Raw genomic sequence first — 56,458 nt, forward strand, 5'->3', positions numbered from 1 at the left:
CCTGGCCGTGCCCCGCCAACGCGCGGCAGCGGAACTGGCCGACGCCCACCAGATCGCCACCTGCCTGCCCGCCACCCTCGCCGCCCTCGACCACGGCGACCTCGACCTGGACCGCGCCACCGCCATCGCCCGCAAAGGCGCCGGCCTGCCGCCCGAAGTCTTGGCAGGGTACGAAGCCAAGGTTGTTCCCGGCGCCGGGACCATCACCCTCGAATCCGTCCAGGCACGGGCGCGCACCGCGCGCGACCGGCTGCACCCCGAACCCCTCGAAACCCGGCACCAGGCCGCGATGGAACGCCGCACCGTCCAGTACCTGCCCCAGGACGACGGGATGGCCGAGCTCTACATCCGCACCAGCGCGGACAAGGCCCTGCTCGCCTACAACCTCATGCAGGCACACGCCCGCAGACTGCAGACCGCCGAAGAAACCCGCACTCTGGGCCAACTCCGCGCCGACGTCTTCACCGACATGCTTCTCCGCTACCCCGGCCACGCCTGCCAGCCCGCCACCGACACCAAAACCACCGAAACCGCCACCGGCGAAACAGCCGCCAGCCGAGAAGCAGCCGCCAACCAAGCGGCAACCGGCCCGGGATTGGCCACCGATTCCGGAACGGCGGCCGAATTCGGGACAGCACCAGGCGCCGCCCGAGTGGCCAGAGAGACCGGGACCGCAAGGCAGGGGCCCTGTACCTGCGGGGGCGGGAACGTGACCGCGTCCGTCGCTGTGACTGCGCCCCTTGCAACCTTGCTGCGGCTCTCCGAAGAACCCGGTGAACTTACTGGCTACGGGCCCATCCCGCCCGGAATGACCCGCGACCTCGCCGCGCTGGCCAAATCCTGGCTCACCGTGCTCACCGACGACCACGGCCAAGCCATCGCCGCCGCCAAAGACCTGCGCCACCCGCCCGAATGGCTCAAACGCCTCGTCCGGCTGCGCGACCGCCACTGCCGCGACTACGGCTGCGCCGTCCCCGCCGACCACTGCGACATCGACCACACGATCGCTTGGGAAGACGGCGGCAAAACCGTCCCCGAAAACCTCAGCGCCAGATGCAAACCCGACCACAAAACCAAACACCACGCCGGCACCACAGTCACCCAGGACCCCGACGGCACCCTCCACTTCACCACCCGCTCTGGCCACATCCACACCACCACCCCCGACGACGGCTGGGCACTCACGCTCCCCTCGGCGCCCAGCCAAGGAAATGCCACCGAAAGCACGGAGGACGGGGGTGGCAGTTCCCGAGGCGACACCGGCGGCGACGGCATCGCGGACGGCCCACGGGACGGTACCCCGCCACCGTTCTAGAAATCCCGCTTTTCGATCCAACCGATCGGAGGCGAAACTAACAGCAAGAGGATCGACAGTGACAAGGTACGCGAGGCCTAAGGCAAGAATTGACGATGCGCTCCGGGACTTCTTCGCCCAACAACGTCAGGTAAGACCGATTCGAGCCGACCGTTCACTCAGGTTGGAGGCTCACTTGCGGCGCTTTCTGGAAACCTGTGGTCCTGCCTACCTCTCCGAAGAATGGTGGATGATGCTCCAGCTGGAACGGTGCTTTGAGCCGCAAGGTTCCTTCGCACGGCTACTGCCTGCCGAATATCTGCTGCCACCGATGCATGAGTTCTTGTCGCCCGATTGGCTAATGGACCACGGCACGGACCGGTTGGTTCAGGTGAACCACAGCTACCGCCTGGTCTGCTGGCTATGCGGCAGCGGTTTGGTCAATCTCCGTGCGCTTCGCCCGAGCATCATCCGGTTCATGATCCGGCATGACGAATTGGCCGCACGTTCCAAGGGCCGCGTGGAACAACAGCGCACTCCACGGCCAGCAGGAGCACCGGAAGTCGACACCCGGCGAACTGGCGCGGCGATCACCCGGGAAGACCTGCCATAGGGGCAGCCGCGCCGGACCGCAACTCCGAATGTTCGAGGCCTTCCCCCACGGCGCGGCCTGGACGCCCGGCGCAGGGTTGTCGCTGTTGATGGTCGGTAGCACGGGGTGGGGCCGTGACGGTTGCCGCTGTGGACCACCATGGTTCCCGCCCGTACTCTTGGTGGGGCCGGGCTTGCAGAGACATCCCGGCCGTTTCCACGGCAAGAGACCCTGCGAAAGGTGGTTGCATGCGCACATTCGGTGTCGAAGAGGAGTTACTGCTGGTCGACCCCGCCACCGGTTTATCGGTGCCGGGCGCTGCAGCCGTGATGGACCGCTACCGCGGCACCACGGCAGAAGGCCAGGAACCCGGACATACGGGCGCCGCCGCTGCCGCTCCCTCCACCGGCCCGACGCTCGCGACCGAACTCCAACAGGAACAGATCGAGGTTATCGGCCCGCCGCGCTCCACCCTGTCCGATCTGGCGGCCGAAATTTTGGCCGGAAGAGCCTTGGCCGACGCCTGTGCCCGCGCCTCCGGAGCCAGGGCCGTCGCGCTGGCCACATCGCCGTCCCCGGCCGCACCGCATCCAGCGCCTGATGCCCGCGTCCAGGCGCTGAGGGCACAGTTCGCGCTGACCGCCGAAGAATCCTTGACTTCCAGTTGCCACGTCCACGTCAGTGTGGATTCCGAGGAGGAAGGGGTGGCTGTGCTGGACCGCATCCGGATTTGGCTTCCCGTCCTCGCCGCCCTCAGCAGCAACTCCCCGTTCTGGCACGGCCGCGACACGGGGTACGCCGGTTACAGAACCCAGGCTTGGCTGCGCTGGCCGGGCACCGGACCAACGGAAGTATTCGGCTCGGCGGCCGCCTATCACCGCTCGCTCAGGCAGGCCCTGGACAGCGGCGTCGTACTCGATCACGCCATGCTTTATCTCGACGCACGGCTGTCCCACAAGCACCCGACGGTCGAGATTCGGGTCGCCGATGTCTGCCTTCAGGCCGGCGACACCGTGTTGATCGCCGGTTTGTCGAGGGCTCTGGTGGAGACGGCAGCGAGAGAGTGGAGGGCCGGACTGCCCCCTGCACCGGTTCCGGCGTCGATACTCCGGCTGGCCGCCTGGCAAGCCAGCCGCTGGGGCATCGCCGGCAATCTCCTGCATCCCCTCACCGGCGTTCCTTGCCCGGCCGGCACTGTGATTGCGATGCTCTTCGAGCACACCCGGGAGGCCCTTGCCGACGCCGGGGACGAGACCAGCATCATGCTCCTGTCCCAGCAGGTCCTGGCCCGGGGCACGGGCTCCCAGCTGCAGCGCGAAGCCTTCGAACGCGGAGGTCTGGTGGCCTTGGCAGGCGCCGCGGCCTACTTCACCCACCTCACGCGGCAGGAACCTGCGCCAGCTGACCACAACCTCATGTCCGAGATGCTCGGGCATTCATAGGACACGGGCGCTCCTGCCGGCACCGGGCACCCGGTCCGGGTCCCCATGCGCTCACAACCAGCCGTGGACTAAACCAGGCAGACAGGAGGCCAGGCGGACAGGAGGCCTGCAGCTACAGACTGCAGCCAATCAGAAGCGGCTCAGGCTGAAGCCGGATGCCGAAGGACCGTTCAACTCCGTCCCGGACTGCCCGTGCAATCGCCAGGATGTCCTCGGCGCTGGCGCCGCCGCGATTGGTGATCGCCAGCGTGTGTTTGGTCGACAGGGAGGCGCGGCCGCCCGCCACCTCGTAGCCGCTGAGGGGACCGTTCGACGTTCCGGAAAGTCCAAAGCCCTTTGAGAAGCCTGCGTGGTCAATCAGCCAGGCCGCACTCAGCTTGGCCTTGTCCTCGGCGGGCCAGCGTGGCGCGTTCGCCGGCAGTTTCTCCGCTACGCCCATGTCGACAATTGGGTTCGTGAAGAACGAGCCGGTGCTGAACGTATCCCGGTCGGCTAAATCGTGGACCATGCCCTTGGAAGCGCGGAGCCGAAGCACCTCACGGCGAACGTCGGCGGCTTTGGCCACGCCTCCGACGTCAACGCCAAGCACGCGCGCCAACTCGGCGTAACGGACCGGATGGCTCTGGCGGCTGAGGGCTAAGCGGAACTCGACTTCCAGCACGACGAAGCGCGGAGATCCATTGGACGTGCTCTGTTTCAGGAACGAATCCCGGTAGCCGAATTTGAGGTCATGGTTCGCGAATTCCTGGACGGACCCAGTCTTCCGATCCCAGGTTCGGACCCGAACGATGGTCTGCGAGACATCGGACCCGTAAGCGCCGACGTTCTGAACAGGCGTTGCTCCTGTCAGTCCGGGGATGCCGGAGAGGGCTTCCAGCCCGGCCCATCCGTTGTCGACCGTCAGCGCTACCAGTTCGTCCCATGGCTGGCCCGCCTGTACCGTCAGCCCGACGGCGCCGTCATGCTCCCGAACGCTGTAGCCGCGGTTGGCGATGCCCACCACGGTGCCGGGGTAACCGTCATCGGAAATCACAAGATTGGATCCGCCGCCAATAACGAGCAGGTGGTCTCCGGACTCGTCGGCGGTGCGGACAGCCTCGATGATCTCGGACTCCGTGCCGGCCTCGATGAAGCGCCCGGCGGGCCCGCCCACACCGACCGTAGTCAGCGGCGCAAGAATCGTTTCGGTCACGGTGTGGGCCTCTCCAGCGCCGTGTGCGCGGCGTGCGCGGTGCGGTTTACCAAATCCTGACGACCGCCTGGGCTTTGACCAGCACCTTCACGCCTGCAGCGGTCACGGTCAGGTCGACGCGCGCCGTGCCGTTGTCCTGGTCGACGGCGCCGATGGCGCCGCTGACTTCGATCGTGGCGCCGGGTCCGTCAAGGTCCTCCACGAGCACCGGCTTGGTGAAGCGCGTCTGGTAGTCGACGACGGCGGCCGGGTTGCCGAACCAGTCCGTCACCAGCTGCACCGCGGCGCCCATGGTGAACATGCCGTGCGCGATGACGCCGGGGAGGCCCACCTGCTCGGCGAAGCGTCCGTTCCAGTGGATCGGATTGAAGTCGCCGGACGCTCCGGCGTACCTGACCAGGTCCGCGCGGGAAACCTCGATGCTCCGCGAGCCGATGTCCTGTCCAACAGTCAGTTCGTTCAGTTCAACACTCACTGGCCTTCCCCTCTCACCAGGATCGACGACGTGGTGGTGGCCGTTTTCTCACCGGCGACGGTGCTGATTTCCGCACGGGTGGTGATCATGGCCCCGCCGCCCATGGCGCGCACCTGGTCGACGTGCAGCTCGGCCACCAGTTCGTCGCCGGCGACGATCGGCCGGTGGTGCACAAACCGCTGGTCCGCATGGACCACGCGGGAGAAATCGATGCCGGAATCAGGGTCCTCGATCAGCTGGGCATCCGCGCGCTGGGCCACGATGATCGCGAAGGTGGGAGGAGCCACCAGATCGCCGTAGCCCAGTTCCTGTGCGGCTTCGACGTTGAAGTGCGCTGGATGCGTGGCCTTGACCGCCGAAGCGAACTCCCGAATCTTCTCGCGGCCTACGGTATAGGCGGCGCCGGCCGGGTAGGTGCGGCCGGCGAGGTCGGGGTTGACCCCGGCATGCTCGGACATGGATCTCCTTCAGATGGAGTGGATGGGACTATCGACGCTTCGCTGGAGGTGCGCCCCGTGGGCTGGCGGCTGCTTGCCGGGCCCGGGCGTCACGGAACCGGACCAGCAGCCCGGCCAGATGGGTCAGCAGGCCCGTGATGATGGCGGCCAGTGCAGTCCAGATCAGCCATTGGATGCTTGCCGAGGCCGCGATGACAGACAGGAGGATCCCGACGCCGATCAGCACCATGGCAGAGATGACCAGCTTGCGGTAAAGCGGCGAGCCGAGGTCCCAAGGATTCATACCTCAAGGTTACCGGCCACGTCCCCTCCCGGCCGAACCGCGGAGCCGTGCGCCCGTGCGCCCGGGCTCCCGGCGCCCCGGCCCACGCCCGGCGGGCACCGCCTGCCCCCGTTCGCCTAGAACAACTGTTCCTGCAGGAGGGGCTGCTCGGAGACATAGTCGCCGACGGCGATCCGGCGGCCCTTCACCCCGTCCAGGTCCACCAGGAAGATCGGTCCGTCGTCTTGGAGCCGCGCGGCCGCGACGCTGCCCAGGAGGCCCTCCACGATGAACCCGTGGTCACCCGAGGCGAAGCTGCCGGGGTAGCCCCTTTTGACGCCGTCCTTTAGAACCGGTGCCGCCAGCGCCGGAACCTGCCATTGTTCGTCGACGACGTCGAAGCCCTCCAGTTGAACGGCAGGCAGCAGTTCGCGCACGGTGGCAGCATGGCCGGAGTTGAGCCGGTCCACCTCGGCCAGCGGCAGCGGGGCCAGCAGCCCGGCGTACTTGGCGGCGCTGCGCATGGCTTGCGTCAATGCCGTATTTCCCGAGACCGCGTCCTCGAGTACCCGGACCACCCGTCCGTCGCGCGTCCTGGCGACGTAACGGGCGGCCACTGCGCCTTGTTCGGCCAGCCGTAACGATTTCCGCACGTGGGCCGCCGTTCCCACCTTGCTGGCACCGTTCGCGAACGTCGCCACATACAGCCAATGGGGTTGGGCGAGGTAGGCCAGCAGCCCCTCGGGTGCCCGGCCGCTGCGGTGGCTGTCATGCATGAAGCGCAGGTCGTCATTGAGGAAGCAGTTCACACATTGGTGACCCCGCTCCGCCGGAGCCTGCTGCCGGCACGGCACGTGCGTGCGCTCATCGGCGGACCGGACCCGGTGGCTGCCCAGGCAGTAGCGCCGGGGGTCCAGCACCCGGAAGCCCAGCCTCGACCCCTGCTTCACGGGCAGGTCTTTCGGCGTGCCGTCCGGAGCTGCCAGGCGCAGCAGGGGGCCCGCGGGGGTCCAGGCGATGCCGTGGGCGAGATACAGGGCGGGCATGGCGTCCACTCTAGTGAAGGAAGTGAGAGCTTCCCTGACCCGCCGGCTGCGGCCGCCGCGCCGGCGTTTGGGGTCGGCGGCGGGCGTCTTAACGGCCGAAGGGCCCGGGCGGAACTGGTGTTCCGATCGGGCCCCTCAGGCTCTTGGTAGCGGTGCCCGGACTCGATCCGGGGACCTCACGATTATGAGTCGTGCGCTCTAACCAGCTGAGCTACACCGCCACGAATGGGAGCGCCCGCGCTGCGTCTCGCGACGCAGACGCGGGCTTTGCCATTCAGAGCCCCCCACCGGAATCGATCCGGTGACCTCGTTCTTACCAAGAACGCGCTCTACCACTGAGCTAGGGGGGCAACGGAGAAATACATTACCAGCAATTTGCCCCGGGATGAAATCGGAATCGCGCCCCGTGGCGAAGGACACACGCCCGACGGCGGTCTCCTCCGCGGACTGTCCCGGGCAGCTTGTCTCCGGCGTCGTTTCGGGCGCCGCAGCACGCCCCTCCAATCGCGTGACGAACTGCAGCCGAGATCGCACCGAGGCGGCCACCGGACGCGGCCGAAAGGGTACTCTGGCGTCATTCGAAAGGACTCCCCCATGCAGGTTCCCCAGCCATTGGCCCGGGACGACATCGTCTCCCGGCTACGCGCCGCAGGCTGCGTCTTCGCCGAGGAAGAGGCCGACCTGCTGCTGGCCGACGGCGGTCCCCGGGAAGCCATTTCCGCCAGGGTGGAGCAGCGGGCAGCCGGGACGCCCCTGGAACATGTTCTGGGTTGGGCCCGGTTTTGCGGCTTGCGCATCTCGGTAGCCCCCGGGGTTTTTGTCCCTCGGCAAAGGACCGAGTTCCTGGTCCGGCGGGCCGCGGCTTTGGCTCCGGTGCCCACCGGCGTCGTCGTCGATTTGTGCTGTGGCTCGGGGGCCGTGGGGGCGGCGCTGGGTGGATTGCTCGAGCCCGCCGAACTGCACGCCGCGGATGTGGATCCGGCGGCGGTGGCGTGCGCGCGGACAAACCTGCCGGCGGCACAGGTGCACACGGGCGACCTGTACGCCGCGCTGCCCGTGGCCTTGCGGGGCCGTATCGACGTCCTGACCGCGAACGTCCCCTACGTGCCCACGGGGGAGATCAAGTTGCTGCCGCCCGAAGCCCGCCTCCATGAGGCGTGGTGGGCGCTCGACGGCGGTCCTGACGGCCTGGCGGTCATGCGGCGGGTCGCGGAGGGGGCACTGAGCTGGCTCGCGCCGGGCGGATCCGTGCTGGTGGAAACGAGCGAGCGGCAGGCCGAGGCAGCTGCCGGCGTCTTCGAAGCGCGCGGACTGGTGCCGGCCATCGCCCGTGCCGAGGAGCACGCCTCCACGGTGGTTTCCGGCACGCTGCCCGCTGGTTGAACGTGGCGGGGCGAGTCCGTTGCCGGAAAGGGGCCGGGCCGTTAAAGGCCTCCGGGGCACCTGTCCATGACAGATGCCCCGGAAGGGTTATGACTAGCTGGAAGCCGATCCGGCCAGGTCAGCCGCGGGTGTGGCGCGGCTTGCGCGCGGCGCCAAAGCCACGGTCGCTGCGCTCTCCGCCGAATCCACGGTCGGAGCGGTCCCCGCTGAAGCTGCGGTCGCCACTGAAGCTGCGTTCGCCGTCGCTCTTGTACGGACGGTCCCCGTCGAACTTCTTCTTGTAGGGGCGGTCGCCGTCGAACTTCTTCTTGAACGGCCGGTCGCCCCGGTCGCTGCGGAAGCCGCTGCGGTGTCCGCCGGCGACGTCGTCGCGGTCCCGGCGCGGCTTGCGGCCGCCATCCAGCTCCAGGTGGATCAGCTCGCCGCCGATGCGGGTCTTGGACAGCGCGCGCAGCTGGTCCTTGCTCAGGTCCGCGGGCAGCTCAACCAGCGAGTGGTCGGAGCGGATGTCGATGCCGCCGATCTGGGCGGCGGACAGGCCGCCCTCATTGGCGATGGCGCCGACGATGGACCCGGGCATTACACGGTTCCGGCGCCCCACGGCAATCCGGTACGTGGCGTTGCCCTCGGTCAGCGTGCGGGACGGGCCGCGCGAGTTCATGGCGTCGCGTCCCCCGCCGGCACGCTCGCGCTGGCCCTTCGGTGCTTCGGGCAGGTCCTGGACCAGCAGCGGACGTCCGCCCTGGGCCATGACGGCCAGCGCGGCCGCAATTTCGGCGGCCGGCACGTCGTGCTCGGTCTCGTAGTTCGCGATCAGGTCGCGGAAGATCGAGACGTCCTCGGATGCCAGGGTCTCGGTGATCTGTTCCGCGAACTTGCGCATCCGCAGGTTGTTGATGGTCTCGGCCGAGGGCAGGTGCATCTGCTCGACGGGCTGGCGCGTGGCCTTCTCGATCGCCCGCAGCAGGTACTTCTCGCGCGGGGTCATGAACAGGATGGCGTCGCCCGAGCGGCCCGCACGGCCGGTGCGGCCGATGCGGTGCACATAGGACTCGGTGTCGTGCGGGATGTCGTAGTTGACCACGAGGGTGATGCGCTCGACGTCCAGCCCGCGGGCGGCAACGTCCGTGGCGACCAGGATGTCGATCTTGCCGTCGCGCAGGGCCTCGACGGTGCGCTCACGCTGCTGCTGCGGGATGTCGCCGTTGATGGCGGCGGCCCGGTAGCCGCGGGCCTTGAGCTTGTCGGCCAGGTCCTCGGTAGCCATCTTGGTACGCACGAAGGCGATGACGCCGTCGAAATCTTCGGCTTCCAGGATCCGGGTCATGGCATCCAGCTTGTGCGGGCCCATGACCTGCAGGTAGCGCTGGCGGGTGTTGGTGCCCGTGGTGGTCTTGGCCTTGACCGTGATCTCGGCCGGGTCCTTCAGGTACTTCTTCGCGATCCGGCGGATGGCGGTCGGCATGGTCGCCGAGAACAGGGCGACCTGCTTGCTTTCCGGGGTCTTGGAGAGGATCTGGTCGACCTCTTCGGCGAAGCCCATGCGCAGCATCTCGTCGGCCTCGTCCAGCACCAGGTACTGGAGTTCGGACAGGTCCAGCGAGCCCTTCTCGATGTGGTCGATCACGCGGCCGGGGGTACCGACAACCACCTGGGCGCCGCGGCGCAGGCCGGCCAGCTGGGGGCCGTATGCGGAGCCGCCGTAGACGGGCAGCACGGTGAAGTCGTCCATGTGTGCGGCGTAGGAGGAAAACGCCTCAGCCACCTGCAGGGCCAGTTCACGGGTGGGGGCCAGCACCAGGATCTGGGTGTTCTTGGTCGGCGGCAGTTCGGCCATCCGGGAGAGGGCGGGAACCGCAAACGCCGCGGTCTTGCCCGTGCCGGTCTGGGCCAGGCCGACGACGTCGCGGCCTTCGAGCAGCACGGGGATGGTGGCGGCCTGGATGGGCGACGGCTTCTCGTAGCCGACGTCGGTCAGTGCTGCCAGGACACGGCCATCAAGGCCGAAGTCGGTAAAGAGTACGGTGTTCTCGTCTTCGACGGCCGGGGCGGCGTCGGTGTTTTCGGGCAGGGTATTAACAGTGTTTTCGGACACGGGGCAGTTCCTCGTATTCAGCTGGGGACCGGTGGCCGCGGCACATTAATGTCCGCGGTCCTCTGACTCAAAGCCCGGCGCTATTCCAATCCCGTGGCAGGGCTTTCCGCCGCTTCGCTGGCCACCCGCAAACTGCGGAGAGACCTGGCGGCGTTTTCTTTAGCCGGCGCTCCCAAACATGAAACTGCCCGCCGCTTAGAGGCGGGCCCACACACAATCAGACGCTTCGACAAGACCGTAAACGGCATTATCGCGCAGAACTAAGGGAATACCGACAGTGGGGGATGTATCCAGTGTACGGCACGCTCCGGCTGGCCAAGGACAGAGAGCACGACGACGGGCGGTGACCTTTGGCACAGCGGCCCGCCCGGCGCCGTGTGAGGTTCGTGTTCCTACTCCCCCTGCAGGGTCTGCTCGGCCCACTCGATCCAGGCCTCCTCGAACATGATGCCCGCCCGCAGGACGGCCCGCTGCAGCCGGTTGGCGTCGGTCCAGGTGCCCCGCTGGTCGAGCTGGCGGTAGGCCTCGAGCTGCGCGCGGTGCAGGCCCAGATGCCGCTCGATCTCGCCGGCGATCGGGACGTCTCCGAGCACCGAGGAGGCGCGGAGGCGGATCATCAGTTCCTCCCGGACCGGGCGAGGGTTCTGCTGTTCGTCGGTCCAGCGCCGCAATTCCTCCCGGCCCACGGCAAGGACCTGGTACTCCTTGGCCCGCCCGCGGCTGGAGTCGCGGCCCGTCGATTCGACCAGGCCGTGCTGTTCCAGCTTGGCGAGCTCGCGGTAAATCTGCTGGTGCGTCGCCGGCCAGAAGAAGCCGAACGACTTGTCGAACCGGCGGGCCAGTTCAGCCCCGGATCCGGGTCGTTCCAGCAAGGCGGTGAGGATGGCGTGCGGCAAGGACATGACAGCTCGTTCCGTTACAGGGCCGCAGCCAGCCGGGTCGCCTGGTCGATGGCGCGTTTGGCGTCGAGTTCGGCCGCCACGTCGGCGCCGCCGACCAGGTGGACCGGCAGCCCCGCGGCTAACAGCGCCTGCTGCAGCTCCCGCTGCGGCTCCTGGCCGGTGCAGAGCACCACGTTGTCGACGGCGAGCACCGTGTCGGTGCCGTCGACGGTCAGGTGCAGGCCGTCGTCGTCGATCTTGCGGTAGGTAACGGCCGGGATCATCTGCACCCCGCGGCTCTTGAGCTCGGCCCGGTGGATCCATCCGGTCGTCTTGCCCAGTCCGGCTCCGAGCTTGGATTCCTTGCGCTGCAGCAAATAGACGCTCCGGGCTGGGCGTTCGGGCCTGGGCGCGGCCAGGCCGCCGCGCACTGCCGGGTCGTCGTCGACCCCCCAGTGCTCGCGGAACCGGTCCGGATCCAGGGTGGCGCTGGGGCCGGCCTGGGTGATGTATGCGCTGACGTCGAAGCCGATGCCGCCGGCTCCCAGCACCGCGACTGTTTCACCCAGCTGCCGATGGTCGCGCAGCACGTCCAGGTAGCCGAGCACACTCGGGTGATCCACTCCGTCCAGGTCCGGAAGCCGGGGCACCACGCCGGTGGCGAGGACGACCTCGTCAAACCCGCCCTCGGCCAGGGCCGCCGCGGTGGCCCGGGTGTTCAGCCGCACCTCGACCCCGAGCAGCTCCAGCTGGCGGCCGAAGTAGCGGATGGTCTCGTGGAACTCTTCCTTGCCCGGGATCTGCTTGGCCAGGTTGAACTGGCCCCCGATGCCGTCCGCCGCTTCAAAGAGCGTGACCCGGTGGCCGCGCCTGGCCGCGGTGACGGCACAGGCCAGCCCGGCCGGTCCCGCCCCGACCACGGCCAGCGATTTGGGCTCGGTGGCGGGCGCGATCAGCAGTTCTGTCTCGTGGCAGGCCTGCGGATTGACCAGGCAGGAGGTGGTTTTGCCGACGAAGGTGTGGTCCAGGCAGGCCTGGTTGCAGGCGATGCAGGTATTGATCTCGTCCGCCCGTCCGCGCGAGGCCTTGAGCACGAATGCCGGATCGGCGAGCAACGGGCGGGCCATGGACACCATGTCGGCGTATCCGCCGGCCAGCAGCTGTTCGGCGGTATCCGGGTTGTTGATCCTGTTGGTGGTTACCAACGGAATTCCGACGGCGCCCATCAGCCGGCGGGTGACCCAGGAGAAGCCGGCACGTGGGACCGAGGTGGCGATGGTCGGCACGCGGGATTCGTGCCAGCCGATGCCGGTGTTGATGATGGTGGCCCCTGCGGCTTCGACTCCGCGGGCCAGTTCGGCGACTTCCTCGAAGGTGGATCCGCCTTCCACCAGGTCCAGCATGGACAGGCGGTAGATGATGATGAAATCCTCCCCCACCCGCTCGCGCGTCCGGCGGACAACCTTCAGCGGGAAGCGGATCCGGTTGCGGTAGCTGCCGCCCCAGCCGTCCGTCCGCTGGTTGGTGCGGGCGGCGATGAACTCGTTGATCAGGTATCCCTCGGACCCCATGATCTCCACGCCGTCGTATCCTGCTTCGCGGGCCAGCGCGGCCGCGTTCGCGAAGTCCTCGATGGTTTGCCCGATCTCCGGTTCGGTGAGCCCGCGGGGCGTAAACGGGCTGATCGGAGCCTGCAGCGGGCTGGGGGCTACCGGAGCGGGATGCGCGGCGTAACGTCCGGCGTGCAGCAATTGAAGCGCTATCCGCCCTCCCGCGGCATGGACCGCGCCGGTGATGATCGTGTGCCGGGCGGCGTCCTCCGCCGTCGTCATCATCGCACCGCCGGGCTGCAGCCTGCCGTCGGCGTTGGGGGCGAAGCCGCCGGTCACGATCAGCCCGACGCCGCCGCGCGCGCGTTCCGCGTAGAAGGCCGCCATGCGCTCGAAGCCGCCGGGCAGTTCCTCGAGGCCAACGTGCATGGACCCCATCAGCACCCGGTTGGGCAGGACCGTGAAGCCGAGGTCCAGCGGTTCGAACAACTTCGGGTAGGCCTCGCCCACGATGCACTCCTTTGCACAACAAGTTGCATAAAGCCTACGGCGCGATGGTCGGGCGAACAACCCCGGACGAGGGGTGCGGCCGGTGTGCTCAGGCGTGGACGCGACCGCGGTCGAGGACCCTCCGGACCGCTTTGCCGACGTTGCCGTGCAGCGCAATCTCGCCCGTGGCCTCGGAAGCCCGCAGCGCCTGCGCTTGCTCAGGGCTTAGCCCCAGCGATGATTCCGCCACGCTGACGCCGTGCGCGGGGCGGAAGAGGACGTGGATGCTGTCACCGGCGGCGAGGGAGCCGGGGGTGACGACCTTGAGATAGGCGCCGGGCAGCCCCTTGTGCAGGAAGCGCTTGACCCACTGGGGCTCACCCATGTGGCGGGCGAAGGTGGCGCAGGGTATCCGCGGCATCGTCACTTCGACGACGACGTCGGGGCCGACCTCCCACCGCTCCCCCACCAGCGCGCCGCTGACTTCCAGGCCCGTGGTCCGCAGGTTTTCGCCGAACAGCCCCGGCGGGACGTCGCGTCCGAGCTCGGCCGACCACGCGTCGGCATCCTCCTGGGCGTAGGCGTAAAGTGCCTTGAGCTCTCCGCCGTGGTTTTTGCGGTCCGCCTGGACATCGGCGCGCAGCCCCATCGGGTGGACCGGCACTCGTTCGTCCACCGGGCGCTTATCGATCCCGGTGATGCCCACCTTGCTGGCATCGGGTTTCAAGGCGTGCAGCCGGCAGACGGCCAGCAGGGATCCGGAATTCATGGGGCAATCATATGTTTGTCCGGATGCTTGCTCAGGCGTGGCCCTCGTAGCTGATGTCCTGTTCCTTGGCCCCGTCGGCCGGCAGCGGTTGGCCGCGGTATTTTCCGATGGCCCAGAGATTTCCGTCCGGGTCGTTGATGCCGAAGCCGCGGTCGCCGTAGTCGGTGTCCTGCAGGTCCCGGATGATCGACGCCCCGGCTGCCTTCATGCGCGCGTACGCGCCGTCCGGGTCGCGGGTGTAGACGTTAAGCTGGGCCGAGCCGGGTTCCCGGGCCCACAGGGTCCCCTCCGCGTGGCTGGAAACCATCACCATGCCGCCTTCGGGCCAGAGCAGCTCCGCGTGCACTACCAGGCCGTGTTCCTCGAACCGTGCGTGCTCCGTGAATCCCATGGTTCCGGTCAGGAACTCGATCAGTTCGTGGGCCCTGCGCGACTGCAGACCGGCCACAACGCTGGCCGGAGGGTACTGCTTGTTCGCATCCATGGACACAGTATTCTCTTCCGGCCCCGGACACGCCAGAGGCGGCGGCCCGGCCTGCCGGTACCGCCGCCTCTTGCGTGCCTAGAGCTGGCCGAACGCCTTTTCCAGGTCCGCGATCAAGTCGTCGATGTCCTCGATGCCCACCGACAGCCGGATCAGGTTCTCCGGCACCGCCAATTCGGTGCCTTTCACCGAGGCATGGGTCATCTCCGACGGGTAGTTGACCAGCGACTCGATGCCGCCCAGCGATTCCGCCAGCGTGAACACCTCGGTTGACTCGGCCACCTTCCGGGCCGCCGCCTCGCCGCCCGTAAAGGAAACGGAGACCATGCCGCCGAAGCCGCGCATCTGTTTTTTGGCCAGCTCGTGGCCGGGGTGCTCGGGCAGGCCCGGATAGTAGACGGCCTCGACTTCGGGCCGGCCCTGCAGCCATTCGGCCACGGCCTGGGCGTTCGCCGAGTGCCGGTCCATCCGCACGCCCAGCGTCTTCAAACCGCGGGTGGTCAGGAAAGCGTCCAGCGGGGCGGAGACCGCACCCACCGCGAACTGCACGAAACCGACCTTCTCGGCGAGCGCATCGTCGTTGAGCACCACGGCGCCGCCGATCACGTCCGAATGTCCGCCGATGTACTTAGTGGTCGAATGCACCACGACGTCGGCGCCGAAGGCCAGCGGGTTCTGCAGGTACGGAGAGGCGAAGGTGTTGTCCACCACCAGCAGCGCGCCGGCGGCGTGGGCCAGCTCGGCGAGCGCGGCAATGTCGGTGACCTTCATCATCGGGTTGGAGGGGGTTTCGACCCAAAGGAACCGGGCCTTGTGCTCGCTGACCGCGGCGGCCACGGCCGACTCGTCTGACATGTCCACCACGGTGTGGCCGATCCCCCAGGCACCGAGCACGCGGTTGATCAGCCGGTAGGTCCCGCCGTACGCGTCGTTGCCCAGCACGATGTGGTCGCCCGGGGAGAGCAGGGCACGGATCAGCGCATCTTCGGCGGCCAGCCCGGAGGCGAAGGAGAAGGCGTGCTTGCCGCCCTCCACCGCCGCCAACTGCACCTGCAGCGAGTCCCGGGTCGGGTTGGTGCCGCGGCCGTACTCGTAGCCGTTCCGCAGCCCGCCGATGCCATCCTGCGCGTAGGTCGAAGACTGGTAGATCGCGGGCACCACCGCGCCGGTGGCCTGGTCCGGCACCTGGCCGGCGTGCACGGCGCGGGTGTTGAACCCCTGGTTGTTCTCTGCGCTCATTCTTCTCTCCTTCAGCTCGTCAGGTAGGACAGCAGGTCGTGGCGGGTCAGCACACCCACCGGGGCACCGGCCAGCGTCACCAGCACGCCGTCGACCGCCTGCAGCTTCTCGCGGGCGGCAGATACCGGCTCCAGCGCACCGACCAGCGGCATCGCCGCACCCAGGTGGTCGCCGACCTTGTCTGTCAGCTTCGCCTCGTTCTTGAACAGCTTGGCCGTCAGTTCGCGTTCGTTCACGGCTCCGACCACCTCGCCCATGACCACCGGCGGCTCCTGCGAGAGCACCGGCAGGGTCGAGACGCCGAACTCGTTCATGATCCCGATGACGTCGCGCACCGTCTCGTAGGGATGGGTGTGGACCAGGTCCGGCAGCACGCCGCTCTTGCCCCGCAGCACCTCGCCCACGGTCGCTTCGTCGCCGTCGGCGATAAAGCCGTAGGACTTCATCCAGTCGTCGTTGAAGATCTTGCCCAGGTAGCCGCGGCCGGAGTCGGGCAGGATCACGACCACGATGTCGTCCGGCCCCAGCCCTTCGGCCACCTTGAGCGCGGCCACCACGGCCATGCCGGAGGAACCGCCGACCAGCAGTCCCTCTTCCTGCGCCAGCCGCCGGGTCATCGCGAATGCTTCGGCGTCGTTGACGGCCAGCACCTCGTCCGGAACCGACTTGTCGTAGTTGTCCGGCCACATGTCTTCGCCGACGCCCTCGACGAAGTAGGGCCGTCCGCTGCCACCGGAGTAAACCGAGCCCTCCGGGTCGGCACCGATGATTCTCACGGGACCGGCGGCGCGGTCGGCGGAGATCTCCTTCAGGTAGCGGCCAGTTCCCGTGATGGTTCCGCCGGTGCCGGCGCCGATCACCACATGGGTGACCCGGCCGTCCGTGTCGCGCCAGATCTCCGGGCCGGTCGACTCGTAATGGCTGGCCGGCGCCGCCGGGTTGTTGAACTGGTCCGGCTTGAAGCCGCCGTCCACCTCGGTCACCAGCCGGTCCGAGACGCCGTAGTAGGACTCCGGGCTGTCCGGCGCCACGGAGGTCGGGGTGACGACGACGTCGGCGCCGTAGGCCTTGAGCACGTCGCGCTTTTCCAGGCCCACCTTGTCCGGGGTCACGAAGATGGACTTGTAGCCCTTCTGCTGCGCCACCAGGGCCAGGCCCACCCCGGTGTTGCCGCTGGTGGGTTCGATGACCGTGCCGCCGGGCTTCAGCCGCCCGTCCTTTTCGGCTTCTTCGATCATCTTCACCGCGATGCGGTCCTTGATCGATCCGCCCGGGTTGAAATACTCCACCTTCGCCAGGACGGTGGCGGCAAGACCTTCGGTCACTTTGTTCAGCTTGACCAACGGGGTGTTGCCGATCAGGTCCAGAACAGAATTGGCATATTTCATGGGCCCAAATCTACCCGCCAGCGTATCCGGGGGCACATCCGGCGTAAGACGGGTTCATGCCGGGCCCCGCGTGCGGCTGCCGCGGCCCGCCCCCGCGGCCACGCCTTGCCTGAACCGGGCGCGGGTGAAGGAACTGTCCGGAGCGCGTGGGACGATTAATTCATGCTGTCCACCGCCACCGCGCCCGCCACCGGGCTCACTGCACTGGTGGAGTTTCCGGAGCCGTATGACCTGCGCGGAACGCTGTCCATCCTGTCCCGCGGCACGCAGGATCCCACCGCCCGGATTGACGACGCCGGTGCCTGGCTGACGCTGAACACCTCCTCAGGCGCGGCGACCCTGCGCCTCACCCGCGGTCCGGGAGGGCACGACGGCAGCCGGGGCACCGCCGTCGTCATGGGACGGGCATGGGGGCCGGGTGCCGAGGAAGCACTGGCCGGGCTCCCCGCGCTGCTGGGGGCGGACGATGACTGGTCAGGGTTCGACACTCCGGATTTCCACGCGGGCCTGCCCCGCCTGGTGCGTGAGCCGCGCCGGCGTCATCCAGGGCTGCGACTGCCGGCGACCGGACGGATGATTGATGCGCTGGTGCCGGTGATCCTGGAGCAGAAGATCACCACGATCGAGGCGCGCTACTCCTACAAATACCTCGTCCGCCGGCACGGGACTCCGGCACCGGGGCCCGCACCGAGCGGGCTCATGGTCCCGCCGACGGCACAGGGGTGGCGGCGCATCCCGTCCTGGGACTGGCACCGCGCGGGGGTGGACTCGAAGCGTTCGGCCACCATCATGCGGGCTTGTTCCTCGGCCGGCGCCCTGGAACGGCTGGCGTCGTTGCCGGCGGGCGAAGAGCTGGCCGGCAAGCTGTGCACCGTGCCGGGGATCGGACCGTGGACCGCCGCCGAGACCGCGCAGCGCACGCACGGGGACCCGGACTCGGTGTCGGTGGGCGACTTCCATTTGGCTGCGTTCGTCGGCTACGCCCTCACCGGCCGCAAGACGGACGACGCCGGCATGCTCGAACTCCTGGAACCGTGGAGGGGCCACCGCCAGCGGGTGGTGCGGATGCTGGTGCTGAGCGGTTTCCGCAAGCCCGCGTTCGGACCGCGGCTGGCGCCGCAGGACCACCGTCGGCACTAACGCCGCGAAACCACGGCTTGCCTTAAAGGCCGAGGGAGCAGGGCATGCGCCCCGCTCCCCTGGAGTCCTGACCCCCGTGCGGTTACTCGGAAGCCTGGCCGTCCTGCGCCGCCTGCTGCTGGGCAGCCACCTGGGCGTGGACTTCCTGCATGTCCAGGCCCTTGACTGCGTCCACCAGCTGCCCGAACTGGCTGGAATTCAGGGCGCCGGGCTGGGAAAACACCAGCACCTTTTCGCGGAAGGCCATGAGGGTCGGAATCGAGGTGATGCCGGCCGCGGCGGCCAGGCCCTGTTCGGCTTCGGTGTCCACCTTGGCGAAGACGATGTCGCCGTGTTGCTCGGACGCGGCATCGTAGACGGGGGCAAACTGCTTGCACGGGCCGCACCAGTCGGCCCAGAAGTCAACGAACACGATGTCGTTCTCTTCGATGGTCTGCGGAAACTGGGCCTCGGTGATATCGATGGTTGCCATACCTCCACGCTAACGCGCCGGGTTGCGGCCTGTCGCCCCCTGTTCGCTCAGCGCATGGCCTGCCGCCCGGCCGTTATCCACAATCCGCTGCCGGGGCTACCGGCTGCGGTGGCCGGATCCCTAAGGTCGATCCCACCAGAGACCGCGACCGGAGGAAAGCCATGAACCGCTGCACCGTCCTGATTGTCACCGACGGACTGGAACTCGACGCCGCCATTTCCAAAAGCATCGCCGTGATGGACGAGCTTCAGGAGCATCTGCCGTTTGCCCATGACCCGTCCCGGAACGAGCTGTACGCCGTGGGCGAGGGCGCCTCGCTGAAGGACAGGATCGGACTGCCGCACGGCAGGCCCGGCGCCGGCCCGGCGGCCACCTATGTGGGCGACCTGCACTGCATCTGGAGCGACGAAAAGTGGTACACGCCCGCCGACTGTCCGCCCGCTCCGGCGGACCATAACGACGCAACTGCCTGGCAGTGGCTGTACTACAACGTCATGCACAATTCCGGCCGGAAAACGTACTGCTTCCTCTGGGACATCCACCCGCTGCCGCTGGCCGAAGCGGCCTGAGCACGGCCGGAGGGGCCGGCACCCGGCGTCCGCTGAGGGCGACGGCGCCGCTCAGTAGAAGGGCTGGTGGCGGCGGCGCACGTAGAGGCCGCGGGCAATCTTCTCCCCGGCCGCGGACCACACTTTGTACTTCAACGGGGAGATCACCTGGTCATAGCAGCCGACGAAATCGGTGATGGTCTTGGTGAAGCTGGTCTTGAACAGGCCCAGCCCGTAGTACTCGTGTTCGGTGTTTTTAAGTTCGGACGACGGAGGTGTTCCACACAGGTCGTAAGTAGTGATGCCCAGCTCCTTGAGCTGGTTCATGGCCGTCCACTGGATCAGGTGGGAGTCCCCGTACTGCTTGCGGCGCGGCAGCGATCCGCCGTCCTTGTAGGTGCCCTTGCGTCCGTAGTTGACCACGAACGCGCCCACCGACGGCTTGCCGTCTTCGTACGTGAACAGCAGCCGGCCCTGCCCCGCGGCAATGAAGTTGCCCCAGAACGCCTTGAAGTACTCAAAGGAGCGGACCTGTACGTTCTTCTGGCCCTGCTGCACCTGACCCATCAGGTTGAACATCGCCCTGAAGTTCTCTTCCGTCGGTTCGGCCGTCACCACTTCGGCGCCCTCGCGGATGGCGCGGCGTACGGCGTTGCGCCCGCGCGACGAGAAGCTCTTGAGGACGACGTCCGGCTCCGGGGAGATGTCGACGATGGCGGTGTGGTCGTTCGGCTGCAGGTCGGGCATTTTGACCAGGCCTTCGCCCGCCAGCAGCGCGCGGGTTCCGTCGGTGGCCTCGACATCCGGCTCGATCCGGATCGCGAAGACCCCGCGTGCATGCTCCCGGCAGAAGTTACGGTTGGCCTCGAAGATGCCGGGCAGGTCCTCGGGCGAGGCAACGTCCGGGCCCTTGATCATGTACCAGTATTTGCCCAGCAGCGGGACCTGCTTTTCCAACACCAGGTTGTAGCTGGTGTAGTCCTCGGTCTCATACGCGAGGTACAGCGGCTTCCACCCGTGGTCCGCCTTGACCAGGGCGTAGGCCTTGGCCTGCAGCATGTTGCCGCCGTTGGGATTGGCCGTGACATGGCTGTCCCATGCCTCGACTTCCTCCGGCGTCGCGAAGCGGGCGGTGAATTGTCGCAAGAGAACTCCTCGTCGTGGCAGCTGGTCGCCGCCGGTCACATCCGCGGTCAAGTCTATCGACGCCGGTCCCCGACCCTGTGCCGGGGAGTGGACCAGCGGCGGCCGGCATGGCCGGCAGGTATGGAAAAACCCCGTCCCACCAGTAATTCACCTGGTCAGACGGGGTTTCCCGTTCGGTGGCAGATGAGGGATTCGAACCCCCGTAGGCAATGCCAGCTGATTTACAGTCAGCCCCCTTTGGCCGCTCGGGTAATCTGCCGAACGCCTTCTTCAGAAGAAGACCGCTTCCCCGTGAGGAAGCAAGACAACTTTACACAAAGATCGGCCCAAGAATCGAATCGGGCCTCGCGGGGTCTACAAACCGCGGGAAATACGCTCCTGCATCTGCCCGACGAACCGCTCTGCCTGCTCCGCGGTGACCAGTTGCAGCCGTACCGCCTGATCCATCTCACGGCGGATGCCGTCCAACCGGGCGGCGGACCCGGAACCGGACGCGTCGCGCACGGCGCCGGAGGGGCCGCCCAAGCCTGCCGACCCGCCACCGCCCGTGGGGCCATAGCCGGCGGGGCCATAGTCGGCGGCGCCATCGAAGAGGGTTCCGCTCGTGACGTCTTGCCGAAGTTCACGCTCCAGCTCTTGGGTGTCCCGACGGATCAAAGAAGCGGCGCCGGCCGCCGCCGCGGGCGCCTGAACGGACGCCAGGGAGGCAGTGCCCGCCGAGGCCGGCGCGGAGCCCATCACAACCACGGTGGCGACGGCCGTTACGGTCAGGAACGAACCCGCGGCAACCCTCATCGACGTGACTATGTACCGCGGACGTGCTCCGATGCGTGCTTCTCCTGAAGATTCGTGATTGATACGGCTTTGTGATTCTCGCGGATCGGGATGAAGGAACGATGGATGGAACCTGCGTCCCAGCTGGGAAAGCCGCGCGTTCAGGTGCGATTCAGTAGGCTGGTGCCAAGACACATACGCCCCGACCCAGGAGGAACCATGGCCAGCGATTCTTCGTTCGACATCGTCAGCAAGGTGGACAAGCAGGAAGTCGCCAACGCGTTGAACCAGGCGCAGAAGGAAATCGCACAGCGCTATGACTTCAAGGGAGTCGGCGCCGAGGTTGATTTCAGCGGCGAGAAAATCCTGATGAAGGCCAACTCCGAGGAACGGGTCAAGGCCGTTCTGGACGTGCTTCAGTCGAAACTGGTCAAGCGCGGCATTTCGCTGAAGTCGCTGGACGCCGGCGAGCCGTTCGCTTCGGGCAAGGAGTACCGGATCGAGGCCGGCGTCAAGGAGGGCATCGCCCAGGACCAGGCCAAGAAGATCTCGAAAATCATCCGCGATGAGGGCCCCAAGGGAGTGAAGGCCCAGATCCAGGGTGACGAACTCCGCGTCACCTCGAAGTCCCGGGACGACCTGCAGGAAGTCATTTCGCTGCTTAAGGGCTCCGACCTGGACGTCGACCTGCAGTTCATCAACTACCGGTAGCCCAGGACAAAACGCTCAGTCAGAGCGTGATTACTAGGCGTTAGTCCGCAGAGAGTCCGCAGGAGTGCCAAGGACCGCAGCCATAAGACCAACGGCTGCGGTCCTTGTCTTGTCATCGGCCCTGCCGCCACCCGCACCGCAGCGACTTCCTCTGTTGACGGAACGGCCAGTGGCAGCTTCAGGCTTCCTGATGCGCGGATGCTGGAGACCTTTCCGGAGTCCACCGCTCGAACCAAACTATGCCCACGTCCTCGAATTGGTTAGGCAAGAGCCGTGAAAGGTTCCCGCTATCGCGCGCCCCAAGGCTGATCAGCCGTGCGTGCGAGGAATTGACCCGAGCGGCGGAAATCTCTTATCAGAAATAGGCTCCCGATCAGCATGAGGAATATCATGCCTGCAAAGACCCAGCCGAATGGATCATTCCGTCCGGCACCGTTGATAGCTTGAGCAATGAAAACCAAAGGGTAGAACGGCATTATCAACAACTGCGTTGCAAGAGCCTTTCGCATCTGCACAGCCGCGCCGCGCGTTACCGTGAGATGCTCCGGAACGACTGCCGCCTTTCCTGCTACCTGCCGGCGGACTTGCTTTCGTTCCTCGCTCGTCAGCGAAAGGGTCACGTCGACGTTTCCATATTCGGCTGCCGGTACGACCTTCTTCGAGTTGAAGATCAGACCTCCGATCATGGTGCCTAGCCCCGCAAGCATGCAGCCGAACGTTAGGTACGAGGGCCAGTCGCCATAAGAAGCCCCAAATGCCAGAGCCGCCGCCACGGAACCAACCGCGACCAGGACGATCACACCCATTAGCCAGAACCGCGTGTAGTAGACCTTCACGGCGGCGCCCAGTCCGTTGTCCGCCAACCCCTGAGCTCTCTTGGCTGCTTGAGCCCAACGTTCGTTGGACTCAGCCATAAGTTTCTCGATTCCGCCCAATTTCCATTCCTCGGTATGAGGCTCCCAACACCGGTGAAATCCGGTTTGTGTTGTTAGCTTTAGTTACTGCTTCGCAACGTTCATTTCCTCCTATGCTTATCGTTTCCCCGCTAGCGTGAGACAAACGTTGTTCCAGCAGAGACGGGGAGACAATGCACACGCTAACCAAACTGGGCGCTGCAGCCGCGGTACTGCTGACGCTGGCAGGCTGCACCAACCACCAGGCTCCCCGGGTGTCAGCACTGTCTGCCCCGTCTAGTACCGAGGACGAAATTCCGGCGGAGCGCTTAGAAGAACTGGGCGTAGTTTCGGACAGCGTACGTTTCTTGACGGAAAAGGACGGCTACGCGTTCTACACCGCCTTGATGGACACCCCCGACCCCCGCGAAATGTGCTTAATCATGGACAACCCGTCATTCGATGTTTACGCCGCTGGGTGCGGCCGACTCGAGAATACGGGCGTACTTACACTCGAAGCATCCGGAATCAAGGCCAAGCTGATCGCCGATGGATATGACGCGAAAACAGCACTGGCCAAAGGCTGGCTACAACCGCACCAGAACCTCCTGGTGCACGGACTCTAGCCGCCTCAAGTAGCCGTCCGGCTTCGGCACCGCGCGAAGGCTGCCGCCCTCCTGGTGGAAGGCGGCAGCCGTCAGACCCGCTTAGGGGTTTATGCCGAGCAGCGGTTGGCCCGCTGCTCTGCGTTAGAGGGATTGTTGTAGCAGGTCTGCCCGGTGCTGCGGACGTCGGTCGTCACGATCGGCGCTCCCGGGGCTTCGGTCTCGACGACCAGCGGCTCGATGTCCTCACGGGTCACCGTGACAATCGGCTCTGCGGGCACGGTCGCCGTCGTGACTTCCTGCCGCGTTTCCCCTTCGGTGACCGTCACCACCGGGGCGATCGGCGCGCACTCGGTGTCCGATTCCTCATCGCCGGGCCGGGTCCCTGTGGTCACGATCGGAGTGCCTGGAACCACTGTTTCGGTCACCACTGGAGTCCCCGGAGCAGTTGACTGCGTCACCACCGGTGCGCCCATAGGGGTGGGGACGTCGGTGCCGCGTGGGAAGTTGAACGTGGTGGTCGTCATGGTGGTCGTCCGCGTTGTCGGCTGCGTAGTCGTCGCCGTGCGCTCCGTCTGCTGCGTCGTCGCGGTGGCGATCACCGTCTGGTAGGTCGTGGTGGTGCACATTTCACGCTGCTGGGTGCTGGTGAAGACCTCGGTGAACGGCGTTGTCGTGGTGATCAGCGTCTCCCTCGGCTGGGTCGTCGTGGTGACCCGTTCCTGCGGGGTGGTCGTCGTGGTGACGATGGTTGTGGGCGTCGTCGTCGTGGTCAGGACGGCCCGCTCGCATCTCTCAACGGGCTTTGCTGCCCGCTCGTTGTTTACCCTGCGGCAGTTGGTAGTCGTGGGCGTCTCGGTGCTCGTCGGCGTGCCCCGCTCCGTCCGGGTTGTCGCCGTCGGCGTGCCGGGAACAACGACATCCTCGCTGGTCGCCTCGCCGGCATTGCGCTCTTCCTCGGTCACCACAGGGGTGCCGGCGCGCTCGGTCCTGACGACAGTCACATCGCCGACGTTGCGTTCCTCGGTTGTCACCGTGGGATCCGGCTGGCGGGCTGGAAGCGACGTGTCCACGGTGACCGGATCGCCCACGGGGCGGTCCGCGCTGAAGGTAGTGGTCGGGGTTCCAGATGGAACATCAGGGCCGACGACGACAGTTGTCACAGTGCAGATCTGATTATTGCCGTTGCCGCTGAGCGTTCCGCCCAGCGCTGTACAGTTGGCCTGCCGTTCGGCGGGACCGGCGAGCGCCGGACCTGCTGGCGCCAATGCGACGACGAGCCCCAACGCCGTCGCGGCCACCAATGACGAAAAACGCATGATGAACTCTCTTCCCCCAAACGGACCCCGCGCCGGCGCGGATCCGGTGACACTAACAGGCCGACTAAACCGCGGGCAACGAAATCGAGGCGGATCCGAGGAGTTCGAGTAGTGCGCTGGACACAAACCGGTAATCGCCTGCGTACAACAGGTAATTGCCCCCGCACACACCGGTAAAGCGGCGGAATACCGAGTACCGCGCGCCTCCGTTCGGAACCCCGTTCGGAGGGTGCCGCCGTTATTGTGCCGCGGCCCTGCGCGGGCCGCGGGGCCAGGTGTACGAACCGCTGCGTCGCAGTTCGCCCCGGAGCCACGACAGCGTCATGCGGCACACCTGTTCCTTGACGAACGCGCCTCCCCGGCGGCTCAGGGCAAACCGTCGCGGGGTGTCGTCCGCATGCACCGGCTGGACCAGCCCGGACCGCCGGCCCAGACTGATGCAACGCACCATAAACCCGACGGACAACTCCTGAGGGGCCCGCTGCCGGATTTGGGCGATCACGTTCTCAGCGGCGTGGGCGCCCATCGGCAGGGCCACCGCACACCCCATCCGCAGGTGCGAGCCAACCGCGGCCTGCGCGCGAACGGCGTCTCCGGCACCGACAATCTCCGGAAACCCGGGGCAGGACAGGGTCGAGTCGACGAGCAGCCTGCCGTGGGCATCGGTGGTCAGGCCGCTGGCTTCGGCGAGGCCGGAAGCCCTGAAACCGGCCGCCCAGACAGTGCAGTCCGAAGCCAAGGCTGTGCCATCCGACAGCATGATGCGCTGCCCGTCCGACCGGTCCACGCGGGTGTTGTCCATGACTTCGACGCCGATGTCCGCCAGCTGTGCGCGCAAGGCCCGGCGGCCGCCGTCGGACAGGTCCGCCCCGACCTGCCCGCGCGAGACCAGCCGCACCTTCATCCGCGGAAGCGCCGCGGCGATTTCGGCAGCTGCCTCGATGCCGGTCAGGCCACCGCCGATAACGCTAACAACGGCGCCCCGAGCCAGCTGCTTCAGTGCGCGCCGGAGCCGCTCGGCGGACCGGGCGTCCTGCAGCGTGTAGCCGCCGGATCCCGAAGGGACGGGCTGGCTGGTGCTGCCGGGAGCGTAGACCAGGAAGTCATAGTCGAGCGCGGGCCGGCCGTCGTCGAAGTGGACGGTGCGCTTCCGAGGATCGATCCGGGAGGCCCGGCCGACCACCAGGGTGGCATCCGGGTGCAGCAGCGATTCCATTGGAACGGAGACCGATTCCCGGCCGCCCGCCGCGACCTCATGCAGCCGTATCCGCTCCACGAAGTCGGCCGAAGAGTTGATGACGCTCACGCAGGTCCTGCCTGCCAACTCCTTGCTGCCGGCCAGCCGGTTTGCGGCCATGACTCCGGCGTAGCCCGCCCCGATGATGACGATCCGATGCTGTGCGCTCACCGCGAACTCCCTCTGTTGTGTGGTTGCAAAGATAGGACACCGCCGCCGGCAAATGTGTGACATGCTGGCGGCCGCTGCGGGTCCGCGCGGTTTTTTGCTCGTCAGTCCCGGGAGTCGGAGGGGACGCTCCCAGGGCTGATCGGATCGGCGGTGGGGCCGTCGGTGAGCGGGTCGGCCAGTTCGGGTCCGCCAACGGCCTGGCCCATCCAGGTGAGCGCCTCCCAACCGTCGGGACCGCCGTCGAGCACGACCACCCCGGTGTTGCTCAACTGGTTTCGGGCCACGAACGGGACCGTCAGGTTGGTCGCCCGCGCTCCGGCCCAGCATCGGATCATGGCGCCGTGGCTGACCACCGCCAAGGTGCCGATGCCGGAGCTTCGGGCTTCTTCGATGACGGCATCGAAGCGCCCGAACGTTTCGTGGCCGTCAGGGCCGCCGGGCATCCGGCGCTCCAGGTCACCCGCCGCCCAGGCGAAGACCGTGGTCATGTAGGCAATAATGGAGTCCCGGTCGCCGCGCATTTCCAGCTCACCGGCCGAGATCTCGCGCAGCCCGTCGCGCACGTCCGTCTCAAGCTTTCGGGCGGCAGCCAGCGGGGACGCCGTGAGCTGTGTGCGCACGAGGGTGGATGCGAGCAGGGCGTCGATCGGCTCGCCGTCGAGGGCCTTCGGCAGCGCCCGCGCCTGTGCGTGTCCCAGGTCGGTCAGCTCAGCCCCGGGGGCACCCGTGTCCAGCAGCCCGCGGACGTTGGAGTAGGTTTGCCCGTGCCGGATCAGCAGCAGCCGCATGCCGGCCTCAGTAGCCCAGCGGGCGTCCGGCCATCCGTTCCAGCCGCGCCACACGGTCGTCCATCGGAGGGTGGGTGCTGAACAGCTTCTTCGCGCCGCCGCCCTTGAACGGGTTGGCAATCATCAGGTGGCTGGTGTTGACCAGCCTCTGGTCCTGCGGCAGCGGCGCCTGCTGCGTGCCGTACTGCAGTTTGCGAAGCGCCGACGCCAGGGCCAGCGGATCGTTGGTCAGCGAGGCGCCGTCCTCGTCGGCGTCGTATTCGCGGGTGCGGCTGACGGCCATCTGGATCAGCATGGCCGCAAGCGGGGCCAGCAGCGACATGGCGATCAGCGCGAGCGGGTTGGCGTTGCGGTCGCGGCCGCCAAAGAACAGCAGGAACTGCGCGACCGAGGTGATCACGCCCGCCACCGCGGCGGCGACGGAGGAGGTCAGGATGTCGCGGTTGTAGACGTGCATCAGTTCGTGGCCCAGCACACCGCGCAGTTCGCGCTCATCCAGCAGGCGCAGGATGCCCTCGGTGCAGCAGACGGCCGAGTTCTTGGGATTGCGGCCGGTGGCGAAGGCGTTGGGGGCCATCGTCGGGGACACGTAGAGCCGGGGCATCGGCTGGTTCGCCCGCGCGGACAGTTCACGAACGATCCGGTACATGCCCGGCTGGTCGGCTTCGGTCACGGGGTAGGCCTGCATGCTGCGGATGGCGAGCTTGTCGCTGTTCCAGTAGCTGTAGGCGGTTGTGCCCACGCCGATCAGGGCCATGATCCAAATCCAGTTGGCGCTGCCGGTCCCGCTGGCCAGCAGCGCGCCGATTGCCAGCAGGAGGGCGAAGAGTCCGCCGAGCAGGCCGGCCGTTTTCAGTCCATTGAAGTGGTTGTGCACCGCGTATGAGTCCTCTCCCGCGCTGATCCGGCTCCGTGCCGATCCAGGCACGGAGCTCCGTATGTCAGTGTATCCACCGGTACTTATTCCAACGCCGGAGCCCGGCGCCATGTTCCGCGGGCTCCCATCTGCCTCCGTCAGCCGAGGCGCCTAGGGCTCGGGGTGCCTGTCGTTGTAGCGGGAGAACCGCGGCTGGAACCTGTGCAGCAGCCCGACGGCGCACACACAGGCGACACCGCCGGCGAGCGCGGCAAAACCTTCGCCCAGCCATTGGCCGCCACCGCCGGCGACGGCATCGCCGAGCCTCGGGCCGCCGGCCACCACCACTATGAAGATGCCCTGCAACCGTCCGCGCATGGCGTCCGGCGTCGCCGACTGCAGGATGGTGTTGCGGAAGACGCCGCTCACTGTATCGGCCGCACCGGCAGCGGCGAGGCAGAGGGCCACGGGCAGGAGCCATCCGCTCACGTCTCCGGCGGCCGCGGCGTTTGTACGCCCGGCCATGACGACGACGGCGCCGAACCCTGCGACGGCGATCCCCCACACCGCCACGCACCACAGCACCGCCAGGCCCTGCCGGCGGACCCCTCCCAGCGGCCCCGACAGCACCGCCGCAATGAACGACCCGGCAGCGACCGCGGCCAACAAAATGCCAGCCGTCGCCTCGCCGCCGCCGATGATGACCGCACCGATGGCGGGCATCAGCGCGCGCGGCTGGGCCAGCACCATCGCGGCCATGTCCACCAGGAACGTCATGCGGATGTTGGGACGCGTGCGCAGGAACCGGAACCCTTCGGCCACCGACCGCAGGCCGGCCTTCCTGACGTCGCCCTCGGGCGGGATCGGCGGCAGCTTGACCACCGCCCAGATGGCCGCCGTGAACGTGAGGACGTCCAGGGTATAGGTCCAGCCGAAGCCGACCCCCGCCACCAGCACCCCGGCGGCCAGCGGACCGATGGTCATGCCCAGTCCGAACGTCATCATGGTCAGGGCATTGGCGGCCGGCAGCATCTCGCGCCGGACCAGCCGCGGCACGATGGCGCTGCGGGCCGGCTGGTTGAGCCCGGCCGCGGCCGAATGCACCGCGATCACCAGGTACAGCAGCCACACCTGTTCCAACCGGAACCACGCCTGCAGGGCGAACACGGCAGTGCAAGCCCACAACACCAGGCCGGAATAGAGCGCCACCTTGCGGCGGTCGTACGCATCCACCACGGAACCGCCGTAGAGTCCGGCCAGCACCAGCGGGATCAGCCCGACGACGCCGACGCCGCCCACGGCCAAGGTCGACCCGGTGAGCTGGTAGACCTCCAGGCTGACCGCCACTGCCGTCAGTTGCGCGCCGATCGCGGAGAGCGATGTTCCGATCCACAACCGGCGGAAATCCGGGCTCTCCTTGAGCGGCGCCGTATCGGCGAACAACTTGGGCATGGCGGAGATTCTAGTTGCCCGCAGCACCTTTTCCGGGCGGTTCGAGCCCGGGCTGCAGGGCGTGGCGCCCCGGCCGGCCGGCGGGCGGCAGTGGACGGCGGGCGGCGAGCGGCCGGCAACGTACCCACCGGAGGGGAGCACCACCGTCGTGCTCTCTGGACTGAGTCCAGATCATTTTCTGGACTCAGTCCAAAAAAGGTGAGAGAATCGTTTCATGGTCGAGATGAGGGATCCGGAGGACTTGTTGCGCGAGGCGTCGCTGCGTGTAACCCGTCCGCGGGCGGCGGTGCTGGAAGCAGTCCGCGCGCACCCGCATGCCGACGCCGACACCATCACCGGAGTGGTGCGGGACGAACTGGGCGGCGTCTCCAAGCAGGCCGTCTACGACGTGCTTGCGGCGCTGACGGACGCCCGGCTGCTGCGCCGGATCGAGCCCTCGGGGTCCCCGGCGCGCTATGAGGCCCGGGTTGGCGACAACCACCACCACGTGGTGTGCCGGTCGTGCGGCAATATTGCCGACGTCGACTGCACCGTGGGCGAGGCACCGTGCCTGACGGCGGCCGACAACCACGGTTTCGCGATCGACGAAGCCGAGGTCACCTTCTGGGGCACCTGCCCCGCCTGCACTGCCACGAAAGACCTTTAATTGGAAGATCCGACAAGGAGCGATAACTAAATGGCTGATAACACCATGCCGTTGACAACCGTTGCGGGCGCGCCCGTAGCCGATAACCAGGACAGCCTGACCGCGGGTCCCCGCGGACCGATGCTGCTGCAGGACGTGTGGTTCCTGGAGAAGATGGCCCACTTCGACCGCGAGGTCATCCCCGAGCGCCGCATGCACGCCAAGGGCTCCGGTGCTTTCGGCACGTTCACGGTGACCAACGACATCACGAAGTACACCAAGGCCAAGATCTTCTCCGAGGTCGGCAAGAAGACCGAGCTCTTCGCCCGCTTCTCCACGGTCGCCGGCGAGCGCGGCGCGGCCGACGCCGAGCGTGACATCCGCGGCTTCTCGGTCAAGTTCTACACCGAAGAGGGCAACTGGGACCTGGTGGGCAACAACACCCCGGTGTTCTTCTTCCGCGACCCGCTGAAGTTCCCTGACCTGAACCACGCAGTGAAGCGTGATCCGCGCACCAACCTGCGCAGCGCGGAGAACAACTGGGACTTCTGGACCAACCTGCCGGAGGCCCTGCACCAGGTCACCATCGTCATGTCCGACCGCGGCATCCCGGCGTCCTACCGCCACATGCACGGCTTCGGCTCGCACACCTACAGCTTCATCAACGACGCCGGCGAGCGCTACTGGGTGAAGTTTCACCACCGCACGCAGCAGGGCATCAAGAACCTCACCGACGCCGAGGCCGCAGCGCTGGTCGGCGAGGACCGCGAGTCGCACCAGCGCGACCTGCTCGAGTCGATCGACCGCGGCGACTTCCCGAAGTGGAAGCTGATGGTCCAGATCATGCCCGAGGCTGACGCGGAGACCTACAAGTACCACCCGTTCGACCTGACCAAGGTCTGGTCCAAGAAGGACTACCCGCTGATCGAGGTTGGCGAGTGGGAGCTGAACCGCAACCCGGAGAACTACTTCGCCGACGTCGAGCAGGCCGCCTTCACCCCGGCCAACGTGGTTCCGGGCATCAGCTTCTCGCCGGACCGCATGCTGCAGGGACGCCTGTTCTCCTACGGCGACGCGCAGCGCTACCGCCTCGGTGTCAACCACCACCAGATCCCGGTGAACTACCCGCGCGGCGCCGGGCTGGTCAACTCCTTCCACCGTGACGGCGCCATGCGCGTTGACGGCAACCAGGGCGCGACCCCGGGCATCAATCCCAACGGCTACGGCCGCTGGCAGGAACAGCCGGCCTACCGCGACCCGGCCCAGGCAGTGGGCGCCGTGGCCGACCGGTTCAACTTCCGCGAGGACGACGACAACTACTACGAGCAGCCCGGCATCCTCTTCCGCGAGAAGATGACCGCCGAGCAGCGGCAGGTGCTCTTCGAGAACACCGCCCGTGCCATCGACGGCGCTTCCCAGGCGACCATCGAACGCCACATCGCCAACTGCACCAAGGCCGACCCGGCCTACGGCGAAGGCGTGCGCAAGGCCATCGAGGCCCTGCAGGCCGGCAAGATCTCCCCGGTCGACGTGAACACCGACTCGGCGTAACACCTCAGTCTCACCAGACGGCATGAAGCTGCCCGGGACCGCCTCCATGGGCGGTCCCGGGCAGCTTTTTGTTGCGGGCCCTACTTCTCCAGGAGGTGCTCGCGGCCGAACATCTTGGCGGCATCGCGCGCGCTCGGGGTGCCGGCATCCAGGTCCGCCCCGGCCGCCAGCAGCCTGGACACCACGGCGTCCTCACCCTTGAACAGGGCGCCGGCGATCGGCGACTGGTCGCGCACGTTGCGGATATCGGGGTTGGCCCCGCGTTCCAGCAGCATGCCCACGGTCTCTTCCTGCCCGTGGTAGGCGGCCAGCATCAGCAGGGTGTTGTGGTCGGAATCCAGCGCATCCACGGGCAGCCCGTGGTCGAGAAACTCCACCAGCTCGCCGGTCTTGCCCTCGCGGGCCAGGTCCATGGCGAGGGCAACCACGCGTCGGGTCTGTTCTTCATTCAGCGGTATATCGTTCGTCACTCCCCCAGAGTATGCGAGCCTCTCCCGAATCACGACGGCGGAGCGCCCCGGTCCGTCTGCGACGGAGTCTGCACGGCGCCTCGCCACGGCACCGCAGCACGGCGACGCAGGACGGCGCCGGCACGGCGCCTCGGTCTTCTCAGGCTGCAGCCGCGAGGAAACGTTCCAGCAGCAAGTTGAACGCCGCCGCCGGCTCTCCGGCCTGGTCGGCAACGACCTGCCCGAACCACAGCCCGCACACGCCGGCAGCGAAGAGCGTGCCTTCGGCCGCTGCCGTCTGCTCCCCTGCCCCGCGGCTCCTGAGCCAAGCGGTGGCGGAGTCGCGCCACCGGATGAACCCGGGCGGTCGCAGGGGCGGCGTCGAATGGGTGGTGTGCCTGGCGGCCGCCTGCTGGATGGCCGCTTCGAACCCCAGGCGCTGCAGGGCGCGGCTGTGCGGGGACTGCGAGTGCTCCCACACCTGGAGAAGCAACTGCCGCAGCTCCGGAACCTCCAGGTCGGCCAACTGCTCCGGCGACGGCGCGGAGAGATCGGCCTCGACCCGTTGCACAATCTCCTCGAGCAGCTGTTCCCGGTGCCCGAAGTGATAGACCAGCATGTAGCTGCTGATGCCCAGGGCTTCGGCCAGCGGGCGAAAGGACAGGTCCGCCAGGTTCTTGTCCTGCAGGTAGGCCAGGATGTCCTCGAGCAGCTGCGGCTTGCGCTGCGGATTCTGCGGTCTGGCCATGCGGGTGCCCTGCCTCCTTCTGCTTAGGACCTGACGCGCCCCGAAACGGATCGGGGGCACGGGTTGACGCGGCCGGGCATCGGCTCGGCTTCAGCGCGGCCGGCCATCGACTCGGCTTCAGCATAGTCGTTGGGGGCCGCAACACACGTGCTTCCGCGACTTGCCGGAACGCCTCGCAGATTAAGGGCCGGAGGCTCCCATACTGGGTGAAAGGGCAGAAACGCGGAATTGGACCGGCCGGCCGCCGGCAGTGAAGCGAGCGAGGATGGCAATGGTGGCTCCAGTACAGTCCCTGCTGCGGCGGTGCGGCGGCCGCTTCCGGGCGTGGCTCCAACGGCCGGCACCGGGAAGCCTGCCCGGAGCGGAGGCTTCGCCTCCGGATCCGTACCTGGCGCTGCTCAGCAGCCTGCGTTCCGCCTATCCCGAAGCCCGCCTCAGCACGCCCGGCGAGGACAAGGTCCGCGTGGAACTTCCCGGCGGCGACATCCTGCGCTTCTACGTCAAGCGCTAGCGGCACCGTACCCGCGCGCCCGGCCGATATGTTCCGGCCGCCTGTCACCCACGGCGGGGCCGGCAGGGTCGGCCGGGCTCCCCAGACGGCCGGGGAACCCGGTCCCGTGGATCAGGGCTGCGAGATCTTCACCATCTCTTCGCGCGGGACCACCTTGACGCGCTCGCGCTCGATAGCGGGAGCATCGCCGTCGTTGTTTTCGGGGACGAAGGAGGCCCCGAGCTCACGCTCATGGGCATCCAGCTTCAGCCAGCCTTCCCACGTGGTGTAGGCGACGCCTCGCTCCTCGAGCAGCTTGATGATGGCGTCCTCGGCGGGATCGGAGGCCGCGGACAGGTCCAGCCGGTCCTCGAGCAGGAAGCCGATGGTCTCCAGCGCATCGCCCTTGGTGTGCCCGATCAGGCCCACCGGTCCGCGCTTGATCCAGCCGGTGGCATAGATGCCCGGCACCGGGTTGCCGTCCTCGTCCAGGACGCGTCCGCCCTCGTTGGGGATCACGCCGCGGCGGGCATCGTAGCCGACCTCGGGCAGCTCGGAGCCGAAGTAGCCGATGGCCCGGTAGACCGCCTGCACGGGGTACTCCAGGATTTCGCCGGTGCCGCGGACGTTGCCGGTGCCGTCCAGTTCGTTGCGCTCGAACTTGATCGCCGCCACGTGCCCGGCGCCGTCGCCGGTGCCTTCCACGATCTCCACCGGGGTGTGCAGGAAGTGCAGGTGCAGGCGGCGGGAGGCGCCGGTGTCCTGTTCTTCCACCAGCCAGTTGGTGAGGGTGTTGACCATGGTCTTGGTCTGGTTGTTGGAGCGGATCGCCTCGTCGGAGCCCTCGTCGAAGTCGAAGTCCTCCGGGTAGAGCACGATGTCCACGTCGCGCGAATGTGAAAGCTCGCGCAGCTCCAGCGGGGTGAATTTCACCTGGGCCGGGCCGCGCCGGCCGAAGACGTGCACGTCGGTAACGGGCGAGTTCTTCAGGCCGCGGTACACGTTGTCCGGGATCTCGGTGCTGAGCAGGTCGTCGGCGTGCTTGGACAGCATGCGTGCCACGTCCAGGGCCACGTTGCCGTTGCCGATGACCGCGATTTCCTTGGCCTCCAGCGGCCAGTCGCGGGGCACGTCCGGATGGCCGTCGTACCAGGACACGAAGTCGGCGGCGCCGTAGGATCCTTCGAGCTCAACGCCGGGAATGTCCAGCGCGGCATCCTGGATGGCGCCGGTGGCGAAGATCACCGCGTCGTAGAAGTGCCGGAAGTCGCTCAGGGTCAGGTCCCGGCCGTAGTCGACGTTGCCCAGGAAGCGGATGTCGCCACGGTCCAGCACCTTGTGCAGGGCGTTGACGATGCCTTTGATCCGAGGGTGGTCGGGCGCCACGCCGTAGCGGATCAGGCCGTAGGGCGCGGGGTAGCGGTCGAAGAGGTCGATGCTGACCTCGAAGTCCCGCTCGGCCTTGGTGAGGATGTCAGCGGCGTAAACGCCGGCTGGTCCGGCGCCGACGATAGCCACCCTCAGGGGACGCTGGGTGATGGCCTCGGCAGAGTTAGACACGGGCAGTCCTTCTTCTTCGGGAATCCTCCTGCGCAATAAGCGCACAGTTTCCTATTCTAAATGCCCGCCCGTTTCCCTCCTAACAGTGTGCCGCGGATCTCACTGGCTCCCGGTCGCCGGCGGCAGGCCGCGGGCGGCTGTTTCCAACCGGTCCGGGCCGAACAGCGGCGAACCGTCGTCCGACTCGATCGACGCCAGCAGCTCATCGATCGGCGCCCCGGCGTAATAGCTCAGATGGCGCGCCCCGGTGCCGGTCGGGAAGAAGGCCCGAAACTCCCCTTGCTCACTGGTCCCGGTGAGGGTGACGGGGTAGGCCTGGTCAGGATCCTCGGCCCGGCAACCGTATCGGTCGGTGTAGGGCAGGAATCCGTCGCCGGCGTCCGCTGCTTCCAGGAACCGGTTCGCCCGGCCGCTGAGGAACAACAGGCAGCGGGTGAGTATGTCAGGGTCGTCGGTGCGCACGTAGGACCTCTTCCGGTCAGCATTGTCATGCGGCATTTCGAAGTCCAGGATGTACCCGTCGGCGGTCGCGCTGACGGTCGTGCGCTCTCCGGCCGCGTTCATGAAGGCCCATTGATCTTCACGGACCAGCGGTTCGGCTATGGCTGCGTACTGTACGGCCTTGTCCATCCGTTCGGGCGGCAGCCCCGCCAGCCGGCCCGGCAGTTCGGAAAGCATGTGGCCGGGCCTGCCCGGTCCAAACAGCGGGGCGCCGTCCGCCGCGACGAGTGACACCACGAGGGTCTCCAGCGGAAGTGCCGCATACCGGGTGAAGATCCGCGCATCCCGCGCCACCGGAAAGCCAGCGGTGACGGTGCCGCTCGGCCCCGTACGCTCGAGCACTGCAGGCGACTTGTGGGGCCTGGTGCGCATCGCCCAGCCGCTGGAGTCGTCCGTCCCCTGGTCGGACAGTGCCAGAAAGCGCAGGCCGCGGCGTTTGCGATGCCAGAACGCCGCCCGGAACAACAGGGTGCGCAGCAGGACCTCCGGGTCCGAGGTGCGGACGTATTCCCGTCTCCCGGGCCAATAACGCGCGATGACGTCCCGCAAGATGAACCCGTCGGCCTCGGCCGTGATGGACATCCGGACGCCGTATTCGTTCCGCACGGTCCAGGCGCCGTCCTCGATGGTGCTGCCGCCTCCGAACCACTGGGCAGCCGTGGCCAGCAGGGCGTCGTCCAGCTGCTCCAGGTGGGCGGTCATGTCAGAAGTCCGAGGCGCGGAGCAGCGCTTCCGGGCCGGCGGGGTCCACCACCATCGACAGCTCGGGCCTTTGGCGCAGCATGTCGATGGCCCAGGTTGCCGGCACTTCCCTGAACCTCGCCGAGGGCTTGAAGGCGGCGACTTCCGGCCCGGATGAGAACACGGGAAGAATCGGTCCCCCGTCCTGCCCCTTGAGCAGGATCGGGCCCCCGTCTGATCCGCCCTCATCGGCACGATCGGCCGCCAACACGACGGCGCCGGGCCGCTTGAGTTGTTCCACGACGGCGTTGGTGCCGGCCTGGCCGGCGACTGCCCGCTTCAGGCCGACATTGGCCAGACTCCCGACGGCGAAGCCGATCTCTTGGCGTCCGAGGGCGCAGGTCGGGCCCGCCGGGTTGATGCAGAGGTAGGCAATGTCCGGGTGGCTGTCGACGAACTTCAACAGTTCTTCGCCTGGCTGGACCCAGGACACGGGGGCTCCCGGTCGGCCAGTGGAGGCTCGGAACTCGGCCAGTTTCTCCTGGGAGGTGAAGGCGAGCACGGACGGCGAACCGTGGACTTCGACGACGCTGATACCGGGACGCCCGGGGTTATCGGTGGCATCGAGCAACAGTTCGCTGCCAATCAGGTGGCGCAACACATTGACTGCAGCCGCCTTCCCCGGATTTTCGCTGAATCTGGCCACCGCGGCCGCGACCAGGCGGTTGTCCACGCCGTGCCGGCCGGGTTGTTCATGCTCCGCTTCTGATACGGACGCCTGGCCGGCCGGCTCCCCCAGACCGAAATCGGGCGCGGGCTGGTCGAAATTGAAGTAGGTGTCCAGTGAGTATTTCGGTTCGGGCCAGTCCCGTGCGGAGAGGTTCACGGCGGCCGAGCGCCAGGACTCTCCGTTGTCCCCCACGCCGAGGCTGTGCAGTTCGGTGGCGGCGTCGAAGGGCGCGGTTCCGGGCTGCAGGGCCCCGGCATTGGCCGCGGCCCTTCCGCCGCGCTCTTGGGTGATGCGCATGAGCATGGCATCGGCGGCGGGCTTCAACTCCAACACCATCCGGTCCCATCCGGGCTCGCTGTTGACGGCCTGCAGCATCCAGCCGGCGAGTATCTCGGCCAACTGCTGTTGGCGGAGCAGCACAGGCGTCTGTTCGGACATGGGGTGTTTCCTTCTTCCGGGAGGGTGCGGGGGAGCTACTGGGTTGGGTCCTGGAAGGGAGCCCGTTCACTGCCTAGCACCAACTCTTCGGTTGCCGGGTCAAGATACGGCACGTCCAAACCGCTGCTTTCGAGGATGTCGCGCATCCATCCGGGAATCCCTTCCTGCTCGCGCGGGAACAAGGCCAGCTCGGCCTGGACCGCAGCGGGCGATACCGGAATTTGGAGGGCGCCCGGGGTGGGCTCCAACGGCTCCGTGTCGAACCGTTCGAACCGCGGTTCTTCGTCCGGGACCAGGGTCAGCCGGGCGGCGAACCAGGTGCCCTTGCCCTTCGTGTAGCTGGCGGCCTTGTCCGACTTCAACGCCCTGCGGTCCAGGGGTGCGGCGTCGGAGAAGTCAATGCTGACCCATGCGCCTTCTGCCGTACGTGCCACCTCCGTCCAAGAGACGGTTGCACCGTAGATCTCGAACTCCAGCCGGATCTCCTGATAGGTCCGGAACCGCGAAGAGGCCGCGGTTGCCATGGCCGACAAGAACTCGTCGGAGAGCAGCTGTGATGTCACGGGGAGTTCATTCCTTAGTTTTCGAAGTCGAAGCGCCGGGTTTGGCCGTTGACCGTTACTTTGAGTTCCACCATATGTGGAACACGGTTTCCGTCACCAGCATCGTAGATCGGGCGGACGTCCCACGTGACCGAGGGCTTGCTGCCCTCCGAAGACACGTCACGGAGCCGGTCGCGGATCCATAGCTCGGTGTCATACCAGGTCTCGGCGGCCCCCGTCAGCCGCAGCCGCTCGATGGGTGTCAGGGCGCCCAGGCCGAGGTTCCGGTTTTGGATGTTCAGCTGGGGAATCAGGTTGATCTTCTCCCCCGGGCCGCCGAACATTGCCGCGAGGAGGTGGCCGCCGTCGTAGTCGCCGCCGCCGTGTCCCCCAACGTGGGTCTGGTTGCCCGGATGCCGCCAGGTGTCGGCCTGGTTCTTGGGGAAGTACTCAAGGTCGTGGGCGTGCAGTGCCGTGGGGCGCCCGAACCCGTCCGTGTGGACCACGATGTTGCCGTCGATGTGGTACCTGATGTTGGGCCTCGGGTTGTTCAACTCAGGATTCCAGTTGCCCTTGGATCCGCTGGAAGCCTCGATGTGCTGGATGTGGCCGGCGGAGTTCGTGTAGAACTTTCCGCGGCCGTCCACCTCGTAGACGGTCGTGCGTTCCAGCGTGATGCCCTGCTCTTCGACCGCGTCAACGACGGACTTCCGTGCAGACAAGTCGAGGTCGTGCTCGGCCAACAGGTCCACCGGGTTGTCGGCGTTGCGTGCCCACGGCGGGTCGAACTGGCGCGGTCCCGTCTCGCGAAGGCCTTCCCTGCGGATCAGTTCGTCGACGCCGATGGCTTTCGGTTCCTGGCCCTGGGTGGTGTCGAGGAACCGCAGTTGGGTTCCGCCGCCCGGGCGTCCGAAAGCCGGGGCGATTTCGGAGACCTCGATCTTGACGCCCTCGGGCAACCGCTCAAGTTCGAAGTGGTGCAGCGGCTTGCCGAGGGTATCGACCGGCAGGCCGCGCATGTGCCACGGGGTCCCCTCGATGGCCAGGTAGTCTCCGCCGTTGGGACCGATCCGGTCCAACTTGACCTGTCCGAAGTCTGCCTGCAGGTCGTCGTACGACGAGTACGTCCGGATGGTTCCCTCGGCCGCTCCGGCGTTGTCCGGATAGGCCGCCCGGTACTCGTCCGGCCGGAACTCGTCCAACTCGCTGTAGCGGTTCGCGTACTCGCCTTTATCCAAGGGGTTCCCGAGCTCATCCGTGCCATAGGCAGGCTGGGAACGGTCCACGATGCCGTCGAGGTCGCTGTTGATGTCCAGGCGGCCGTGCTTGTCCTTGGGCAGGTCCGCCCAGTCCGGCATCTCGACGTCCTGGTAGAGGTCATCGGCCCGGTGCTGGCCGTACCTCGCGTGTGATTCCGGATTCTGGATGACGTCGGGCATGGCAGTGCCGTGTTGTGGTGACTGCGGATGGCGGAAGTTGTCGTCGACGCGCTGCCCGTTCACGTCATAGCCGTTGACACCGTCGTTGGCCTCCGCAGCGGGCGCCTTGGAGGTGGTGGGATCGGGTTCCGGAGTGTTGGAGGTGGTGGGATCGGGTTCCGGAGTGTTGGGGGTGGTGGGATCGGCTCCGTCGTCCGGCGCACTGCGCGGCGCCTCGGCGCCGGCCTCCGGTGCCTTGCCTCCGGGCGCTCCCGCGTCCACGGCGTTAGCTGCGGATACCGCCGTATCCGGAGCGCTGCGGGGCGCCTCGGTGTCGGGAGTGCGTGCCGGCGCCGGGTTGGTCTCCGGCGTCTCGATCCGCTGGCCATACTGCGGCGGGCCCGAACGTTCCGGCACCGTGTAGCCGCTGTTGCCCGGGGACGGCTTGGGCCCGTCCGCGTCGAAGTTCATGATGGGGCTGGTGTTCCGGCTGGACGGCATGTCCACGTCGAACCGGTGGGCAGGGGTGTAGCCACCGCCGGCGGTGGCCAGGCGCGGGCCCCCCAGCGCATTGGCCAGGTTGTCCGCGCCGGTTCGCAGCGACGTCGTGAGGTTGTCCGCTCCGGTGCGCAGGCCGGAGGAGGCGTTGCGCAGCCCGTCGGTGAAAACGTGTCCGGCGGTGCTGACGTAGGGGCGGACCGTGCCCGTGACCGTCTTGAAGCCGTTGGTCGTGACGTCGATGGCCGTGAATTTGAAGTTGGTGGAGAAGTCGATGGCCCGGGTGGTCAGGCCCGCGGTCTTGGACAGGCCGGAGAAGTCCAGCACCTTGGACGCTGCCCCGCCGGCGCGGCTGACCGCGGTGATCTTGTTGGCCACGCCGCCGGCCTTGGCCACGGCCCCGCCGCCGGCCGTCAGGAGGATGGCCGATAGATCGAACGCCGTCGCGCCGGCGGCATAGGCCGGGTCGCGCTGCCAGTCGTCCCAGTGGATGGCTGCCTTGCCGACGGCCAGCAGTTCCTCGCCCGCCTTTTTGACCGTTCCCGGGCCGCCGATCGATTCGGCGACGGCGGCGGTGATCGGGCTGGAAACGATGGCTACGTTCAGGGCGATCTGGCCGATGCCCTTCCAGGTGGCGGCGAAGGTCTCGCCGTCGGTGAAGTTGACCATGTTCCACAGGCCGGTCACCGTGCCGGTGATGCCGCTCCAGACGCCCTTGCCGAAGGACACCATGCCGTCCCAGACGTCCGCGTACCAGGGTTTGTCCCACTCGGTCGGCTTGCCCCAGGGAATGTGGCCCTCGCCGGTCGCCGAATCAAGCTGTTCTGCCGAGTATCCATACGCCTGCTCGCCGGTGCCGGGGCCGTCCTGCGTGGTTTCGACCAGCGTGATACCGCCGTAGAGCGCAGCAATCGCGTTGGCGCAGGTGCGCTCGGCCGCCATGTGCTCGGCCGCCAACGCGTTGGCGTCCCTGAGGATCCGGTTGTCGTCGTTGACCAGGTCCTCGTCCTTGCGCCAGTCGCTGCCTTCGTCCGCGATCCGCGCCCGCACGCCGTGCCAGCGGGCCACCAGCGCGTCGTAGCGCGACTTGAAGGTATCCGCCCAGTCGGCGAATGCCTCGATGGCCGCCTTAATGGCTGCGGTGTCGGACTTGATGTCCTCGGTGGTGGTCTTGATCGGCTGGACCGCGGCGTAGACCTGCGGGGCTTCCGGTGACTTGTAGACCGCTTCCAGCCCGCTCCAGTCGCTCTCGATCAGTTCGACGGCGTCGTCAATGTCTTCGGCCTTGTCATCCAGCGCCTTGGCATGGGTGCGCAGCAGTTCCGCGTCGGGACGCTGCGGGTATTCCTCGGCGTAGGGATCCCAGGCCGTCATTGATTCCCCTTATTCGGTGCGTGAGACAAGATGTTCGTGAAAGTGGCGGACCGGTTGATCAGAGCGCCAGCGGAGTGGGTCCGTGCGGTCGGTGCGGACGCGACGTGTCTTCCTCCTCGGGCAGGGTCCCGATCAGGTTCTGGGCGTCTCCGGCCATCTGCGCGTCCCCCACGACGTAGGAGTTCACCGCGTCCATGGTGCCCTGGAAGGTGGTCTGCAGCCGTCCGGCAACACTGTTCAGTCCGGGTTGGACGGTCTTCTCCGCCCACCCGTTGAGCGCATCCATCACCGGGCCGGACTTGGCCGCGGCGATGATGTCGCCGACTGCGGTACCCAGGGCCGGGAAATCCCTCTCAAAACTGGCGGCCCGCCCGCTGGCGGTAGTGACGATTGTTTGGACTTTGGTGGGTTCGATGTCCCAGCCGTCGAGTGCCACTGCTGTTTGCCTTCCGTGCCGGATGTTGGCGGTCTAGATGTTGGCGATCTTCCCGCCGGCCGTCTTGATGGTGTTGCCCGCGGTGCTCTTGGCGTCCTCCAGCAGCTTGTGGACGTCCGCCATGATGCCCGCAAACGCGAAGCCGGCGTCTGCCCAGGCCTGCTCCACCCGGTCGTACTGCTCTGCGATGTCGGTGGCCTGGAACTTGGCCTGCAGGTCCGCGGCGTCCTTCTTGCGGGTTTCCACCAGCGCGTTGAGCTTCTTCTTCACCCGGTCCAGGTTGTCCTGGGCCTGCGATGCTCCGCCGTCGGAGAAGGCGTATGAATTCTGGTCTGCCATGATGTTTCCTTCCTCATGCCCGGCCTCGGCCGGAAAAAGATCGTCTGTGAGTCAGTGCCGCCCTAGGGTGAGCGCCGCCCTAGGGTGTGTGCCGCTCGGGGGTGCGTGCCGTTGGGGGGTGCGTGCCGTTGGGCCGTCGCACCCCTGGGCCGGTGCCGCTGCCTGCGGCGGGCTAGCCGCGGTTGCGGAAGACTGCGTCGTCCCAGGCCGCCTTGCCCTCGGTGGCATCGGCGTCGTCGGCCTGCTGCTGCTCGCCCAGCTGCATGGTGGTGTTGACCTCGGACTGGCCCTGCTGAATGGAGACCAGGGATTTCTGCAGCCCGGACGCCACCATGTTGGCCCGGCCCATGATGCCCTTGAACTTTTCCCAGAAGTCGCCGGCGGTGTTGCCGCGCATGGGCTCGGGGACTGCCTCAAGTTCCTTCATCAGTGCCTGGAGTTCGGTGTCGGCCGCCGCGCTGGCCTTCCCGGCGTCGACAAACGCGCTCTTTTCCATCTTGATGAACTGGTTGCCGCTCATTGCTCCACCTCCGTGCCCCGTCACGGGGCTGTAGCTGCCGCTTGCGCCGGCGGACGCCTGCTGCGTCCGCGGTGCGCCGGGTTGCCGCCCGGCCGGTTGTCCTCGAGCGGTTCCCCGCCTTTACCATAGAACGCGCTGGCCCGCATTGCGTCAATCGAAGTTAATGGGTACATCTCCCCATCCTGCGCGGGACACGCGGGAATTAATCCATCGCTTGGAGCGATAAGCTCGGTAGGCGACGCACCGCTTGGGAGGAGAGACGTGGCCCACGATTACGACAACCAGCTCATTGAGTCCGTGGCTGTCCGGCGTGCCCGGCTGACCACGGCCCTCCTGTACGGCGCGAATCCGCTGCAGCGGCGCTGGAAGTCCAGCGTGCGCACCTTCTTCTTCAGCATCGCCATGGCGGCGGTCATTGCCGCCGTCTGCGTGGGCTATTCGTTCGTGACCAACCTGCTGGAAGACCTGCGGCAGGAACGGCAGCAGCGGGCGCAGTCCGCCGTCGTCCTCCACCTCAGTGGCGATCCGGCGGACGACGGCGGCGCCCGCCTGCCGCTCGCCCCCCACCGAGGAGCCGCTTGAGCATGGCCGAAACCTTTACCCGGGTCACCGTGGCCGGACCGCAGCGCCACGTGGACGTCCTGCTCCCGTCGCAGACGCCGGTCGGCCTGTTGCTGCCCCAGGTCCTGGAGCTGCTCGATGACCAGCCGGCCGCCGCCGTCGCCGTCAAGACGCTGATCACCCCCGCCGGCGATCCGGTCCGCGAGGACGCGTCGCTGACGGACGCGGGCATCGCCGACGGCGCCATGCTCCGGCTGGTGAATGTGTCCGAGGCCCCGCCCGCACCGGTGGTGTACGACATCACCGACGCCGTGGTGGAACAAACCGAGGACATCGGCGGCCGCTGGACCGAGCGGGTCCGCCGCGGGACGGGGGCCGTGTTCGCCGCCGTCGGACTCTACCTGGGCGTGCATCTGCTGCTCGACGGCGCCGCCACCGCCATGGCCGCCGCTGTCTTCTTCGCGCTGGCCGCGGTGCTGCTGGGCGCCGGCATCTACCTGGGCCGGGCGACCGCTACAGTACTGGGCCCGCTGCTCGTTGGCACCGGCTGGCTGCTGGCCGTGGGCGGCGTGCTGCGCCTGCCGGCCGATCCCGGGACGCACGCGCTGCTGGCCGCCGCGGCGAGCGCCGTGGCACTGGTCTGTGCGGGCCTGATCTCGCAGCGTCCGCGGGCACTGATGTCGGCTGCGGGCCTGCTGGCCCTGCTCACCGTTTTCTGGGCCGCCTCGCTGGCTCTCTTCAGCGACCCTGTGCGGGCTGCCGGCGTGGCCGCGCTGCTCAGCTGCGCAACCCTTGGCCTGCTGCCGCAGATCGCCCTCTCCACGTCCGGACTGGCCACGCTGGACGACCGGCGGGCCAAGGGCGGCCGCATCGGCCGCACCGACGTCCACGTGGCCATCGCCTCGGCGCACCGCGGGCTCAGCTTCGGCACCGCGCTGGCGGCGCTCTCCGTGGCCGCCGGATTGTGGATCCTGGGCACCGACACCGCGTCGCAGGTCTGGACGATGCCGCTGATCGGCTGCCTGGCCCTGGCCACCGGGCTGCGCGCGCGTGCCTTTCCGCTGGCCACCGATCGGATCGCGCTGTACCTGGCGGCCGCCGTCGGCACGCTCGCCCTGGCACGTTCGGTGCTGGCCTTCGCTCCCGGGCACGGCTGGATCGTTGCGGCCGGCCTGCTGGTGCTGGCCATCGCCGTCGTGATCTCGCTGACCGCCACGCTCGCCGACCATTCCGCGGCGAAACTGCGCCTGCTGGCCAACCGACTGGAGACGCTGGCCATCCTGGCCGCTGTCCCGCTGGTCATCGGCTTGTTCGGCGTCTTCGCCTCGCTGCTGACCACCTTCGACTGAGACAGGTTGGAACCGACTCCATGGAACCGATTTCGCGCAGGGACCTGATCGCCCGGGAGAATACCGCCACCGGCCACGTCCCGGCGGGCCCGCCCGCTCCGGGTTCCATGCCCCCGGCGGCCCCATCCGGTGCAGGCCGCCCCGGCCGGACGCAGTTGGCCGATCCGTGGAGCACGCCGGTTCCGTCCGCCGAACCCGCCGGGCCCGGTCCGTTCGAGTCCGATGCCGAACAGCGCCGCCGCCGCCTGCGCAGCCGGCGCGGCGAGCCCTGGCTGGTCCGCACCTTCCGGGCGGCGAAGGGCCTGGTCTCCTCCGACGACTATCCGCAGCGGCTGGTCGCCGCGACGGCCGGCGCGCAGGCCGCCGTCAGCACGGGGCGCCGGATCGCGGTGATCGGCAGCCGGGGCGGGGCCGGGAAGACCACGACGGCGGCGCTGCTGGCATCGCTGTACGCGGCGGCCCGGCAGGACACGATTGCGGCCGTGGACCTGGCACCCGCCGGCGGCACCCTGGCGCTGCGCCTCGGGGTGCCGGACGCGCCGGCGATCGACGACGCCGCCTCGGTCCTGCAATACTCCCCCGCCGCGGGCGCCGACGACCTGCGCCGGCGGCTGGCCGCCGCCGGGCCCAACCTCTGGGTGGCCGGAGCACGTGCCCTCGGCGGGCATGCCGGGAACACCGCGCTCTCCGCGGCGGGCCAGAACATCTCCCGGTACTGCCCGGTGGCGGTCTACGACTGCGCCACCGGTCCGGGCGAAAACCCGGACACCAACTGGGCAGTCGGCGCCGCGCAGTTGGCAGTGCTGGTGGCCCCCGCGTCGGTGGCCGGCGTCCAGGACGTGCGGCGGACGGCGGCCGCGTGGGCAGCCACCCCGGAGTTGGGCGGGACCGGCCTGCTGGCCGTGCTGACGCAGACGGATGCCGGTGCCCCGCTGGATCCGATGGCCGAAGCCAAGCTGCTGGCCCGGGACGGGATCCCCGTGATGCCTCTGGGGTACGACCGGCATCTGGCCAGCGGGGTGGAAATCGACCCGGGCCTGATGTCCCGTGCCGTCCGGCTGCAGGCGGCGGAGCTCGCCTCCACGGCGCTGGCCTTGGCGATGGAGCACACCGGCCGATGAGCGTGAAGATCTTCCACCGGCCGGCCCGGACCACCGCCCCGGCCCGTGAGGCCGCGCCCTTCAGCCTGGAGGCCCCGCCGCCGATGGGCGAGAAGTCCGGCAGGATGAACGCCATGGCGCTGATCCCGCTGCTGGGCGCCGGATTGTCCATGACCGTGATGATGCTCTTCCGCGGCAACAGCCTGGCCGCCGTCGGCGCCATCGCGATGATCGTGACCGTCGTCGCGTCCATCGTCATGATGCTGGGCCAGCGCGGCCGTGCGGCCCGTACCCGGGCCGAGGAACGCGACCGCTACCTGGAGTACCTGGAGGAGTCCCGGGCCACGCTCCGCGCCGACGAGCAGCGCACCATCACCACGGCGCGCACCAGCAACCCGGAACCCACTGCCCTCTTCGACATTGTCCGCAACACCGAACGGCTGTGGGAGCGGCGCCGCGGCAACGAGGACTTCCTGCACGTGCGGATCGGCTCCGGAGAGCGGATCAGCCGGCAGATCACCATCAACGAGCAGGGCCCGGCCACGGCCCAGCGCGACACCTTCATGGACAACGAGGTCCGGATCCTGCAGCGGCGGTATGAGAGGTCGCCGGATTTGCCGCTGACCCTGCCGCTGGACTCGGCCGGCAACGTCAGCATCGTCGGCTCCCGCGCGTTCGTGCTCAATGCCGCCCGCAACCTGCTCGCCGAGGCCTGCGCCTTCCACTCGCCCGAAGACCTGCATGTGGGCATCGCGGCCGGCGAAGACCGGCTGGGCGACTGGGACTGGGCCCTGTGGCTGCCGCACCTGGCGGACCAGAAGCAGGCGCACGCCACCGGCCCGGTCCGCCGGATGGCCCGCTCCCTGGACGAACTCGGGGCCGTGGTGGCCGATGAGCTGAACCGCCGCGCGGTGGTGGCGGCCGAATCCTCCAAGAACCTCAGGGGCGCCAGCCAGCACCTGCCGCGCCTGCTGGTGCTCGCCGACTGCTATGGCGGGCTCCCCGAAGAACTCGTGCTGCCGGACCGGCACGCCGGACTGGCCCACCTGGGGATCACCGTGGTGTACCTGGTGGCCGACCGCGGCCAGGAACCCGGCGAAGTCAGCGTGCGCGTCACCCAGGACGGTGCGGCCGCGAACGCCGCCCCGTCCGGTGCGCGCGCGGCCCTCCCCCGGGCGGGCCGCGCGGCAGGCGTCGCCGCCCCGGAAGCCGGCGCCCCGCCGTCGGACTCGGGATTCTTGATCCAGAACTACCGCGAGGATCCGGTCGAGCCGGTCGTTGAACAGGGAACCCTCGACCCCCTGGCCGTGGCGACCGCCGAGGCGCTGGCCCGGGAACTGGCGCCGATGCGGCTCTCGGCGGACTCGCTGGAACACAACACCGCCGCCAGCTCGGACAGCTTCCTGGACATGCTCGGCCTGAGCCCGGCACTGGACGAGGCGGACATCAGGCGGCTCTGGAAGCCGCGCAGCGAAGTGGACTTCCTGCGGATCCCGCTGGGCCCGGACGACCGCGGCCGGCCCGCCCTGTTGGATCTGAAGGAATCGGCGCAGTTCGGCATGGGCCCGCACGGGCTCTGCGTCGGCGCCACCGGCTCCGGCAAGTCGGAAATGCTGCGGTCGCTGGTGCTGGGCCTGCTGGCCACCCATCCGCCGGAATTGCTGTCCATGGTGCTGGTGGACTTCAAGGGCGGCGCCACGTTCGCTCCCTTCGCCGACGCGCCGCAGGTCTCCGGCGTGATCACCAACCTGGCCGACGACGCGAGCCTGATCGAACGCATTTACTCCAGCCTCAACGGCGAGGTGGTCCGCCGGCAGGAAGTGCTCAAGGCCGCCGGCAACATCGCCAACATCACCGACTACCAGCTGCACCGGCAGGAACGGCTGGCCCGCGGCGAAGCCATGGAGCCGCTGCCGCACCTGGTGGTGATCATCGACGAGTTCGGCGAACTGCTCACCGCCCGGCCGGACTTCATCGACCTGTTCCTCTCCATCGGCCGGATTGGCCGGTCCATCGGCGTGCACCTGCTGTTGAGCAGCCAGCGGATCGAGTCCGGCAAGCTGCGCGGGCTGGAGACCTACCTGTCCTACCGGATCGGCCTGCGCACGCTCTCCGAATCGGAGTCCCGCACCGTGTTGGACACGCCGGACGCCTTCCACCTGCCGCCGGTCCCCGGGTACGGCTACCTGAAGGTGGATACCACCGTCTACACCCGGTTCAAGGCCGGCTACGTGTCGGGCCCGCTGGAGGATGTCCAGGCCCGGGAGGCGGAGGAAACCGCCGGCGACGACGGCCCTCGGGTGCTGCCGATGCCCACCTATGCGGCCAGCCTGGAGCGGGCGGACGACGCCGGCGCGGCCGCCGCCAAGCCGGCCCGTACCGGTGCGTCCAAGCGCACCACCGGCCCGACCGTCTTGTCAGCGCTGATGGCCACCCTGGCCAGGTTCCCGCGCGCCATGGATCCCATCTGGCTGCCGCCGCTGCCGGCGGCGCTGGCATTGGACACCGCCGCCGGTTCGGTGACCACCACCAGCCAGGGCATCCGGCTCGCCTCCGGCGGCGGGCTGAAGGTCCCGATCGGCCTGCTGGATGACCCGGCCAAACAGTGGCAGGGTGTCTGGGAACTGGACCTGAAGTCGGCGGGCGGCAACGTGGCCATCATCGGCGGACCGCAGTCGGGCAAGAGCACCGCGCTGCGCACCATCGCGGCGTCGCTGGCCCTGACCCACAGCCCGCAGGAAGTGGGCATCTACTGCGTGGACCTGCTGGGGAACTCGCTGATCCCGCTGGAGGGCCTGCCGCATGTGGGCGGCGTGGCCGTGCGGACCAACCGCGAGGTGGTCCGCCGCACGGTCGAAGAACTGCTGGCCATGCTGGGTGAACGTGAGATCGTCTTCGAGAAGTACCAGGTGGACTCGCTGGCCACCTTGCGCAGGTTGTGCGCCCAGGGCAAGATTCCCGAACTGCCCAGCGCCGACGTCGTGCTGGTCCTGGACGGCTACGGCCTGCTGACCGATGAATTCGAGGACATCGAGCCGGCCGTGCATTCGCTGATCGCCCGCGGCGGCGGCTATGGCATCCACGTGGTCACCACCGCCAACCGGCAGAACGAGATCCGGCTGGCCCAGCAGTCCTTCTTCGGCACCAAGATCGAGCTGCGCTTGGCCGATCCGGCAGATTCCTCCTACGGCCGCAAGCTGGCCGAGACCATGCCCGCCGACCGCCCGGGCCGCGCGCTGACCGACGCCAAGCTTTTCGGCCACTTTGCGCTCCCCCGCATCGACGGCGTGGCCGACGCGGACACGGCCACGCAGGGCACCCGGGACATGGTGGCCGCCGTCGCCGCCTCCACCGATGCCCGCGCCATGCAGGTGCGCATCCTGCCGCAGGTGGTGGAAGCCGCCCAGCTCGAGGTCCCGGCGCTCCAGGGCCTGCTGCCGCTCGGCCTGCGCGAGACCGATCTGGGCCCCGAAATGCTGGACGTCGTCCGCGGCGAGCACCATCTGATCGTGATGGGCGACGAACAGTCCGGAAAGACCAACCTGGTCCGTTCCCTGGTGGCCTCGCTGGTGGCGCAGTACCCGTCCCGGGACCTGGTCTTCGCCGTCTTCGACCCCCGCCGGGCGCTGGCCGACGTGGTCCCGGATGCCTACCTGGGCGGCTACGCGCCGAGCGCCGCCCAGGCCGAGCCGCTGGCCAACGCCATCGCCTCGGAGCTGTCCAAGCGAGCCGCCGGCGGCGACGCGATGCAGGACAGCATCGGCGAGGCGGACAGCATCCCGCGGATAGTGCTGCTGGCCGATGACTACGACATCCTCACGGCCGGCGGCGCCGGACCGCTCCGCTCGCTGATCGAGTACCTGCCGATGGGCCCGGAACTGCAGCTGAACGTGATCCTCACCCGCCGGGTGCGCGGGGCCGGCCGCGGCATGTACGAACAGTTCTTCGCCGCGCTGCGGGACTCCGGCAGCACCGGAGTGATCCTTTCCGGCGACCGCTCCGAAGGCGGCCTGCTCAACAACGTGCGCGCCCGCCGCTTGCCGCCCGGCCGCGGACTGCTGGTCCGCTCCGGCGGCCCGGTGCAGACCGTGCAGACCCTATGGACGCCGATGGAGGAAACCGCCAATGTCTAACACCCTCACCGTCGTCGCGCTCGATGAACCGGGCCAGGACGTGGTCATGGTTTCGCTGCTGGCCGTGGTGCCGCAGGAGTACGTCCGCCAGGTGGCCGGCAACGCCCTGCTGGAAGTGGAGGACGGCAGCGGCACCACCATGCTCGCCGTCGAACTGCCGCGCCTGGTCCGGGTCCCCGGCGAGGTGTCCCGGCTGCTCGCCGGCGCCACCGTCAAGGCCATCGAGGGCACCCCGATCCCGTCGATCTTCTCCGACGACCCGGACTTCGCCGAGCCCGAGCACCAGGACCTGTGGTGGCAGGAGATCACCATCCGCAACGGCATCCCCGACGGCGACCAGCTCGGCTACCGGGTGGCGCAGAACATCGCCGTGCGGTGCCGCGGCGCCGTCGTCGCCCACCAACTGCCCGGGTCCGGAGAATAGTGATGGACATGCACGCTTCCGCCTTCGATTTCCACACCGGGCGAACCGCCGTCGTCTTCCAAGACAAGCCGCTGGCGTTCCTCTCCCCCGCCCTCACCCGCGCCTATGTGGCCGCCCGCGCATCGGAGCGCCAGTTCGTGGTGATGACGCCCAGCACCAGCACCCTGACGCTGCCGCTGTACCAGCTGCTGCAGCGCGAGGGCTGCATCTGGATGGCCAGCGCCGCGGACGGCACGTTCTACAACGGCTTCACCGGCCAGCAGTACCGCTGGAGCGGTGACGTTTTCGCCGCCGAGGAACAGTTGGCAGCGGACTACCTCCAGGCACCGGCCGGATCCGACGGCGTGATCCAGGCCCGCGGCGAGATTTTGCATCCGGCCAGCGAGTCCACCCGTATCGGCGACTTCACCGCCGCGCTGTTCACGGAGCTGACCGGCGCCGGGCCGGTGGGGTGGGGCATCCACGAACCGGTCAGCGAACCGTGGGACGCGGCCGAACTCACCAGCTACTGCTTCCGCCTCGCGCCGATGACCAGCAACATCGTCGTGGTCGGCCGCCCCCGTCCCGGCACGGAGGTGCCGTCCATCGGCGTGCTGACGGTGACGCGCTCGTCGACGGGTGTCCACGAGTCGGTGGAGCTGTTCTGCGAATCGGTGGATCCGCTCAGCGACGACGAGCTGGCCTCCTTCGGTTCGGCCGTGCACCGCGCACACGCCCGCACCGCGCTGGCCGGGCACACCATGCTGCTGGACCGGCTGGCCTTCCCCGCCCGCTTCACCGGCGTCAGCGTCCCCGCATGCTCGTTCTTCGGGCCGCAGGCGCTTGCGCAGTTCGGTCCGCAGCAGGCCCTGGCCGCCGCCGGCGAGCGCGCGCGGCTGGTGGGCGTCCCGCCGCTGCAGTCGCTCGCCGTCACGTACCACCGCGATCCCTCCGGGGGCCGTCAGCATCCGCTCGACGAGTTCAGCGAACTGGTGGGAAAGCTGGCCGGCGGGAAGTTCTGACCGCCGCGGCTGCACAGGAGTACGGTGGGTGGAATGGAACCCACTGACCGGAGGTTGTCGCCAGCGTGTCCATGAACGACGGCGGTGCCTCCTCCTCCCGATCCTCCGTCCCTGCGCCTCGGGCCGAGACACGCAGTGACGGCGTCCCCGCATCCGCACCGCGGCGGCGGACCACCGAGACCCGGGCCGGCATGGCGTATGGCCTCTCGGCCTACGGCCTCTGGGGCATCCTCCCCCTGTACTTCACCGCCCTGATACCCGCCGGGCCGCTGGAGATCGTGGCCAACCGGATTGTTTGGTCGCTGCTGTTCTGTTTCCTGCTGATCACGGCGCTGCGCGGCTGGCGCACCTTCCGCGTCGCGCTGGTCAACAGGCGCACCTTCGCCACCTTGTCCCTGGCCGCGGTCCTTATTGCGGTCAACTGGTTCACCTACACGTTCGCGGTGCTGAATGAACACGCCATCGAAGCGGCGCTGGGGTACTTCATCAACCCGCTCGTGTCCGTGCTGTTGGGGGTCATCCTGCTCAAGGAACGGCTCCGCCCGGCCCAGTGGGCCGCGATGGGCGTGGCGTTCGCAGCGGTACTGGTGCTCGCGTTCGGGTACGGCAACGTCCCCTGGATTGCACTGATCCTGGCGCTCAGCTTCGGGTTTTACGGCCTGGTCAAGAAAAACATTGGCGGCCGGGTCGATGCCGTCACCAGCCTCAGCGTGGAAACGTTGGTGCTGGCCCCGGTCTCGGTGGTCATCATGCTCATCCTGATGGCCGGCGGCCAGGCCACTGTGCTGTCCGAAGGCACCAGCCACTTCTGGCTGATGGCGGCCAGCGGACTCATCACCGCGCTGCCGCTCCTGTTCTTCGGCGCCGCCGCCCGCCGCCTGCCGCTGAGCACTGTCGGCATGTTGCAGTATCTGGCACCCATCCTGCAGTTCATCATCGCGCTCGTCTTCCTGCACGAGCCCATGCCGCTGGAACGCTGGATCGGTTTCGGCCTGGTCTGGTTCTCCCTGGCCATCCTGACCACCGACATGGCCGTTGCCCTCAAGCGGGCGCCCAAGGCCGGGGGCGAACCCGCGGCGGCAGCCGCGGGTTAGGGCGGCCGGCTAGTAACGGATCGCGTCGATGACCTTGACCCGCACGGCAACCACTGCCGGGATCACGCCGGCAAGCGCGCCGACGGCCGTCGCAGCGCCGATGCCAAGCAGCGCCGCTTCCACCGGGAACGGCGGCAGTTCGCTGATGCCTTGGGCGATAAGGTCCTGGACCCACGGGCTCTTCACCAAGGCGACGGCGAGCATCACGCCCACCACGCCGGCCACGAACGTCGCGACCACCGACTCGAGCATGACGCCGAAGAAGATCCGGCCGGAGGTCGCTCCGAAACTGCGCCGAATGCCGATCTCCCGCACCCGGTACCTGACCGTGACCATCGAGATGTTGAGCAGTCCCACGGCGCCCAGCAGGAGCACGAGTCCGGCGATGCCGCCCACCGCCCACTGGATGCCCTCGAACGGGTCGCCCCAGGCGGCATAGTCGCTGCGGTACACATGCGCCTGGGCATCGGGAAACTGAGCCTGGAGGTCGCCGGCGATCGCCGCGCTCAGGCCTGGCTCGAGTTCGACCGGGAGCCACATTTCCAAGACGGGAGGAGGACCCGCCGCCCCGCCCAGGCCCCAACGCTCGTACTGGCTGGTGAGCATCATCGCCTGGGCCATGGCACCCTGGTAGAAGTCCGGCATCACGCCCACCACGGTGGCCGCGATCGGCCGCTGCTGGAAGATCTGCACGACCGGATTCAGCGCCAGATCGGGTTCGCCCAGCTGCCGGTGGAATGCTTCGTTGATGATCACCGCCGGTGCAAGCGCCGCGGCGTCCGCTTCCGTGAACCAGCGGCCGGTGACCAGGTTGACCCGCCGCATCTCGCCATAGCTGCGGTCCACCACCGTGGTCTCGGCGGTCATGACTCCGTGGGGGAATTGGAACGGGACCTGGGCGAAGGCCCGGCGGCTCGCGTATTCCACGCCGTAGCGTTCCACGAGCCCCTCGAAGGCGTCCTGAAGGACCGCCGAATCCTCGGTTCCCGTCGGCATGTAAACCTCAACTGTCACGGTCGCTGCGCGGCCTCCGGTTTGCTCCTGCCCCTGCACCAGGCCTTCCCTGGCCATGTTGCCGAGCCCGACGACGGTGGTCAGGGCCGCGACGGACAGCGCCACGCCGATCAGGGCCAGGAGGATCCGGGTCTTGTGGATGCGCAGCTCGGCCCATGCCTCGACCAGGAGGGCAACGGCGCCGGTCATGCCGCAAACTCCGATGCGTGCAGAATCCCGTCGCCGAGCCGGTAATGACGCTGGGCCAAGACCGCCACATTCGCATCGTGCGTGATGGTCACCAGGGCCGCACCCGATTCCTGAACCACCTCGTCCAGCAGGGCCATCACGCTTTGCCCGGTGTCTATGTCCAGGGCACCCGTGGGCTCATCAGCGAGGATCAGCCTGGGCGACCTCACCAGCGCCCGCGCGATGGCGATTCGCTGCTGCTCGCCGCCGGAGAGCTTGTGCGGCTTCTCCCCCAGCCGGTCGCCCAGGCCGACACGATCGAGCAGGTGGGTGGCCAGCCGCTCACGCTGCCAGAATTGCTTACCGCCGGCATAAAGCAGCGGCGTCATGACGTTTTCCAGTGCGCTACGGCCCGGCAACAGGTTGAACTGCTGGAAGATGAATCCCACGCGCGCACCGCGGGCCACGGCTCGCTGCTTCTCCCCCATGGTAGAAACCGCCCGCCCCTCAAAAAACATCTCGCCGGTGCTGGGCACGTCCAGCAGGCCCAGGATGTTCAGCAGCGTGGACTTTCCCGACCCGGACCGGCCGACTATCGACACATGCTCTCCGGTACCGATGCTCAGCTCGATGCCCTGCAGGATGTGCAGCGGGCCGCGGTCCGGGATGTGCACGCTCCGCGTCACCCCCTGCAACTCCAGCAGCGGGGCACCCGTCGCCGCAGCGCTCATCCGCCCACCATGCCGAAATCGGCTTCCATGCCGGGCATCATCTGGTCCCCGGGCGCGCCGGGAACGAACTGCAGGACCATGTCGCCCTCTTCCAGCCCCTCGACGATCTCCACCTGCATCCCGTCGTTCAGTCCCAGGGCGACCGGACGCTCAACCGGCGCCCCGCCGTCGTCCTCCACTACCCACACCAGGCCGGTGTCCACGGAGCCCTGGACCGCCGTGGTGGGTACCACGATCACGTTTTGGGCGGTTCCGGCGGTGATGTCGATCGTTGCGCCCAGCCCGGCGAAAACCTTGACGTCGGCTGGCACGGCGCAGCTGACAGTGCCCGTCGCCGCAGCCGGGGCTGCCGGTCCGAACGGATCCCCGGGCTGCTCTTGGACCGGGCCCGCGGCGCCGACTGCCGGGCTTTCCCCGACCGTCACTGCCTTGCACTCGAAGGGAGCCGGACCGCCGGTGACCGCCACGGTGGCGGTACTGGGCCGGTCGAGCAGCCGGAACTGCTGGTCAGCGGTCAGTGTTCCGGTCACCGAGAACGTGCCCGGGGAAATAATGGCTGCTTCGGCACCGACCGAGACCTGCTGATCTACCAGCACGGACAGATCGGTGAGCTTGCCCGCAGCGGGGGCCACCACGTTCACGTAGGTGTACGCAGGGGCAGCCGGTGGAGCCGGCTCGTCCTCCGAATCCGGCTCGAGCGAGACCTGCTGCACGGCGTCTGGCTCCAGGAGCTTCTGCACTTGGAAGAGCGCATCACCCTTGGCCACGTTCGCGCCGGCCGCTACGAACAGGTAGTTCACCGTGCCTTCCGCCGTGCTGCGCACGGTCACGGCCGGGTCGCTGGCAACCGTGCCCTCAAGCTGCACCACATTGTTCACGGTGCCCAAGGCCGCCGGGACACTGGGCGTGACCAGTTGAGCGGAAGGCTGCCGGGTGACCGCCTCCGCGCGCATGCCATCCACGAAGGCGAGCTTGAAGAGTGCGGCAGCTATGACTGCGAATATCGCCAGCCAGACCACCGGAAGAACATAGCGGCGCACAGCGCTCATGCGGAATCCCCCTTGTCGACGTGCGCGCCGAGGCGCGTGACAACGGGAGTTGACACATGACATGAGACAAATACCCGCTTGTGACGGAGGTTACCAGCACCGGACAGCGGCCACCGGCCAAGACACGGTTGGACCGGACGCGCGGACCGTACTGTCAGGGCGGCAACCGGAGTGGCCGGCGCCGCAGCAGGCGGGAAGGTGCCGGTGGAACGGTCAGCGGCCTGCCCGCCGGATTAGTCCCGCACCCCGTCCACTTCCTGCGGAACCACCACCATGGGTACCGGCAGCGAGCGCAGCACCTTGTACGCCGTGGCGCCGAGGAACAGGCGGTTGTGCTGGGCCAGCCGGCTGGATCCCATGACCACCAGTTCACCCTCGTCCCAGTCCAGGGAATCGATGGCCTCTTCGATGTTGCGCCCATGGGCCACTGTCACCGTGGCGTTGCCTGCAGGCAGTTCGGTGGCGGCTTGGGCCAGCACGGAGTTCGCGTGCAGGTGGGCACTGTGGATGGCCTCGCCGCTGTCCGAGTCTTCACGGGTGTCCAGGGAGACCAGGGAGACCAGGCGCAACTGCAGGCCGCGGCGCGACGCCGCGTTAAGGGCAACGTCCCGAGCCGCCTGTGCGCCCTGCCGCTCCCCGATGAATGCGGTCAACCGGGTCAACGGCTCTGTCCGCTGGTAGCCGCGGGGCGCCAACGCCACCGGAATCGGCGAGGCGTGCAGGAGTGCATTCGCCACGCTGCCCACCGTGAAGCGCTTGAACAGGCTGTTGCTGCTGGCGCCGATGACAATCAACCTGGCGCCGGCTTCTTCGCCCGCCGCGATCAGCCCTTCGGCGAATGACTCGGCGGACCGCACCTTGAATTCGGCATTGACGTCTGCCGGGACCAGCTTCAAAGCCTCGCGGCGGGCGGTGAGCACTTCCTGCTCGCTGGCGCTGACGCGGCTGCCTTCGGGGTTCAACGCCACGTAGGGAGCGCTGTCGGCCACCACGTAGACGATATCCAGCCCCGTCCCCTGGGTCCGGGCGATTGCCACGGCCAATGCCACGGCATCGGCTCCCCGCTCGTCCGGCTGGTAACCCACCACATAACGCATGCAAACTACCCCTGTCCCTGTCCGTGCAGCAGCGGATGGCAGTGCCGGCAACATCCGCACCCGATGAGGCGATGATGGTTCCGACTCTAGCGGGAGACTGCCGGCGGCGACAGGCTGTAAGCCGGGGCCCGAGCGGGCGGCTGAAGCGGCTCGAAACGACCGCGGGCGGCCGCCGGACCCCGCCGCCGATGACGGGGGATCCGGCGGCCGCCCGTTCGGACGGTGCCCGGGTGCTAGGCCGCTGCTACCTTGCGGATGGCTGCTTCCAGCACGTCCAGTGCATCGGCCAGCAGGTCGTCGCCGATCACCAGCGGCGGCAGCAGGCGCACCACGTTGCCGTAGGTGCCGCAGGTAAGGATGATGACGCCTTCCTGCAGGCAGGCTGCGGCAATCTCCTTGGTGGCCTCGGCGTTGGGCTCCTTGGTGGTTTGGCCGGTGCCCGGCTTGACGAACTCCATGGCCAGCATGGCGCCGCGGCCGCGCACTTCGCCGATGATGTCGACTTCCTCGGCCAGCTTCCGCAGCCGGCCCATGACCTGCTCTTCGATGTGGCGGGCACGGGCGTTGAGGTCCTGGGTCTGCATGGTTTCGATGGCAGCGAGCGCGGCGGCACAGGCCACCGGGTTGCCGCCGTAGGTACCGCCCAGCCCGCCCGGGTGCACGGCGTCCATCAGCTCGGCGCGGCC

General features: G+C 68.0%; 53 protein-coding genes, 3 tRNA genes and 1 pseudogene (1 of these 57 cut by a window edge). 18 read left to right on the forward strand and 39 right to left on the reverse strand.

All coding sequences use genetic code 11. The annotated features are described in order from the left end of the window. The 3 genes from AC5RVD_RS00005 to AC5RVD_RS00015 all read left to right on the forward strand — a co-directional run. A partial coding sequence (locus AC5RVD_RS00005) for an HNH endonuclease signature motif containing protein (RefSeq protein WP_494125563.1) occupies positions 1-1,315 on the forward strand: 1,315 nt, incomplete at its 5' end. 229 nt (positions 1,316-1,544) lie between these two features. Continuing rightward, the gene (locus AC5RVD_RS00010) at positions 1,545-1,907 is read left to right on the forward strand and encodes a hypothetical protein (RefSeq protein WP_494125564.1); all 363 of its coding nucleotides are present in this window, start codon (positions 1,545-1,547) and stop codon (positions 1,905-1,907) included. A gap of 227 nt (positions 1,908-2,134) precedes the next feature. Beyond that, positions 2,135-3,328, forward strand: a complete 1,194-nt coding sequence (locus AC5RVD_RS00015) for a carboxylate-amine ligase (RefSeq protein ID WP_494125565.1) — start codon at positions 2,135-2,137, stop codon at positions 3,326-3,328. A gap of 112 nt (positions 3,329-3,440) precedes the next feature. On the opposite strand, the pseudogene AC5RVD_RS00020 reads toward AC5RVD_RS00015, so the two are convergent. From AC5RVD_RS00020 to AC5RVD_RS00050, 7 genes and pseudogenes are all read right to left on the reverse strand, one after another. Next, positions 3,441-4,523 (reverse strand): annotated as a pseudogene (locus AC5RVD_RS00020) (UDP-N-acetylmuramate dehydrogenase); the annotation flags it as partial. A 43-nt stretch (positions 4,524-4,566) separates the two neighbouring features. Continuing rightward, a complete protein-coding gene (locus AC5RVD_RS00025; RefSeq protein ID WP_494125566.1) occupies positions 4,567-4,995 on the reverse strand; it encodes a MaoC family dehydratase in 429 nt (142 codons plus the stop codon). Beyond that, complete coding sequence (locus AC5RVD_RS00030) at positions 4,992-5,453, reverse strand: FAS1-like dehydratase domain-containing protein (RefSeq protein ID WP_493981509.1); 462 nt, start codon at positions 5,451-5,453, stop codon at positions 4,992-4,994. Before AC5RVD_RS00030 ends, AC5RVD_RS00025 begins: the two co-directional genes overlap by 4 nt. Before the next feature lie 28 nt (positions 5,454-5,481). Then, complete coding sequence (locus AC5RVD_RS00035; protein ID WP_494125567.1) at positions 5,482-5,736, reverse strand: hypothetical protein; 255 nt, start codon at positions 5,734-5,736, stop codon at positions 5,482-5,484. A 116-nt stretch (positions 5,737-5,852) separates the two neighbouring features. Continuing rightward, a complete protein-coding gene (locus AC5RVD_RS00040; RefSeq protein WP_494125568.1) occupies positions 5,853-6,761 on the reverse strand; it encodes a DUF2797 domain-containing protein in 909 nt (302 codons plus the stop codon). Between the two features lie 144 nt (positions 6,762-6,905). After that, positions 6,906-6,982: transfer RNA gene (locus AC5RVD_RS00045), tRNA-Met, on the reverse strand. Between the two features lie 57 nt (positions 6,983-7,039). Next, a tRNA-Thr gene (locus tag AC5RVD_RS00050) sits at positions 7,040-7,111 on the reverse strand. 244 nt (positions 7,112-7,355) lie between these two features. Here AC5RVD_RS00050 and AC5RVD_RS00055 point away from each other — a divergent pair. Next, positions 7,356-8,144: a putative protein N(5)-glutamine methyltransferase gene (locus AC5RVD_RS00055; protein WP_494125569.1), complete on the forward strand. Its 789-nt coding sequence runs from the start codon at positions 7,356-7,358 to the stop codon at positions 8,142-8,144. 118 nt (positions 8,145-8,262) lie between these two features. On the opposite strand, the gene AC5RVD_RS00060 is transcribed toward AC5RVD_RS00055, so the two are convergent. The 7 genes from AC5RVD_RS00060 to AC5RVD_RS00090 all read right to left on the reverse strand — a co-directional run bounded on the left by AC5RVD_RS00060 (position 8,263) and on the right by AC5RVD_RS00090 (position 17,039). Next, positions 8,263-10,260: a DEAD/DEAH box helicase gene (locus AC5RVD_RS00060; RefSeq protein ID WP_494126039.1), complete on the reverse strand. Its 1,998-nt coding sequence runs from the start codon at positions 10,258-10,260 to the stop codon at positions 8,263-8,265. 371 nt (positions 10,261-10,631) lie between these two features. Then, positions 10,632-11,141 carry a PadR family transcriptional regulator gene (locus AC5RVD_RS00065; RefSeq protein ID WP_494112489.1) on the reverse strand — a complete coding sequence of 170 codons (510 nt, stop codon included), beginning with the start codon at positions 11,139-11,141 and terminating at the stop codon, positions 10,632-10,634. Between the two features lie 14 nt (positions 11,142-11,155). After that, on the reverse strand, positions 11,156-13,180 hold the full coding sequence (locus AC5RVD_RS00070) for an FAD-dependent oxidoreductase (protein WP_494125570.1): 2,025 nt from the start codon (positions 13,178-13,180) through the stop codon (positions 11,156-11,158). Between the two features lie 88 nt (positions 13,181-13,268). Continuing rightward, positions 13,269-13,928 (reverse strand): MOSC domain-containing protein, encoded by a 660-nt coding sequence (locus tag AC5RVD_RS00075; protein ID WP_494112487.1) that lies wholly within the window; start codon positions 13,926-13,928, stop codon positions 13,269-13,271. A 31-nt stretch (positions 13,929-13,959) separates the two neighbouring features. Further along, positions 13,960-14,412 carry a VOC family protein gene (locus AC5RVD_RS00080; RefSeq protein WP_494112486.1) on the reverse strand — a complete coding sequence of 151 codons (453 nt, stop codon included), beginning with the start codon at positions 14,410-14,412 and terminating at the stop codon, positions 13,960-13,962. 78 nt (positions 14,413-14,490) lie between these two features. Continuing rightward, positions 14,491-15,651 carry a cystathionine gamma-synthase gene (locus AC5RVD_RS00085; RefSeq protein WP_494125571.1) on the reverse strand — a complete coding sequence of 387 codons (1,161 nt, stop codon included), beginning with the start codon at positions 15,649-15,651 and terminating at the stop codon, positions 14,491-14,493. 11 nt (positions 15,652-15,662) lie between these two features. Next, positions 15,663-17,039, reverse strand: a complete 1,377-nt coding sequence (locus AC5RVD_RS00090; RefSeq protein WP_494125572.1) for a cystathionine beta-synthase — start codon at positions 17,037-17,039, stop codon at positions 15,663-15,665. Between the two features lie 162 nt (positions 17,040-17,201). Between AC5RVD_RS00090 and AC5RVD_RS00095 the strand changes: the two genes are divergently transcribed. Then, a complete protein-coding gene (locus AC5RVD_RS00095) occupies positions 17,202-18,179 on the forward strand; it encodes a DNA-3-methyladenine glycosylase family protein (protein ID WP_494125573.1) in 978 nt (325 codons plus the stop codon). Positions 18,180-18,261: 82 nt separating this feature from the next. Here the strand turns inward: AC5RVD_RS00095 and AC5RVD_RS00100 are convergent, their stop codons facing one another. Continuing rightward, entirely contained in the window at positions 18,262-18,651 is a 390-nt protein-coding gene (locus AC5RVD_RS00100) for a thioredoxin family protein (protein WP_494112482.1), read from the reverse strand. Positions 18,652-18,812: 161 nt separating this feature from the next. On the opposite strand from AC5RVD_RS00100, the gene AC5RVD_RS00105 reads away from it, so the two are divergent. After that, positions 18,813-19,220, forward strand: a complete 408-nt coding sequence (locus AC5RVD_RS00105) for a hypothetical protein (protein WP_494125574.1) — start codon at positions 18,813-18,815, stop codon at positions 19,218-19,220. Between the two features lie 51 nt (positions 19,221-19,271). On the opposite strand, the gene AC5RVD_RS00110 is transcribed toward AC5RVD_RS00105, so the two are convergent. From AC5RVD_RS00110 to AC5RVD_RS00120, 3 genes are all read right to left on the reverse strand, one after another. Beyond that, positions 19,272-20,345: a lipid II:glycine glycyltransferase FemX gene (locus AC5RVD_RS00110; RefSeq protein ID WP_494112480.1), complete on the reverse strand. Its 1,074-nt coding sequence runs from the start codon at positions 20,343-20,345 to the stop codon at positions 19,272-19,274. A gap of 177 nt (positions 20,346-20,522) precedes the next feature. Next, positions 20,523-20,604 (reverse strand) — tRNA-Tyr (locus AC5RVD_RS00115). A 95-nt stretch (positions 20,605-20,699) separates the two neighbouring features. Continuing rightward, complete coding sequence (locus AC5RVD_RS00120) at positions 20,700-21,140, reverse strand: hypothetical protein (protein WP_494125575.1); 441 nt, start codon at positions 21,138-21,140, stop codon at positions 20,700-20,702. A 198-nt stretch (positions 21,141-21,338) separates the two neighbouring features. On the opposite strand from AC5RVD_RS00120, the gene AC5RVD_RS00125 reads away from it, so the two are divergent. After that, complete coding sequence (locus AC5RVD_RS00125) at positions 21,339-21,830, forward strand: YajQ family cyclic di-GMP-binding protein (RefSeq protein WP_494000553.1); 492 nt, start codon at positions 21,339-21,341, stop codon at positions 21,828-21,830. A 287-nt stretch (positions 21,831-22,117) separates the two neighbouring features. On the opposite strand, the gene AC5RVD_RS00130 is transcribed toward AC5RVD_RS00125, so the two are convergent. Further along, positions 22,118-22,765: a hypothetical protein gene (locus AC5RVD_RS00130; protein ID WP_494112478.1), complete on the reverse strand. Its 648-nt coding sequence runs from the start codon at positions 22,763-22,765 to the stop codon at positions 22,118-22,120. Between the two features lie 233 nt (positions 22,766-22,998). Here AC5RVD_RS00130 and AC5RVD_RS00135 point away from each other — a divergent pair, with 233 nt between their 5' ends. Continuing rightward, positions 22,999-23,349: a hypothetical protein gene (locus AC5RVD_RS00135; protein ID WP_494112477.1), complete on the forward strand. Its 351-nt coding sequence runs from the start codon at positions 22,999-23,001 to the stop codon at positions 23,347-23,349. Positions 23,350-23,438: 89 nt separating this feature from the next. Here AC5RVD_RS00135 and AC5RVD_RS00140 read toward each other — a convergent pair whose 3' ends face one another. The 5 genes from AC5RVD_RS00140 to AC5RVD_RS00160 all read right to left on the reverse strand — a co-directional run bounded on the left by AC5RVD_RS00140 (position 23,439) and on the right by AC5RVD_RS00160 (position 29,151). Next, positions 23,439-24,647 (reverse strand): hypothetical protein, encoded by a 1,209-nt coding sequence (locus AC5RVD_RS00140; protein WP_494125576.1) that lies wholly within the window; start codon positions 24,645-24,647, stop codon positions 23,439-23,441. A gap of 238 nt (positions 24,648-24,885) precedes the next feature. Next, positions 24,886-26,055 (reverse strand): NAD(P)/FAD-dependent oxidoreductase, encoded by a 1,170-nt coding sequence (locus AC5RVD_RS00145; RefSeq protein ID WP_494125577.1) that lies wholly within the window; start codon positions 26,053-26,055, stop codon positions 24,886-24,888. Positions 26,056-26,156: 101 nt separating this feature from the next. Further along, positions 26,157-26,843, reverse strand: coding sequence for a histidine phosphatase family protein (locus AC5RVD_RS00150; protein WP_494112474.1), 687 nt, complete (start codon positions 26,841-26,843; stop codon positions 26,157-26,159). Between the two features lie 7 nt (positions 26,844-26,850). Continuing rightward, positions 26,851-27,720, reverse strand: coding sequence for a zinc metalloprotease HtpX (htpX, locus tag AC5RVD_RS00155; protein ID WP_494112504.1), 870 nt, complete (start codon positions 27,718-27,720; stop codon positions 26,851-26,853). A 150-nt stretch (positions 27,721-27,870) separates the two neighbouring features. Next, entirely contained in the window at positions 27,871-29,151 is a 1,281-nt protein-coding gene (locus AC5RVD_RS00160; protein ID WP_494125578.1) for an MFS transporter, read from the reverse strand. 214 nt (positions 29,152-29,365) lie between these two features. On the opposite strand from AC5RVD_RS00160, the gene AC5RVD_RS00165 reads away from it, so the two are divergent. Both AC5RVD_RS00165 and AC5RVD_RS00170 read left to right on the forward strand, forming a co-directional pair. Further along, entirely contained in the window at positions 29,366-29,797 is a 432-nt protein-coding gene (locus AC5RVD_RS00165; RefSeq protein WP_494125579.1) for a Fur family transcriptional regulator, read from the forward strand. A gap of 30 nt (positions 29,798-29,827) precedes the next feature. After that, on the forward strand, positions 29,828-31,327 hold the full coding sequence (locus AC5RVD_RS00170; protein ID WP_493989437.1) for a catalase: 1,500 nt from the start codon (positions 29,828-29,830) through the stop codon (positions 31,325-31,327). A gap of 80 nt (positions 31,328-31,407) precedes the next feature. Here the strand turns inward: AC5RVD_RS00170 and AC5RVD_RS00175 are convergent, their stop codons facing one another. Together AC5RVD_RS00175 and AC5RVD_RS00180 are read right to left on the reverse strand one after the other, a co-directional pair. Continuing rightward, entirely contained in the window at positions 31,408-31,740 is a 333-nt protein-coding gene (locus AC5RVD_RS00175) for an ankyrin repeat domain-containing protein (protein WP_493989642.1), read from the reverse strand. 196 nt (positions 31,741-31,936) lie between these two features. Next, a complete protein-coding gene (locus AC5RVD_RS00180; protein ID WP_494125580.1) occupies positions 31,937-32,524 on the reverse strand; it encodes a TetR/AcrR family transcriptional regulator in 588 nt (195 codons plus the stop codon). 271 nt (positions 32,525-32,795) lie between these two features. On the opposite strand from AC5RVD_RS00180, the gene AC5RVD_RS00185 reads away from it, so the two are divergent. Beyond that, the gene (locus tag AC5RVD_RS00185; RefSeq protein WP_494125581.1) at positions 32,796-33,035 is read left to right on the forward strand and encodes a hypothetical protein; all 240 of its coding nucleotides are present in this window, start codon (positions 32,796-32,798) and stop codon (positions 33,033-33,035) included. Positions 33,036-33,146: 111 nt separating this feature from the next. Here the strand turns inward: AC5RVD_RS00185 and AC5RVD_RS00190 are convergent, their stop codons facing one another. The 8 genes from AC5RVD_RS00190 to AC5RVD_RS00225 form a co-directional block, all read right to left on the reverse strand. Next, positions 33,147-34,574, reverse strand: coding sequence for an FAD-dependent oxidoreductase (locus AC5RVD_RS00190; RefSeq protein ID WP_494125582.1), 1,428 nt, complete (start codon positions 34,572-34,574; stop codon positions 33,147-33,149). A 99-nt stretch (positions 34,575-34,673) separates the two neighbouring features. Continuing rightward, the gene (locus AC5RVD_RS00195; RefSeq protein ID WP_494125583.1) at positions 34,674-35,777 is read right to left on the reverse strand and encodes an Imm61 family immunity protein; all 1,104 of its coding nucleotides are present in this window, start codon (positions 35,775-35,777) and stop codon (positions 34,674-34,676) included. Between the two features lies 1 nt (position 35,778). Then, positions 35,779-36,924: an SseB family protein gene (locus tag AC5RVD_RS00200; RefSeq protein ID WP_494112468.1), complete on the reverse strand. Its 1,146-nt coding sequence runs from the start codon at positions 36,922-36,924 to the stop codon at positions 35,779-35,781. 35 nt (positions 36,925-36,959) lie between these two features. Beyond that, entirely contained in the window at positions 36,960-37,487 is a 528-nt protein-coding gene (locus AC5RVD_RS00205) for a hypothetical protein (protein WP_494125584.1), read from the reverse strand. A 14-nt stretch (positions 37,488-37,501) separates the two neighbouring features. Continuing rightward, the gene (locus AC5RVD_RS00210; protein WP_494125585.1) at positions 37,502-40,756 is read right to left on the reverse strand and encodes a glycohydrolase toxin TNT-related protein; all 3,255 of its coding nucleotides are present in this window, start codon (positions 40,754-40,756) and stop codon (positions 37,502-37,504) included. Positions 40,757-40,814: 58 nt separating this feature from the next. Next, positions 40,815-41,192, reverse strand: a complete 378-nt coding sequence (locus tag AC5RVD_RS00215) for a DUF6507 family protein (protein WP_494112465.1) — start codon at positions 41,190-41,192, stop codon at positions 40,815-40,817. 33 nt (positions 41,193-41,225) lie between these two features. Continuing rightward, positions 41,226-41,531 carry a hypothetical protein gene (locus AC5RVD_RS00220; RefSeq protein ID WP_493989446.1) on the reverse strand — a complete coding sequence of 102 codons (306 nt, stop codon included), beginning with the start codon at positions 41,529-41,531 and terminating at the stop codon, positions 41,226-41,228. Positions 41,532-41,703: 172 nt separating this feature from the next. Next, positions 41,704-42,051, reverse strand: a complete 348-nt coding sequence (locus AC5RVD_RS00225) for a hypothetical protein (RefSeq protein ID WP_493939538.1) — start codon at positions 42,049-42,051, stop codon at positions 41,704-41,706. A gap of 261 nt (positions 42,052-42,312) precedes the next feature. On the opposite strand from AC5RVD_RS00225, the gene AC5RVD_RS00230 reads away from it, so the two are divergent. The 7 genes from AC5RVD_RS00230 (at position 42,313) to rarD (ending at position 51,713) form a co-directional block, all read left to right on the forward strand. Next, positions 42,313-42,633: a hypothetical protein gene (locus AC5RVD_RS00230; protein WP_494112464.1), complete on the forward strand. Its 321-nt coding sequence runs from the start codon at positions 42,313-42,315 to the stop codon at positions 42,631-42,633. A 2-nt stretch (positions 42,634-42,635) separates the two neighbouring features. After that, on the forward strand, positions 42,636-43,961 hold the full coding sequence (gene eccD / locus AC5RVD_RS00235) for a type VII secretion integral membrane protein EccD (RefSeq protein WP_494125586.1): 1,326 nt from the start codon (positions 42,636-42,638) through the stop codon (positions 43,959-43,961). 20 nt (positions 43,962-43,981) lie between these two features. Continuing rightward, complete coding sequence (locus tag AC5RVD_RS00240) at positions 43,982-45,082, forward strand: nucleotide-binding protein (protein ID WP_494125587.1); 1,101 nt, start codon at positions 43,982-43,984, stop codon at positions 45,080-45,082. Beyond that, positions 45,079-49,194: a type VII secretion protein EccCa gene (gene eccCa, locus AC5RVD_RS00245; RefSeq protein ID WP_494125588.1), complete on the forward strand. Its 4,116-nt coding sequence runs from the start codon at positions 45,079-45,081 to the stop codon at positions 49,192-49,194. The genes AC5RVD_RS00240 and eccCa overlap by 4 nt, the downstream gene beginning before the upstream one ends. Continuing rightward, positions 49,187-49,618, forward strand: coding sequence for a hypothetical protein (locus tag AC5RVD_RS00250; RefSeq protein WP_494125589.1), 432 nt, complete (start codon positions 49,187-49,189; stop codon positions 49,616-49,618). Before eccCa ends, AC5RVD_RS00250 begins: the two co-directional genes overlap by 8 nt. 8 nt (positions 49,619-49,626) lie before the next feature. Continuing rightward, a complete protein-coding gene (locus AC5RVD_RS00255; RefSeq protein ID WP_494125590.1) occupies positions 49,627-50,619 on the forward strand; it encodes a DUF6177 family protein in 993 nt (330 codons plus the stop codon). 71 nt (positions 50,620-50,690) lie between these two features. Next, positions 50,691-51,713, forward strand: coding sequence for an EamA family transporter RarD (gene rarD, locus AC5RVD_RS00260; RefSeq protein ID WP_494112503.1), 1,023 nt, complete (start codon positions 50,691-50,693; stop codon positions 51,711-51,713). A gap of 9 nt (positions 51,714-51,722) precedes the next feature. On the opposite strand, the gene AC5RVD_RS00265 is transcribed toward rarD, so the two are convergent. The 5 genes from AC5RVD_RS00265 to gabT form a co-directional block, all read right to left on the reverse strand. Next, on the reverse strand, positions 51,723-52,916 hold the full coding sequence (locus AC5RVD_RS00265; protein WP_494112458.1) for an ABC transporter permease: 1,194 nt from the start codon (positions 52,914-52,916) through the stop codon (positions 51,723-51,725). Then, positions 52,913-53,626: an ABC transporter ATP-binding protein gene (locus tag AC5RVD_RS00270; protein ID WP_494112457.1), complete on the reverse strand. Its 714-nt coding sequence runs from the start codon at positions 53,624-53,626 to the stop codon at positions 52,913-52,915. The genes AC5RVD_RS00265 and AC5RVD_RS00270 overlap by 4 nt, the downstream gene beginning before the upstream one ends. Beyond that, on the reverse strand, positions 53,623-54,675 hold the full coding sequence (locus tag AC5RVD_RS00275; protein ID WP_494112456.1) for a permuted SH3 domain-containing protein: 1,053 nt from the start codon (positions 54,673-54,675) through the stop codon (positions 53,623-53,625). Before AC5RVD_RS00275 ends, AC5RVD_RS00270 begins: the two co-directional genes overlap by 4 nt. Positions 54,676-54,908: 233 nt before the next feature. Further along, the gene (locus AC5RVD_RS00280) at positions 54,909-55,772 is read right to left on the reverse strand and encodes a universal stress protein (RefSeq protein ID WP_493989457.1); all 864 of its coding nucleotides are present in this window, start codon (positions 55,770-55,772) and stop codon (positions 54,909-54,911) included. A 233-nt stretch (positions 55,773-56,005) separates the two neighbouring features. Continuing rightward, a protein-coding gene (gabT, locus tag AC5RVD_RS00285) for a 4-aminobutyrate--2-oxoglutarate transaminase (protein WP_494125591.1) crosses the window boundary here: on the reverse strand, positions 56,006-56,458 show its final stretch. 930 nt of this gene lie beyond the right edge of the window; 453 of the gene's 1,383 nt are visible here — the last part of the coding sequence; the start codon falls outside the window, past its right edge; its stop codon occupies positions 56,006-56,008.

Source organism: Arthrobacter sp. THG-b23 (assembly GCF_059091265.1).

Coding starts and splice junctions, on each gene's coding strand:
- AC5RVD_RS00010 (WP_494125564.1), top strand. CDS start 1,545: ATGATGCTCCAGCTGGAACGGTGCTTTGAGCCGCAAGGTTCCTTCGCA.
- AC5RVD_RS00015 (WP_494125565.1), top strand. CDS start 2,135: ATGCGCACATTCGGTGTCGAAGAGGAGTTACTGCTGGTCGACCCCGCC.
- AC5RVD_RS00030 (WP_493981509.1), bottom strand. CDS start 5,453: ATGTCCGAGCATGCCGGGGTCAACCCCGACCTCGCCGGCCGCACCTAC.
- AC5RVD_RS00035 (WP_494125567.1), bottom strand. CDS start 5,736: ATGAATCCTTGGGACCTCGGCTCGCCGCTTTACCGCAAGCTGGTCATC.
- AC5RVD_RS00040 (WP_494125568.1), bottom strand. CDS start 6,761: ATGCCCGCCCTGTATCTCGCCCACGGCATCGCCTGGACCCCCGCGGGC.
- AC5RVD_RS00055 (WP_494125569.1), top strand. CDS start 7,356: ATGCAGGTTCCCCAGCCATTGGCCCGGGACGACATCGTCTCCCGGCTA.
- AC5RVD_RS00065 (WP_494112489.1), bottom strand. CDS start 11,141: ATGTCCTTGCCGCACGCCATCCTCACCGCCTTGCTGGAACGACCCGGA.
- AC5RVD_RS00075 (WP_494112487.1), bottom strand. CDS start 13,928: ATGAATTCCGGATCCCTGCTGGCCGTCTGCCGGCTGCACGCCTTGAAA.
- AC5RVD_RS00080 (WP_494112486.1), bottom strand. CDS start 14,412: ATGGATGCGAACAAGCAGTACCCTCCGGCCAGCGTTGTGGCCGGTCTG.
- AC5RVD_RS00085 (WP_494125571.1), bottom strand. CDS start 15,651: ATGAGCGCAGAGAACAACCAGGGGTTCAACACCCGCGCCGTGCACGCC.
- AC5RVD_RS00090 (WP_494125572.1), bottom strand. CDS start 17,039: ATGAAATATGCCAATTCTGTTCTGGACCTGATCGGCAACACCCCGTTG.
- AC5RVD_RS00095 (WP_494125573.1), top strand. CDS start 17,202: ATGCTGTCCACCGCCACCGCGCCCGCCACCGGGCTCACTGCACTGGTG.
- AC5RVD_RS00100 (WP_494112482.1), bottom strand. CDS start 18,651: ATGGCAACCATCGATATCACCGAGGCCCAGTTTCCGCAGACCATCGAA.
- AC5RVD_RS00105 (WP_494125574.1), top strand. CDS start 18,813: ATGAACCGCTGCACCGTCCTGATTGTCACCGACGGACTGGAACTCGAC.
- AC5RVD_RS00120 (WP_494125575.1), bottom strand. CDS start 21,140: ATGAGGGTTGCCGCGGGTTCGTTCCTGACCGTAACGGCCGTCGCCACC.
- AC5RVD_RS00125 (WP_494000553.1), top strand. CDS start 21,339: ATGGCCAGCGATTCTTCGTTCGACATCGTCAGCAAGGTGGACAAGCAG.
- AC5RVD_RS00140 (WP_494125576.1), bottom strand. CDS start 24,647: ATGCGTTTTTCGTCATTGGTGGCCGCGACGGCGTTGGGGCTCGTCGTC.
- AC5RVD_RS00150 (WP_494112474.1), bottom strand. CDS start 26,843: ATGCGGCTGCTGCTGATCCGGCACGGGCAAACCTACTCCAACGTCCGC.
- AC5RVD_RS00160 (WP_494125578.1), bottom strand. CDS start 29,151: ATGCCCAAGTTGTTCGCCGATACGGCGCCGCTCAAGGAGAGCCCGGAT.
- AC5RVD_RS00165 (WP_494125579.1), top strand. CDS start 29,366: ATGGTCGAGATGAGGGATCCGGAGGACTTGTTGCGCGAGGCGTCGCTG.
- AC5RVD_RS00170 (WP_493989437.1), top strand. CDS start 29,828: ATGGCTGATAACACCATGCCGTTGACAACCGTTGCGGGCGCGCCCGTA.
- AC5RVD_RS00175 (WP_493989642.1), bottom strand. CDS start 31,740: ATGGACCTGGCCCGCGAGGGCAAGACCGGCGAGCTGGTGGAGTTTCTC.
- AC5RVD_RS00180 (WP_494125580.1), bottom strand. CDS start 32,524: ATGGCCAGACCGCAGAATCCGCAGCGCAAGCCGCAGCTGCTCGAGGAC.
- AC5RVD_RS00185 (WP_494125581.1), top strand. CDS start 32,796: ATGGTGGCTCCAGTACAGTCCCTGCTGCGGCGGTGCGGCGGCCGCTTC.
- AC5RVD_RS00195 (WP_494125583.1), bottom strand. CDS start 35,777: ATGACCGCCCACCTGGAGCAGCTGGACGACGCCCTGCTGGCCACGGCT.
- AC5RVD_RS00200 (WP_494112468.1), bottom strand. CDS start 36,924: ATGTCCGAACAGACGCCTGTGCTGCTCCGCCAACAGCAGTTGGCCGAG.
- AC5RVD_RS00210 (WP_494125585.1), bottom strand. CDS start 40,756: ATGACGGCCTGGGATCCCTACGCCGAGGAATACCCGCAGCGTCCCGAC.
- AC5RVD_RS00220 (WP_493989446.1), bottom strand. CDS start 41,531: ATGGCAGACCAGAATTCATACGCCTTCTCCGACGGCGGAGCATCGCAG.
- AC5RVD_RS00225 (WP_493939538.1), bottom strand. CDS start 42,051: ATGAGCGGCAACCAGTTCATCAAGATGGAAAAGAGCGCGTTTGTCGAC.
- eccD (WP_494125586.1), top strand. CDS start 42,636: ATGGCCGAAACCTTTACCCGGGTCACCGTGGCCGGACCGCAGCGCCAC.
- AC5RVD_RS00240 (WP_494125587.1), top strand. CDS start 43,982: ATGGAACCGATTTCGCGCAGGGACCTGATCGCCCGGGAGAATACCGCC.
- eccCa (WP_494125588.1), top strand. CDS start 45,079: ATGAGCGTGAAGATCTTCCACCGGCCGGCCCGGACCACCGCCCCGGCC.
- AC5RVD_RS00250 (WP_494125589.1), top strand. CDS start 49,187: ATGTCTAACACCCTCACCGTCGTCGCGCTCGATGAACCGGGCCAGGAC.
- AC5RVD_RS00255 (WP_494125590.1), top strand. CDS start 49,627: ATGCACGCTTCCGCCTTCGATTTCCACACCGGGCGAACCGCCGTCGTC.
- rarD (WP_494112503.1), top strand. CDS start 50,691: ATGAACGACGGCGGTGCCTCCTCCTCCCGATCCTCCGTCCCTGCGCCT.
- AC5RVD_RS00265 (WP_494112458.1), bottom strand. CDS start 52,916: ATGACCGGCGCCGTTGCCCTCCTGGTCGAGGCATGGGCCGAGCTGCGC.
- AC5RVD_RS00270 (WP_494112457.1), bottom strand. CDS start 53,626: ATGAGCGCTGCGGCGACGGGTGCCCCGCTGCTGGAGTTGCAGGGGGTG.
- AC5RVD_RS00275 (WP_494112456.1), bottom strand. CDS start 54,675: ATGAGCGCTGTGCGCCGCTATGTTCTTCCGGTGGTCTGGCTGGCGATA.
- AC5RVD_RS00280 (WP_493989457.1), bottom strand. CDS start 55,772: ATGCGTTATGTGGTGGGTTACCAGCCGGACGAGCGGGGAGCCGATGCC.